Here is a 57671-nt window from a genome sequence, read left to right on the forward strand (position 1 = left end):
GAAATTCTTAGCATCAACAAAGTATAAAACATCAGGCTTCATCTTATCTTTATCCAACAGGATGTGAGAATTATCAAGATCCTTTAAATCAAAATTCCATTTTGACTTTTTAAGAACATTATTCAGAAGTTCGTCTGTTGAAGATGAACTGCCAGACTGTTTTACATTTTTCTTGGTATGCTGAGCAAAAACGACCTGGGAAAAGCATAAAACGATAAAGAATATTATTTTCATAAGTTACTGTTTTAAAACACATTAAATATACTTATTCTTTCTAGTATACAGGTTTATCTTTTTGTAAAAACTGAATTCGATCATAGGATTCTGCATTATTTCAAACTGGTATAAGCTGTGTCCGGGCAATATTAATTAATATTCAAATGAGATACAGATCCTTCACTCATTATAAAATCGAAACAAAAACACCACAAAACGATTTATTTTCGCTGGTAAAATACCGTATTTATTATAGAGTATATGAATGTAAAGGATAATTTATAAAAACTATGGTTTATTTTTTCTTTGTCTGAATTATCGTAAATTTGTAGTACAGACTTAATTAAAACAATTAAAATATATGTCAAAAGCAATTTCGCAAGTTCCACTTGCAGTAAATGAGCCTGTAAACTCTTATGTACCAGGTTCAGCTGAAGTAAAAAGCCTTATTGCCACATACAAAAAAATGTGGGCTGAAAAGATAGAAATCCCAATGGTCATCAATGGAAAGGAAGTAAAAACCGACGAGAAGGTTCAGCTTCAGTCTCCACAGGATCATGCTCACGATTTTGGATTTTACTACAAAGGAACAATGCAACATGTGGATGATGCGATCAATGCTGCATTAGCTGCAAAAAAAGAATGGAACGAGCTTGGATGGGAGCAGCGTGCTGCAATCTTCTTAAAGGCTGCTGATCTGTTGGCAGGACCATACAGAGACGTGATCAATGCAGCAACCATGATCGGACAATCTAAAAATGTACACCAGGCTGAAATTGACTCAGCTTGTGAATTCATAGATTTCTTAAGATTCAATGTTGAATTTATGACGGAAATGTATTCTGAGCAGCCTATCTCTGATAGTGGGATCTGGAACCGTGTAGAGTACAGACCATTAGAAGGATTCTGCTTTGCAGTAACTCCGTTCAACTTTACTGCAATCTCAGGAAACCTTCCTACCTGTATGGCTATGCTTGGAAACGTAGTGGTTTGGAAACCTTCAGATAAGCAGGTGTATTCTGCAAAAGTAATCATGGATGTATTAACGGAGGCAGGTCTTCCTGCAGGGGTAATCAACATGATCTTTACAGACGGTAAAGAAACTGCTGAGAAAGTATTGGCACACCGTGATTTTGCAGGACTTCATTTTACAGGTTCTACAAAAGTTTTCCAGGGAATGTGGAAAATGATCGGAGATAATATCCATAACTACAGAACCTATCCAAGAATCGTTGGAGAAACTGGAGGTAAAGACTTTGTTATCGCTCACCCATCTGCTAACGTTGAAGCAGTAGCTACAGCTTTAGTAAGAGGAGCTTTCGAATACCAGGGACAGAAATGTTCTGCGGCTTCAAGAGCATATATTCCAAAATCTCTTTGGGCAGATGTAAAAAAAGTAATGGAAGCTCAGATGAGCACAATTAAGATCGGTTCTCCGGAAGATCCTTCAAACTTTGTCAATGCTGTTATCGATAAAAATTCTTTCGAAAAATGTAAAGGATACATCGAGAGAGCTCAAAACTCTAATGAAGCCAATGTAGTGATCGGAGGAAAATGTGATGATTCAAAAGGATGGTTTGTAAATCCAACCGTTATTGAAACTACAAATCCTCAATACGAAAGTATGGTTGAAGAAATCTTTGGCCCTATCTTAAGTATCTATGTTTACGAAGATAAAGACTGGAAAGAAACTTTACAGCTGGTGGATTCTTCATCTCCATATTCATTAACAGGTTCTGTTTTTGCTCAAGACCGTTATGCGGTAAATGAAGCTTTCAAAGCTTTAGAAAATGCTTCAGGTAACTTCTACATCAATGATAAACCAACAGGAGCTGTAGTAGGACAACAGCCTTTCGGAGGAGGTAGAGCTTCAGGAACCAATGATAAAGCAGGTTCTAAAATGAATCTTCTGAGATGGACTTCCGTAAGAAGTATCAAAGAAACTTTTGTTTCTCCTAAAGATTACAAATATCCATATTTAGGATAAAAAAATGAGTAATCATTAATATATAAAAAATGCCCGAAAGTTTTACTTCCGGGCATTTTTTGTATGATATATTTTAAAACTTCATCACATCTTTTACCACTCCGTTCTTTTGGGTATGTGGCAATAGTTCAGATTCAATAAAGGTCTTGATCTTTTCTTCAGCACCATTATTCGGAAATAACAGATGAACATTTGCTCCCGCGTCCAAAGTAAAAAATAAAGGTAACCCCGTCTCCTTTCTGAAATCCCATATTTTATTGATGACTTCCAGAGTTCCTGTTTTCATCAAGATAAATGCAGGATCGCTCATCATCATCATTGCATGAAGGGTAAGGGCCTCATGTTCAACCAATGTAATAAACCTTTCCATATCCCCGTTTTTAAGAATCTCTTTCATCGGAATAAAGTTTTCTCTTGCTTCCTGAAATCTTCTTTCTGCATAAGGATTTGTATTCATCAAACCATGACCTACTGTAGAAGAAACACTTTTCTGTCCTTCATGGATCAGCAGGACCCAGTCATTAAAATCTTTGAAAATAGCATGAATATCTTCATCCGGGTATCGGACTGCAAACAAATCGGAACTTCCCTCAACCACATCAGAACTTCCCCATACGACCAATCCGTTATATAGACTTCTGCATGCACTTCCACTTCCCAGTCTGGCCAGAAATGACGCTTTCCCTAAAGATTCTTCTTCCGATCCTTTCCCTGAAAAAAGTTCATCGAGCGCCATAAGACATTTTGCAATGGCTCCAAAACCCGAAGCCGAGCTTGCAATCCCTGAACTGTGCGGAAAAGTATTTTCTGTTTTAATAATATACCTTCCTCTTAAAATCCAAGGTAAGTACTGTTCTATATTTTTAAAATATTTTTCTATTTTTTCTCCGAATTTTACCTCTTCATTTCCTGACAGAAAAGTTTGAACTGAAAAGGGCTGATCCGCTAAGAACTCTAATATTGTATTTGTTTTACAATGGTTAAGGGTATAGCTGATACTTGGGTTGGCTGGAATCTGATCTGCATATTTCCCCCAATATTTAATCAAAGCAATATTTGACGGACAGCTTTCCGAAACCGTTTGTGAAGTAACTGTATAATTTTCTTTTCCTAGAAATTCCTGTGTTGTCATAATTTAATTCAAAATGATGAAGCCTGATTTATTCCCTACGAAAAAGTTCTAAGATCAATTTGAGTATTAAAACTTCATAGGATCAAATTTCATCTAGTACATTTTTTCAATAATATCCTCGTATTTCTTTAAAACCACATTCCTTTTAATTTTCAATGTCGGAGTAATTTCACCGGTATTGATATCGAATTCAGACGGCATTAAAGTAAACTTTTTCACTTTCTCAAAGTCCGCAAGCGGCTCCTGTAATTCTTTAATTTTATCTTTATAGAGACTGATAATTTCTTCTCTTTTTACAATGTCCTCCCAGCTGGTAAAAGGAATATTGTTTTTCTTGATATAATCTTCCAAAAATTCGAAGTTTGGAACAATTAAAGCGGAGACAAACTGTCTTCCCTCAGCAATTAATATAATCTGCTGGATATAATTGTTATTGGTCAGAAGATTTTCAATTTGCTGCGGGGCAATATATTTTCCGTTTGAGGTTTTCATCAGATCCTTGATTCTGTCGGTAATGATCAGATTTCCTTTATCATCAATCTTTCCGGCATCTCCTGTTTTGAACCATCCATCTGATGTAAATACAGCTCTGGTTTCATCCGGTTTATTGTAATACCCTTTCATAATTCCGTTTCCTGTTGCCTGGATCTCATCATTTTCCCCAATGCGGATCTGAACACCTGGTAAAGGTCTTCCGCTTGTTGCGTGCTCAAAATGCGTTAAAGGAAACAGCGTCAGAGTAGCAGTCGTTTCAGTAAGCCCGTAACCAACCGTTACATGAATTCCTACAGACTCAAAAAAGCGTGTTACTTCCGGAGAAAGCGAGGCTCCTCCACAAGGTAAAAACCATAGTCTGCCACCCATCTTCTCTTTGATTTTACTAAAAACAAGCATATTGGCAATAGATTCTTTTATTTTAAGTCCTAATGGTGCAGGCTGATCATTTCTCCTTAATTCGGCAGTCTGCTTACCGGTTTCCAAAGCCCAGTTAAAGATCTTTTTCTTTAGTGAAGAGCTTTCTGTCACCATATCATTCACTCCCGCATAGATCTTCTGAAAAAACCTTGGGACCGCACACATCATAGTCGGCTTTACTTCAATCAAGGCTTTTGCTATATTTTTCGGATCCTCCAGAAAATATACTCTGGCGCCGCCATATAATGAGAGTAAGCTCCAGCTTCTTTCAAAAACATGACTCAACGGCAAAAAGGCTAATGACAATTCCTCTTCAAAGTTTTTAAACCTGAAAAACTCAAAATGGGCATCAAAAGCTTTTATAAAATTCCCGTGGGTAAGCATAACTCCTTTGGGCGTTCCCGTTGTTCCCGAAGTGTAGATCAGTGTGGCAACATCTTCATATTCTTTTTTACAGAACTCCGGCTTTGCAGTAGCTTTCGCAATAAAATCTTCCAGATAAGAGGCATCTTCTTTTTTAATCCACACCGACTTTTTAGAAACCACAATACCCTGAAGGCTACTGCTCTCTTTTTTTAGAAGTTCAAAACATGCATCATATTGAGCCTGATTCCCTACTAAAACAATTTTAGACTGAGAATCATTGATGATGTATTCTGCCTGCTCAGCATTATTGGTAGAATAAATAGGAACTGTAACAGCTCCGATTGACAGGGAGGCAAGATCAAAGACCATCCATTCTGCAGAATTATCGGAATAAATAGCGACCCTGTCACCCTCCTGAATTCCCACCTCTTTGAGTGCATTTGCTGTTTTAAAGATCATCTCACTGAATTTCTTCCAGCTCAACTCTTTCCAAACCTCTTTCGTTTTAAAACCAATCGCTGACTTTAACGGGTGTTTTTCTATATTTTTACTGATAATAGCCTCTGCAAGATTCATTTATTTATTCCCCTTTTTGTCGTTAATATAATTATTGAGATGAAAATCAATACTTTCCTCAATAGGAATGAACTGATAATTCAGCTTTTGCTTAATTTTTTCGTTGGAAATGGTATTAAAGGATGTGATGGATTCAATATTAGATTTTGTAACCAGCTTTAATTGTGGAATCAGCCACCCAAAAAGGATATTGGCTATTCTTCCCGCATTAAGTTCTGCTTTAGACAATATTCTGGCATTTTTCAATCCCAGTTTTTTACGAATATAATTCCCTGTTTCGGCATATCGTTTATTCTCCGAGACCAGAATAAAGCGTTCTCCAAAAATATTATTTTCCATCAGCTCTACAGAAATCCGGGCAACATCCCGGACATCCACGTAAGACGATCCCCCGGAAAAGGTAAAATTATTTTTTTCAAAAGTCGAAAAAAGTTCACCACTGCTTTGGTTCCAGTTTCCACTTCCTATGATAATTGCAGGATTGATGATGATGGTTTTCAGGCCCTCGGCTGAAGCTCTCCATACTTCCATTTCAGATAAATGTTTTGAAATGGCATAGGCAGGATGGTCAACCTTCGGATTAAAATCAGATTCTTCGTCAAGTTCCCCTTTTTCATTATAACCGTCCAAAACAGCCACAGAACTCACATGAAGAAATTTAGTAACAGACGAACCTTCACAAGCAAATAAAAGATTTTCTGTACCCTTGATATTCGTATGGTACATTTCTTTCTCATCTTGTGGATGAAAGCTTACTTTTGCAGCACAATGATACACTTCTTCTACGCCTTTCAGGGCATCTTCTAAAGAGTTCATATCATCAAAATCTACATCTACCCATTCAATTTTATTAAAAAAATCATCAGAGTTTTCTGTATAAAACTGATATGAATGCTTTACTTCGTTTAAATTACTTGTTCTCCTTTTGGCAGCGCGTACTTTTTTTCCTCTTTTTAAAAGTTCCAAAATAATTACACGACCCAAAATTCCGGTTGCTCCCGTTACAAAAACCATCAATTATATTCCTACTTGGTTGTTGACTAAATTATAATAATATTTTTGATTCAGCAATTCTTCAATGTATTGAAAAATCATGTAAAATCATATATGCAAATTTGCGATTTTTAAAGGACAATTTTACTTTAGTTTGTTATTTAATTACACTCAAACATAATAAGATCATTGAAAAATACTCTTTTTCAGGTTTTGGTTAAAGCCAAGTGTTTGATTAAAATGATAAAAACGGGCTAAAGCCCGTTTTTTATATAATGAATTAACATGTGATGACAAATTAATAAATAGTGGTTACATATAATAATCATATTCTAAGCTAAGACCATATTATTTCTTCGTGGTGCTTTATCACATAAAAGATCAGCAATGCTCTTCGAAATAAGATTTTCTTCCGTAAGATTATCCAGCCAGAAAAATTCTCCGGCACCATTAATTTCAATAAAATAATATTCATCTTCAGGAGAAACAATGATATCCATTGCTCCATAATCAACATTATATACATCCAGAAGCTCTAAAACTTTAGCTTCAATATCTTTGGGAAGATCTGTTCTTACCCATTTATCGATCAGGTTTACACCATCCTTTCTCCAGTCTACTTTTGCATCTTCAAACTGTTGCGAATCAATTTCGAACGCATATACATCCTGCCCTACTGCGGTTACTCTTAGCTCTCTTTTCTTTTCAATTTTCTTTTGGAATTGCATAGGGCAATACAACAGCGAATCCAGATCATCCAGCTTGTCCTCTTTAATCACGTTGGTAAATACAACACTTTCCACCCCATCTTCATAAATAGCAAAACCCGACTGCATCTTTCCGATAACATTCTGATGTTTCAGGATAAAATTTCTGGCTTCTTCAGGATTATTGGTAATACAGGTTTCCGGAATTTTAAATCCTATCTTATCCGCAATTTTTAACTGCTCCTCTTTACTGTCTAATCTTCTGTAAACACTTGGCTTACCCAGAGCATACACATCTATGGATTCTAAAAATCCAAAAAGGGTTGTTCGTATTTCACCCATCGCAGCACCATAGAATTTGGCATCTAACTCTTCCTTTAGCCCATCGCCCATATTGTAAGCTCTTCTGTACCACACCGCAGCAATATCATCTAAACGATGTTTAGCATCCGGAGTTTCGAGAATACTGATCCATTTTCCATCTTGGAAAGTAGTCGACAGTTTATTTTGTAAGGGATATAAATCGACATCAAAGCGGATGACCTCAAAGTTATTTTTAATAATATACTCCGTTACTTTTTGTATTGAAAAATTGTCCCCGGTATGGGTGATGATTAAAATTTTGTTATTCATTGGTTTTCATTCTTTTGATAAGGTTATCGGCAATTCTTTCCGCAATGGGAAAGTTAAGTTCTTTTTGTAACATTCCCCACTCTCCTTGTGGATTAACTTCAAGAAAATAGTAATTTTCATCTCTTCCTTTGATCATATCGATCGCTCCCATGTAGAGCCCCATTTCTTTCATCATTGAGGTAAGAGAAGACTTAATATCTTCCGGCAATTCGTAAGCTGACCAAATATAATTCCCTTGATTAACACGCCAATCGGCATGTTCACTATTATTAATTTTACCCGTAAAAAACTCACCATCAACATACATGATCCTTAGTTCATATTCTTTTTCTATATACGGCTGAAAAATCATAGGACAATACGCAATATCTGCCAGTGATTCTAAATTATCTTCTCTTATAATCGTTGTGGATAGCATATTTTCACCTCCCATAGATTTGGCAATAACTCCATGCAGCTTTGCCACAGCTTTCCCATTACAATATGTATGAAAGAAGGCTGTAATCTCTTCTTCATCGTTTGAGAAAAGTGTTTTCGGTATCGTTAATTTATTTTTTTTAGCAATTTTCAGTTGATATAATTTGTTTCCATCCGTTTTCTTTTCAGCTTCAAAAGGATTGATCCAGGGAACATCTTCAAGAGCCGTGTAGAGATTATAACGAAGATTTCCATATTCATTGATGAAAATTTTCACATAGTCATCATCAAGCTCTTCAGGAATACTGATACGCCATCCTTTTCTATGCCACACTGCCTTGATATCGCTGGAACGGAACGTATTTCCAAACTCGTCAGTCAATTCAAACGAATGGTAAGTAATACTAATTTTCTGAAGGTAATTCAGGTGGTCTGAATTTAACCTGAAGTAGGGAATATTTTTAGAAGTAAGATATTCAAAGAAAATATCTATAGTATAAAAGTCATTGGAGTGCGTGATACAAAGAATCATTTTTTGCTTTTTATTAAAAAAGGAAACTTAGAGTGTAAGTTTCCTTTCTTATGATTGTTATGTTTTATTTTTCTTTAAAACAATTCACTATAATGGCACTGTTGGTGAATCATCATCTCCATCTGATGGATATTTCAATGTATGAGCCATATCCAAAGTTGGCTTAGTAACAACATCTCTTTCAGGAATTGTGATATCTGGTCCACCTCCTGTTACAGATTGAGGATCTTTCAGTTGTTTTTCAAGGAATGCTGCGAAAAATGGTTTTTTCTTTGAACTCTTGTTTTTCATAATGTTTTAATTTGGTTTAACTTAGTATTTTGTTGAAATTATTAAAAAATGATCGATTGATACAAATGGATCTGATCTATAATTCTATATGATCTAAAGGTCCACCCTCATCACTATCAGAAGGATATTTCAAGGTTACATTATCATTTCTTACCGTGGTAACATTGTCAACCAAAACGGAAGTGATATTATCCTTGGAAGGAATCGTAATATTGTCTGAATTAGGTGAAGTAATAATTTCCCCACCTCCGGTTACTTTCTCAGGCTCTTGAATTTGCTTCTCCAAAAAAGAAGCAAAGAATGGTTTTTTTTAGTTTTTTTGGTTTCATAAGTAAATATTTTTAACTTTTTTGATAAATCTAAAGTACAAAATTTCCCTTATGCAAAAAAATATATCACTCTTTTAAGAAAATTTTAACAATACAACAAACAGAGAATCAAATCAATCCAAACCCAAAAAATTCTTTACTACATGACTAAACTCTGTAGGGTTGTCAGCCTGTACCCAATGAGCTGCATTTTTAACAACGACAATTTTAGCCTTAGGAAACTGTTGTTTAATGGCAAATTCATCCTGTGGGAGAATATAATTGGATTTTTCCCCGGAAATAAATAAAGTTTCACCCTCAAACACTCCAAATTTTATTGCATTGGATACAAACTCATTATATTTTTCGGATAAAGTCTTAAGGTTAAACCTCCAGTTTAGTTTTTTGTTATCGTCCCAATATAAGTTCTTTGTTAAAAACTGAATGGTCGATTTCTCAGGAATATACTGACTAAGAACTGCTTCCACCTCATTTCTCGAGCCTACATTATTGAAATCCACCGTTTCCAATGCTTTAATAATTCCCTGATGGTGCGGAGGATATGCTTTTGGAGAAATGTCAACTACAATAAGCTTTTCTACCTTTTCCGGATACCTTATCGCAAATTGCATTACTGCTTTTCCGCCTAAAGAATGTCCCAGAACATGAGCTTTCTCTATTCCGTAATGATCCATATAATGCGCAATATCATCAGCCAGATCATCATGTGACATACTCTCCGAATGAAAACTTCTTCCATGATTTCTGAGGTCCAGTAAATGAACAGGAAGATATTCCCCTAAATCTTTTCCAAAGCTTCCCCAGTTGTCAAGCATTCCGAACAATCCGTGAAAGACCAATAAAGGAGTAGACGATTTATCCTCGCCAAATATTTTTGAATGTAAAATTTCCATAATTTTTATATTAGATATTAGGTGGTAATTGCAATGTGAAATGATGAATATTCTATTAATTCCCAAAACACAGGAAATCTTACCACTTAGCCAATCTCTTCAAATAAGCCTGAATCGTATTTTCCATACCCATATACAAAGCTTCCGAAACTAATGCATGTCCTATGGAAACTTCCAGCAAATTTGGTATCGTATCCGCAAAGTATTTTAAATTATCAAGACTAAGATCATGCCCCGCGTTAACTCCCAGGCCGAATTCGCCGGCAGCTAAAGCCGTTTCAAGATATGGCTTTATTGCCTGTTCTTTATTCGCGACATAATCCTTTGCATAAGCTTCCGTATACAATTCTATCCTGTCAGTTCCGGTTTTTGCAGCGTATTCTACTAATCCAGGATTAGGATCAAGAAAGATTGAAGTACGGATTCCTGCATTTTTAAATTCGGCAATAACATCAGTAAGAAAATCTAAGTGTTTTTTTGTATCCCAGCCGGCATTAGAAGTAATGGCATCATCTGCATCAGGAACCAATGTTACCTGCTCGGGTTTCACTTCAAGGACCATATCGATGAAGGCACGGTGTGGATTCCCTTCAATATTGAACTCCGTAGTTACCAAAGGTTTCAGATCATAAACATCTTTTCTGGTAATGTGTCTTTCATCAGGTCGAGGATGGATGGTAATCCCCTGTCCTCCGAATTCCTGAATTTTAATTGCAGCTTCTGTTACACTTGGCAATTCGCCTCCTCTTGCATTTCTTAAAGTTGCAATTTTATTAATGTTTACACTTAGTTTTGTCATTTTTATAAGTAGATATTAGAGCTTAGATCCTATATGTCAGATAAAATCCATTGAATATCCAACATGTAAGGTCTAATCTCTTATTTATTAAACTTTCACTGCAACCTGCATTACCTGCAGGTCAAATTCTTTTGAAGCAACCAACAGATGGTCAAAAATATCTGCCTGGATTTGCTCAAAACGCTCCCATTTGGAGTCGTTGGCAAAGCAGTATATTTCCAAGGGCAGCCCATGCGGAGTAATATCCAGCTGACGAACCATCACCACTCCTTTTTGATCAATATCCGGGTCATTTTCTATATATTTCTGGGCGTAATACCTGAAGACTCCAATATTGGTCAGTTGTCGTCCGTTCACAATTTTATCATTATGAGCCAATGATTCTTTTTCCTTTCTGATTTCTATACTTTTTCCTTCCAGGTATTCGGAGATGAGATTGATATCCTTTAGACGAGTGATTTCTTCATCGTTTAAAAACTTAAAAGAATTGATATTAAAATAAATTGATTTTTTTATCCTTCTGGTATTCGATTCGGACATGATCTGAAGATTTTTGATCTCGGTAGTTAACAGATCGTAAGTAGGAATCGTAGAAACCGTTTTATCAAAATTGGTGATTTTGGTCGTTAACAGACTGATATCTGCTATATTACCTTCGATATTGTATTTGGGAATACCAATCCAGTCTCCCACTTTCATGTTTTTAGAAGTGGCAACATGAAGCCCTGTTACAAATCCTAAAATAGTATCTCTGAAAACAAGTACAAGTACAGCAGTGATAGCCCCCAAACTTCCCAAAATTGTTCCTCCTTTGATTCCGAAAATCACACAAATACCAACTACAGTAAGAATAAAAATTCCAAATATCTTGACCGATTCTGAAATAGCATTTAAAGCCATTATCTTATAAAAATCCTGTTTGATAACAAAATAATTCCTCAATGCTGTTAATGCCCTGAATAACATCCCGGCAATAACAAAAATGATCGCTACACTAACAATTAACCCCAATAATTCAAAACTTTTCGGATGTCTCCAAAAGACTGATTTAAGAGCATATTCAGCAAAATTCAATGCACCTAGATGAACTATTGAGTTTGTAATTCTTGACTGATAGATTGATTTTAGAACAGGATATTTTTCTTTATCAAAAAAGAATTTGAATATTGTATTGACAAGAATTTTAAAAATAAAATCTATTACATAGACAAATCCTGCCAAAAATAAAAATTTAAGGATAATCTGACAGGTAAGTACCAAGTCATTGGGCACATTTGCGCTTACAAAATAATGGATCTGATCACTTATATCCTGTAAAAAGTCTTTGGTGTCTTGTAACTCGTCTTTCATTATCGCAAATTTATGAAATTTAAGGATCATTTTAATTAAAACCTATCCATCAATTTTTATCCCAAAATGGATTTCATTTCCATTTTTAATAAAATTTTAAAATCATTATTTTAAAAAATTATTAATTTACTTAAAACATCAATAAATAGGTAAAAAATTAATTAAAAAACATTATTTAAAATAAATAATACTCAAAATTTATCATATTATATTATTTTATATTTAATTATTTATTAAATTTGGTTCAAACTAACCCCATAAAAATCAATCAGATATGAGAAAACACTACTTATTTATTTTATTGTGTGTATTCACACTGTTTATCAACTGCTCCGGAGGAGATGATTCTGCAACACCTTCCGAAAACGTTGGACCAACTGCTATAAAGACAGGAAAACTTACCGGTAAAGTGATGTCACAAAATGGCACTAAACCTATTGGAGGTGCTTCAGTTTTTACATTTGACGACCAGTATAAAATTTATTATACCACTTCAGATGCCAACGGTAACTTTACATTGGATGCTCCGGCTGGAAATCGGACTATCCATATTCAGACGGGTAATGGTAGTAATTTCCGTACGGAAATTTCCGCAACTGTAAAAGATCATGAAACCTTAAATCTCGATGTCAGCCAAACCAAGCTCAATCAGGTTGCAAAAATAGCTTATGTAAAGGGAACGTATGATAAAATTGAGGATATCATTCAGACTTTAGGCTATAATGCCACCGAAATTACTAATGCCGATCTTGCCAACTTAACTGCTATTGCACAATATGACATTATATTTCTCAACTGTGGTTCAAGAAATAATTACTCTTCAAATCCGGGACTTTATACTGTAATTGATGCTAATCTAGCCACTTTTGTTGCTAATGGCGGGAGTATCTATGCTTCGGATTGGGATGTTTCCTATCTGGTAGGTGGGACAAGCAATACGAGTAACTGTTCAATGACCGGAGGGTTTGTTCCTGATACCAAGTTATGTTCTAAAAACATCGGAAGCACAGGTACCCTGGATGCTACGGTAAACAATGCGGGACTTACAACGGCTTTAGGATTTAATACACTTAATATCAACTATGATTTAGGGGCATGGCAAAAAATAATTAATTACGACCCTACTTACTGGGAAGTGTTGGTTAAAGAAACCTCATCAAATGATGCCCTGATGATCAGAACCAATCATTTCACTGCAACAGGCATTCCTACCACTCCAATAGGAAACGCTCCCAATTCAACATTTGTAACGGTTTGTATTACTTTACCAGGCAACATTCAGATCAGTATTTCAGTTCCTCAGGTACTGGTTCCTTATTTGGTAGCGTTAGGGGCCACAGTAGGGCCTTGCTCGGGATCTTCAACCAGTGGGTATATTTATTATACCACTTTCCATAATCATGCTTCAGGAAACATTGGCAACGCAGGTGTAATTCTGCAATATGTAATCTTAAACTTATAGAAAATTCTCAACTTATATGAAAAGGTGGCTTTTTTAAGGCCACTTTTTTTATATTGCATTATATTTTTAAAGAATGGATACTACATTAATTAATACTCTTTGTCTTATTTTACTTGTCCTGGGTATACTGGGCACCTTTCTCCCGGTTCTGCCTGGACTGCTACTCAGCCTTTGCGGATTGTTGATTTACAAATTCGGTACAGATGCGGATCTACCGATGTTGTATATCTGGGTTTTCGGGATTCTTACCGCAGCTTCTGCTGTTCTAAATTATGTGATCCCGGCCAGAACCAATAAAAAATATGGCGGCACAAAATGGGGAAGCATCGGTTCAGTAGTCGGAACTATTGCAGGTATGTTTATTCCCATCCCTTTAGGATTTCTGATCGGTATGTTTGCAGGAGTATTTATTGGAGAACTTCTTCACGACAGTAAGGACATGGATAAAGCCCTGAAATCCACAAAAGGAGCCTTTATTGGATTCATATACGGTACGGGATTCGGTTTTGTGGTAGGTGTGGCAATGTTTTTGGTAGTAATATTGAATATGCTTGATTATATTTAAAAAAGAAATACCATGATATACAAAACCATTGTACTCAGTTTAGGAATGCTTGTGCTTACCAATTGTAATGCACAAAAGGGGTCTAAGCCATCCGCAGCAACTAACACAAAAGAAAAAACAATGAATAAGGAAGGAGACATTATTTACTTCAATGAGGGAGAAAACAGATTCCTCAAAGAATATCAGATGAATGTTACTTTTACCAATATTTCCGAAGACAGCCGTTGTCCGGAAGGCGTTAATTGCATTTGGGCAGGTGTCGCGGTGGCCAATGTACTGGTTATGGGGACTACAACGAGACCTGTAACGTTAACATTAGCCACAATGGATAATCCGGGAAGAAACTATGTACAATCTGCAGAATTTAATGGATATACCATCTCATTAAAAGATGTTACCCCCTATCCGACTGCACAAGAAGGAACAAAAGGACTTCCGGGAAAATACAAAATTGGAATTACCATCAAAAAAACAGGCGAAAAAACTACCACGAAATAGGTTTCTTCCCTTTTGAGATAAGATATTCATTAATTTTTGAGAAAGGCTTGCTTCCAAAAAACCCCCTGTATACGGAAAAAGGTGAAGGATGCGCCGATTTCAAAATAAAGTGCTTGGCCGGATCAATAAGTTCGGCTTTTTTTTGTGCAAAAGCTCCCCAAAGCACAAAGACTACATTTTCTTTTTTATCTGAAATCTCCTTAATGATAAAGTCTGTAAATTTTTCCCATCCCAAATCTTTATGGGAATTGGGAGAATGAGCACGTACTGTTAATGTTGCATTTAGCAACAGTACTCCCTGTTTTCCCCAATCATCCAGCTCTTTAGAAGTCCTTACTACTCCAAGGTCATCTTTCAATTCAATAAAAATGTTCTTTAGAGAAGGTGGAGCCGCCACCTGCTCTGAAACAGAAAAGCACAATCCGTTAGCCTGATAATCATTATGATAAGGGTCCTGGCCAATAATCACCACTTCAATATCATCAAAAGGTGTAATTTCCAGTGCCCTGAAAATTTGATTTTTCGGGGGAAATACTTTGGTGGTTGCATATTCTTGTTTTACCTTCTCCCAAAGGTTTTTAAAATATTCAGTACTTTTTATAGGTGCTAAAACTTCTGTCCAGGTCATTGTTTCAATTCAATAATTTGAAAATGGGTTAATTTATTGATTAAATGCCTATTGGCTAATTACTCCGCTACAGGTCAATTATTTCTTTAAGCTAAAAATAATTCCCTCAGGAAAATCTTCATCTTTTTTATCCTGTTCTAAAACAAAATTATATTTTAAAAGCAGGGTTTTTGAACTATTATTATCTTGATGGGTAGTAGCTATAATCTCCTGCAAATTTAATTCATTAAAACCAAAATGTAAAACAGCATCCAATGCTTCAGACATAATTCCCTGTCTGTGATAGTCCGGCAAGAGCTCATAGCCTACTTCTGCTATCTTTCTGTCTTCAGAAAAATTCCACAAACATATCGTTCCGATAAGGTTGGGTTGATCTTTATATGAAATACCCAGATATACAGTTTCGTTATTTTGGGTATTTCTTTTTATCGTTAAAATAAAATCCAGTGCATCATAATTCGTTTTTGGTGAATTACGCAAGATGTATCTGTTGATTTCTTCATTGCTACGGATCCTAAGAATGTCTTCAACATCGGTTTCTTCAATATTTCTTAAAATCAAACGATTGGTTTCTATTCTCATATTTCAAATGTACTAAAACATTCATTTAAAAAAGATCAGGACCATAAAATTTTCAAAATATCTCATTTTCAAATTATCATCTCATCAAATTCACAATTTCTCACTAAATTTGCATTGTGTATATAAATAAAGAAGATTTAGACGAATTAGAATTTCCGCAATTGCTCGCGGAAATTTCTCCTTTTGCGTATTCTCCGAAAACGAGAGAAAAAATTCTTCAACTTCGTCCTATGGAAATCGACGAAGCAGAGCTTTCTTTGAAAAAAACTTCGGAATATCTTTCAAGTTTTGAAAGTTCAAATGCTATCCCATTTGATGAATATGAAGATATTGAAGCGGAACTGAAATTAATGCTGATTGAGAACTATCGACTGGAAAACAGCGCATTCATCAAGATAAAAACACTCACGGAACAAATCGGAAAGCTACAAAAGTTCTTTCCCACCATGCCGGATACTTTTCCCAATCTTCTGGAAAATGTTTCAGTTCTTGAATTTAAAAAAGAGATCATTGATAAGGTTGATAAAGTCTTCAACCGTTTTGGAGAGGTAAAAAGCGAAGCTTCACCCGTTCTAAAAACATTACGGACAGAAATTCAGCATGCCAAAAAAGCAATTCAGGAAAATTTCAACCGGGCCTTGTTCAATTATGGGCAAAGTGATTTTCTGGATGACATCCGTGAGAGTATTATAGAGGACCAAAGAGTTTTAGCAGTAAAATCTGCGTATAAAAAAAGGGTTTCCGGAAGAGTCTTGGGACTTTCAAAAACCGGATCCATTACCTATATACAGCCGGACAGCGTAGTCAGCCACTATTTTAAATTGAAGGAAGCTGAAGAGGAGGAAAAGAAAGAAATTGATAAGATCCTGAGGAAACTTACAGCTGAATTAGCCGAATTTCAACCTCAGCTCTGGAGGTATCAAAAATACATTTTTGATCTTGATTTAACGAGGGCAAAAGCCAAATTTGCAGAATTAATCCATGGAGTACTGCCTAAAATCAACCGCCATAAAACCCTGAGATTAAGAGAAGCTTTTCATCCATTGTTATGGCTAAGGAATAAAGCAGAGAACAAAACGATCCACCCACAAACATTGAGTCTGACGGAACATAACAGGATCATCTGTATCTCCGGTCCCAATGCAGGGGGAAAATCAATAACCTTAAAAACGGTAGGATTACTACAGCTGATGATCCAAAGTGGAATCCTCGTTCCCACTCACCCGAAATCCGAAATGTTTTTCTTTGACAAAATCATGACTGATATTGGAGACAATCAGTCTATAGAAAACCATCTTTCGACATATTCTTCGAGATTAAAGAAAATGTCCGGAATCATCAGGGAATCAGACGCCAATACGCTCCTGTTAATTGATGAGTTTGGAACAGGTTCCGATCCGGAACTGGGAGGTGCCCTGGCAGAAAGTTTCCTTGAATTTTTCTACGACAAAAAAAGTTTCGCGATTATCACCACACACTATACCAATATCAAACTGGTGATAGAACAACTCCCTAATGCTGAAAATGCGGCGATGCTATTCAATGAAGAAACTCTGGAACCGATGTACAAACTGGAGGTAGGCCAGGCAGGAAGTTCCTTTACTTTTGAAGTTGCCGAAAAGAATAAAATTCCCAGATTCATTATCCATTCTGCAAAGAAAAAGGTAGAACACGATATTGTAAACCTTGATAAAACCATTGTTAAGCTACAGCAGGAAAAATTTGAAGTTGAAAAGCTTAAAACAGATCTGGCTGAAAGAAAGGAATCGGTAGAAGATAAACGGGATAACCTTCAAAAGCTGAATGAACAACTTCAGCAAAAATTATTCAATTTTCAAAAGCTGTATGAAGAAGAACATCGGAAGCTTCAGTTCGGGAACAAAATCGAATCTTTTATCGAAAGCTACGTTAAGGGAAAATCCAGGAAGGATGTGGTAAAAGATTTCGTGAAGATTTTAGAACAGGAAAAATTCAGAAAAATAGGTGCTGATAAAGATGAAACCAAACGTCTTCAGATTGTAAAAAGAAAGATCACCCAGCAGCTGAAAAAAGAAGAGGTTATTGAAAAAATCGCAGAAACCAACGAAAAAATAGAGGAAAAACGCAAAACCGATCGTGAGATCTGGATGAAAGTGGGACAACGGGTGCGTATTACAGGAAGTACCAGTGTCGGCACGATTGAAAAAATTTCAAGAAATAAAGTGATTGTCAATTATGGAACCTTTAAAACAACCATTGATGCCGATGAGCTTGAAAGAATTTAAAAATTGATTTAATAATAAATGAGAGTGCTTTTAGCACTCTCTTATTCTTTACTCTTTACTCTTTACTCTTCCTTCTTCCCAAAAATTTCGCCTTACCGAATTTCTATCCTCCTCCAACCTAACAGAATAAATTCCTTTTGTAAAACTTTCTTTAGCAAATAAAGAAGATTTAGGAAGCTATAATTATGTTCCGAAATGCTTTTAATTTATATATTTGAAGTATCAAAAATTTTTCATGATGATTTCCGTAAACAAAGCATTCTATTTATCTGCCTTCAGTTTATTTTCATTAGCCTTCCTAAAAGGGCAGCAAAAAATTCCTTTTGGAGTTGTAAAAGCAGAAGAAGGCTATGCCAATGTACGGGTGGCAAAGGATAATTACAGAAAAATTGTAGACAAAATCAGAATGCGTAAAGGGGATGTTTTTCTTTATGTAAAACCGGCTCCCGGAGAAACAGAATGGCTATGGATCAAATATCCCGATAAGCAGGATACTGAAAAGCCTTTTGTGAGATATGAAAATCTTGATAAGGAAGGTATGGTGAATAAAGACCGTGTAGCCTTTATTGATCAGTTGCCTCAATACACACCTTCCAAATCCAAAAACGGAAGATCCCTCATTTTCACAGATAATAACAACCCCAAAATACCTACCGCTCAAAGGAGTAAAGTAATCATCGATATTTATCCTTCTAATGCCAGCTACCGTAAACAGGAAAAAGATACGGATGGAACGATATTAACCATTGATAAAGTTAAACCCTGGGGAATAAGCAAAGAACTTCCGGAAGGGATGACCGAAATCAAATCGATCCGGGTACAGCAGGTGGGGCGTGGCTCTGTCTTTGTGAGAGAAGCCATCAAAAATATGTTCCAGCCTACTATGGATTTCAATAACATCAGTGTAGCTGCTATTGATAATGATAATATTTTCCTTTATATGGTGAACGGATCAGGTGAAAACAGGTATACCACACTCTGGACAATCAAACAGGGCCGGGTGGCTCATCAGATTATTTTTAAAAATCCGGAATAATTCACCTTACTTCTCTGTATTATCCTTATTTTTGCACCTGAAAAAGTCTTACCACTTATTCATCACAGGAATGGGTTCTGCCTAACGCAGATTAAAAGGGAATCGTGTGAAAATCACGAGCTGTCGCGCAACTGTAAGTAACAAAAGTCTTTATGTAGGATCCACTGTGCCATGCATGGGAAGGGATTAAAGATGTTACAAGTCAGGAGACCTGCCTTTTCTTTGAACAAGAAACTTTCGCGGCCTGAAGTTTATTGATCTGATGGATGTTTTCAGGAATATACTAATTCCTAGATTATTCTGTTTATTTCAATAATTTCATCCCGCTTTAATTTAATAATGAAATATGACTACAGAAGAAAGAATTCAAGCATCTGAAACCAGAATCTTTAAAGCGGTTTTCCCCAACACAACCAATCATTACGATACCCTTTTTGGTGGTACAGCGATGCAATTGATGGATGAAGTGGCATTTATTACCGCTACCCGCTTTGCAAGAAAACGAGTGGTAACTGTAAGCAGCGACAAAATTGATTTTAAAAAGCCTATTCCTGCAGGAACTATTGTAGAATTGATAGGAACAGTTTCCCATGTCGGGACTACCAGTATGAAGGTAAACGTAGAAATTTATACAGAACAGATGTATTCGTATGAAAGAGAAAGAGCTATTGTTGGAGATTTCACTTTCGTAGCTATAGACGAATTTAAAAAGCCTGTACAGATACTATAATCAGAAAAAAACGCAAGCCTTCGGCTTGCGTTTTATTTATCTTAAAACTTTTTCTGTTTCTAAACTTTTACTAAGTAAAAACTGGAATGCTTCTCCCATTTCATCAGAAGCCCGGCTGATGGCATTTTCCAGCATATTCCTGATCTGGCTTTCTGTTACCTTAGCTTCTGTCCAGCTTTTTCCTGAAGTATGCGAATTCAGGATAAACGGCATGATCCTGTCTATTGCACAGGCAAAAATAGCATCAGGGGTCTGTTCTTCTTCAAATTCCAGCCACAAATTAAAGAATTCCGAACGCAAAGGTTCATCAAGAATCCCGAAAATTTTCTGGGCAGACAATTTTTCTCTTTCAAATTTGCCCACCATGGCTTTTTCGTCAAATAAAAATGTATCTCCAGCTTCTATTTCTACCAGATCGTGGATAGAAAGCATCCGTATCACCCTTAACAGATCGATATCAGCCCTGTTTTTAGCATAGGGGAAAAGTACCTGTGCTAAAATAATGATCTGCCATGAGTGTTCAGCAGTATTTTCTCTTCTTGAATCATCGGCATTATAATTCCTTCTCTGTACATTTTTTAATGCATCTACAGCAAGAATAAAATCAATTTCCTTTTGTATTTTCATGTTTCCTATTCTTTATAATATTCTTTGATTGGATATCTCTTTGTTTTTATGATCCATTTATTTTTAATCTTTTCGCGTCGGGTTACTTTTACAGATTCATCATTCATGGCATCTTCTTCCAGTTCAAAGACCTTATCAAGTCCTTTTCCGGGCAGCACTCTGTATTCTGTGGTTAAATGCCAGCAACAACCGGATTTAGAAAATGTTATGAGTCTTTTCCTTTTTGGATCTGTCTGAAACATTCCCAGATTTTCGCGGGCAAGATCAGTTAATTCCTCACTGATCACGAATTGCTTTCTTGTCGTATTATAGACATATACGTCATAGGAAGGACCACCATAGCTGCTTTCATTACCATTTCGGATAGCAATATCTTCAAAACCGTCAAAGTTAAAATCTTTAAATATCAGCGGGCTCTGTTCATCATAAAGCTGAATAACATTAACACTAGGTTGTTGATCCTTACCAAGGTAAAAATAAAGATCATCAGAAGTGAACTCCTGTAAAGTCCGCGAGGTCCTTTTATCTTTCAGTATAATTGTACCATTTCCACTACATTTATCAGCATCACAATCCTGAACAGTGATCTCCGCATTATACAATAAGGATCCATCTTTAATTTCAAAATGCTGCTGACCGGAGCAAAAAGATCCTAAAATAATAAAGATGATCAAGATTACAGAACTATTCAAAATTAACTTTTTTGCTCAGTATACAGATGACTGAAAATTTCCATAACAAAAATAAGAATAGCGTTAAGAATGACCATCATTTATCTTCTATTTTAATTGATTTTAGTTTTCTTAAAAAAATAGATAAAATTTATTTAATTGAAAATCAGTTAATTAAATAAAAGTAAATAAAAATTCCACTACTTTGTATTGCATAATACCATTTTAATTACATATCTTTGTAATGTAAAATAAGAATAGGTTCAACTAGCTAGGAACCGGATTCTAAATATAACTAATTAAAACCTTATTAAGATGAATACTGAAAATACCAAAGCGCAAATGCGAAAAGGGATTCTGGAATTCTGTATTTTAAGTCTTATCAATCATCGTGAAATGTATGTTTCCGACCTTATAGATGAACTAAAAAAAGGAAAACTGGATGTAGTAGAAGGCACACTCTACCCTCTTTTAACAAGATTAAAAAATGGTGAGTTTCTCTCTTACAGATGGGAAGAATCAACAGGAGGCCCACCGAGAAAATACTACCAGATTACAGAAAAAGGAAAGTTGTTTTTAGGTGAACTTCTCAATACCTGGAACGAATTAACAGATTCAGTAAACCAAATCACTCAAAAAAATTAAAAAACAAAGCTATGAACAAGACACTCTCAATAGGACTCGCAGGTTTTTCTTTTACAATAGAGGAACACGCATACATAAAGCTAAGCGATTACCTTAATGCACTAAGAAGCTCTCTGGATGCTTCAGAAGCAGATGAGGTAATGCATGACATAGAAATAAGAATGGTTGAAATCTTCAGAGATTCATTAGGAAAAAGAGAAGTTATCAACGATACTGATGTAGAAGGAGTAATTGCACAAATCGGAACACCGGAAAAAATCGAAGAACAGGAAGAAGCATATTATTCAGAGAAAAACTCTAAAAGAACAAGCCACTCAGGCGCAGAATATTCAGACAAAAGACAATTATTCCGTGATCCTGAAAGACAAAAGATCGCCGGTGTGTGTGCAGGTCTGGCCCATTATGTAGGAATGGATATTACTGCCATGAGAGCAATCTGGCTTGGAGTATTTATCCTGGGAATATTTACAGCTGCTATATCCTCTTCACTTATTGCATTACTTTATATTATTCTGTGGATCGTACTTCCCAAAGCAGAAACTGCTGCAGATTTTTTGAAAATGAAGGGAAAGCCTATGAACTTCGACAATCTTAAAAATGAATCGAATAAGCTGGTACAATTTGCCAACGAATCTACTCAGAGAGTCGGAGAAATATACATCGAAAACAAACCTTACATTAATAATGCAGGAAGCGGGATATGGAACGTAGTGAGATATGTTCTTGGAGGAATCTTCGCACTGATCTCTTTTTCTTGTCTGATCGGAGTATTTGTAGTCTTCGGATTTATGGGAACTAATGATTTCCCTCCTATTAACGAAATGAATTTCTATTTCGACAATGACGGAATGAAGTATACCATTATGGCCATGATCATTTTAGGAAGTTTAATTCCTGCCCTGTTATTTGCCTTATTAAGTATCAAATTAATTTCGCCTAAAACAAAATTAAGAAATACGGGTTGGGTTTTGGGAGCATTATTCCTTGGATTGATCGCATTATCTACTTATTTTGGAGTGAGTATGGCAAGAAAAGACATGTTTCTAAAAGGCCACAAAGAAGACACCGAAGAGGTATCTATCAATACAACATCAGATAGTGTTTATGTAGACCTTAAACAAATTGTTATTCCACAAAACTTCCTTGGATATGACGATGACCTTTACTCAGATAAAGTAAACGTTTTCAAAAAGAACTGGATCCATGTTGACGTAACAAGAAAAGCCGATATAAAAACCCCTTACTTAATCATTAAAAAAGAAGCAAGAGGATATAATATCCCGTTAAACGTAAGTGTTCCTGTAGAAGTTGTAAATAACAAGGTGATACTTCCTAATTACATCAAATATCCATATGAACATCGTTTCAGAGATTACAGTATAGAATATGAGCTTGTAGTTCCACAGAATGTAGTGGTACTTCCAATCAAAAAAGACGGAATTAATTTCGACGGGGACCTGAACGGTGACGGAATAGATGACGATGATGAAAATTCTGATGATGATCAGGCAAATATCAGAATCGAGAAAAATAAGATCTCCGTTAATGGTTCTACTATAGAGTACAACTCCAATGATAAGGATAGCATCATTATCAACGGAAAAAAAGTTCCAAACTCTAAAGCAGAAAAGATAATGGATTCCGTAAAGTCTGACATCAAGAAAAAAGGTAAAGTAGACATCCAGATCAAGGATGGAAAAGACGAAATTTCCATAAAAACCAAATAATAAACTGCAGAGAGTGGCAGAAGGTGTGAATGGAAGACAACAGTTTGAAATTCACACTCTTCTTCTTTCAAAAGTGACAAAAAATATTATTTATTAGTTCTTTATGTTAAAAAATTGTCATACCTTCGTATAGTTATTTAATTCATAACCAAATCAATTAAAAAAACCTCAACCATGGTACAAGTAGCATTAGAAATTATAATGAAAATCGTAGATTTAATCAGCGGTTTATTTTAAGAGCGATAATATTTCAATATATTTGTAAAGTATAACCTTTTGGTTATACTTTTTCTGTTTTAATACGAAATCTATGAAAAAACTAATCGGCAAAATAATGTTGAAACTGATGGGTTGGAAAGTCGTGCTTCAGGGCGACGTCAACAGCCTTAACAGGTGTATTCTTGTAGTAGCACCTCATACCCATAACATGGAATACATTTTAGGGAATTTTGCTTATTGGTCTTTGGAAAAGCCATTGAAGATAATCATTAAAGATGCTCATACCAAAGGATGGTATGGCGGAATCGTGAAAGGTCTGGGAGGAATTGGTATCGACAGAAGTCAGAAAAATGATCTTGTTAATTTTGTTGCCAAGCAATTTGCAAAGGAAGATTTCAGTTTGGTTATTACTCCCGAGGGAACCAGAAGTTGGGTTCCGAAATGGAGAAAAGGTTTTTACCATATGGCTTTAGCTGCAAAAGTTCCTATTGTTCTGGCTGCCGGGGATTTTAAAAGGAAGATTATTTATCTCGGATATACGATCCCTTATGAAAGAATTGCTTCGGCTCCTTTTTCAGAAATTATGGATGAGATCCAGAATTATTATATAAAAATGATATTGTCCCGAAAGTTCCTGCCAACTGGAATCCCAATATCATGGGAACAGAAAATGGAGCACAATCATAAAATAATTACCGCTATATGAAAGATATGACCAAAGAGGAGTTATTGAACTTTCTTAACAACTGGGGTGAAGAAACCTTAGCAAAAGCACTTGAAATAAAATTTATCGATATTGATCAGGAAAACGAAGTCCTTACGGCAACAATGCCGGTTTTACCCAGAGTACATCAGCCATTTGGAATTCTCCACGGCGGAGCAAGTTGTGTATTAGCGGAAACGTTGGGTTCAAGCCTGTCCAATATTTTTATCGATGGTGAGAAATACTATGGTGTCGGTACCAACATCAACTCCAACCACTTAAGAAGCAAAAAAGATGGAATTATTACCGGCACGGCACGTTTCATAAGAAAAGGAAAAACAATGCATGTTTCTGAAATTGAGATCCGTGACGAAAAAGGACAACTCATCAACCACACCACAATGACCAATAACATCATCAACCGGTAATTTCATTACTAATAAAAATACAAAGGCTCAAGTATATTTGAGTCTTTTTTATGATATAGCGCAAGAATTTCAAAAAACAATCCAATTGATTTTGACGTTTCTAAGACTAACAATACCTTTGCATAACGGAAAAGCAGCTTAACATTTTTATTTTTCCTAGGCATTTTTCTAAAAGCAGCAGACTCATGATTTACTTCAAATTTCCTTTCAACGAAAAGCTATATACCACCAATAAAGAATCTTTAAAGAATTCAGTAACCGTTTATCCATTTCATAACTCAGGCCATCTCCGTTTCAAAGGTGATATCATCGAAGTCAAAGCAGAAGATTTTCATAATCGTACAATCACAGAATTTTCTTTACCCCGCGATCCCGATGGTTATACCGGCGAAACTAAAGATGAGTATCTGGATAAACTGGACAAAGTCATTAAAGTAATCAGAGAAAACAATCTCCCAAAAATTGTTCTTTCGAGAAGAAAAATTATTAAAAACTTTTCTGAAATCAATGTAAAAGAAAGTTTTAAAAATCTATGCAATGCTTATCCCAATGCTTTCAGATATGTTTTTGTGAATGGAGATAATTCCTGGATGGGAGCTTTTTCAGAGGTATTAGGAAAGTTTGATAAAACTACCCATACTTTTGAAACGATGAGTCTGGCAGGCACACTACCGGTGTCTGAAACCTGGTCCGAAAAGAAATTGAGGAACAAAAACCGGTTTCAAACTATATTCAGGATATTTTTGAGAAGTATGCCATATTGGGTCATATAGAAAGATCTGCAACATATGATCATATTTCAGGAAATATTAAACATCTCAGAACGGATTTTAAAGCAAAGATCAAACCTGAAGATGTAGACCATATCATTAAAGAGCTGCATCCTACTCCTGCCGTTTGTGGAATCCCTAAAGACTTCTGCAGGGAAAAGATCGAAGAATATGAAAAATTCCCCCGTGAATTTTATGCCGGGTATATCAAAATCGAGACTGAAGAAACCATACAGTATTTTGTGAATTTAAGATGTGCAAAACTTTATAGTAACTCAGTGCATTTATTTGTAGGGGGTGGAATTACGGCACAAAGCAATCCTGAAAAAGAATGGCAGGAAACAGAATTAAAATCTGAAGCTGTTTTAAAAAATCTGATGATTTCTTAAATCCGAACCTTCACACAAATAAGAATATGGCGCTCTTTGTTGTTGCTTATAACAAGAACAACAGTTCGTATAAAACCAAGACGAAAGCCACCCTATCCTGAAGGCTACTACCAGATACTTTTCTTTAGGACCTACCCATAAATCCTATGTTGATCAAGGGTTAAAAACGAATACATTAAGTAATCGCTTACTAAGAGATCAAAAGTTTTTGAAAATTAAATAAATTATTGTGTAATTGCTAGGTTAAATTAAAAACTAATATTCAATTATATGATTTATTGGAAATTTTCCTAATAAAACATCTACAAACAACAATATAAACATTTGATAATCAACAAATAAAATACGATTCATTTATTTTTTTGTAATTTTGCATAAAACAAATGAATGAAAAAATCTATCTATTATCATAGGAGGAAGATCCCTGATGCTCTTATTTCATTAATATCCTTCCTCACTTTCGCAAATTTTACTGAAATTCAAAAAATGTAGTTCAAACTATATCCATAACTGATTGAACTAACATATGTACTTAAGATAAGGCTTTGCTATTATCCTGAGATCTGATGTGACTAATAAAACAAAAAAACAAAATGATGTTAAAAAGAAGTAATAAAATTACAAAAGCTATTGTATTTCTAATGATCGTATTATTAGCTGGTTATGCAATACAGTATTCACCTTTAATTTTAAAGCCCATATTTACTTTAGTAAATCAGGAAAAATAGGCTTCAGCACAATCCATAAAATATAGGAAATAAAAAACCACTTTCGAATTTTATTGAAAGTGGTTTTTATATTTATTTAAAAAAGATTATTTCTTTACTCCTATCTTACTCCAGGTATTCAATACGAAAAGTAAAATGAGACCGATCACCGCGGAAGCAATTGAAAAAACAAACTTTAGGTTATCTTCAGATAAAACTTCTGACTGCCAGTCCAACGCGTAAAGATTAATTGCGATGAAAACGATAAATAGTATTAAAAATACTTTATAAAACTTCTGCATAATTCTTAAAAATTAAAATAGTTTTGCACCAATTGGGCAAAGTTAGCGGTAAATAATTTAATTGAAATAGCTAAAAGGATAATACCGAAAACTTTCTGTAGAACAGCTAATGTAGCTTCTCCCATTTTCTTCTCCAGCCACTTAGCTGATTTCAGCACCAAATATACGAAAATTGTATTGAGAATTATTCCACAGATAATATTAATATCATGAAATTCAGCTCTCAAGGATAAAGTCGTCGTTAATGTTCCTGCTCCTGCAACAAGAGGAAAAGCGATAGGAACAATAGATGCTGACTTGGCCTCCGTTGTTTTATTGATTTCAATTCCCAAGATCATTTCTATAGCAATAATGAAAATGACAAATGCCCCGGCAATGGCAAAGGAATTAACATCCACTCCAATGAATTTGAGGATTTTATTTCCTACAAATAAAAAAACCATCATGATAATCCCTGCTGTAATTGATGCCCTTCCCGCTTCAATCTGTCCGAATTTCTGTTGAAGACTTACAACAATAGGAACCGACCCGATAATATCAATAACAGCAAAAAGAACCATAAAACAGGTTAGAACTTCTTTCAAAGAAAACTGATCAAAAATTTCCATCTTTCGTATTTAATAATTTCGCAAAAATATGAAAAATAAATAACTATTTGCTAATCTTTGAATACAAATTAACAATAGCGATCAACAGCTCATCCATTCCTTCTGATGATTTCACAGGAGAGAACTTTTCTATCTGGATCTTTTGTGATAAAGTTCTGTATTCTTCAGCAACAGCCACCCCTTTATAGCTTTCAAGGAAACTCACAAAATCTTTTGAAGAGCCCTGGAAATACTCTTTCCTTACTTCTGCATCCAGTTCATCAACCGTCTGAAAGAATTTCTGGTAATCCTCACTGTCTTTAAGATTTTCCAGATAACTGAAATAATCATTAACATCAGTTTTAAGCCTTTGTCGTATCTCCTTTTCTGTTTCCGCTACAGATCCCAGAGGTTTTACAGCTACAGTTTCTTTAATCAATTTACGCTTTTTTTGCCAAGTCTTGAATAACAGATATAGAACAAACAAAGTAAGAAGAATAGCAATGTTCGTTAAAAGAATATTCCAGTGAAACTTATTCTTTTCTTTAACTTTAAACGTTGTCGTCTTAAGAACTGGTGTATTTACCGTTTCTAAAAGACTGTTTGTGTACTCATTTACTCTTTCAACCGTAGATCGGGCTTCCATGATCTGGTCATGGGAGAAAGCGTTTACCGATAATGTTTCCTGTCCCAGGTCTACATATTCTTTACTTGTCGGATTAAAGAATGCAAACTGTTCCGTTTTAATTGAGATGGGTCCTGCTTTCTTAGGAATAACAACATAATTTGCCAGAATTTCACCTTTAATCCCTGCTAATCCGGGAACTACCTTAGTTGTAATCTTAGGCTTAAAAACTTCATAGTCCGGAGATTCCGCAATCGTAGGTAAACTCATATCCGTTAAATTCCCTTCTCCTGAAACCTTTATGATCACATTCAACGGTTTTTTAACTTCAACTTTTTCTTTAGTCGCATTAAAAACACTCACGTTAAAGTTTCCTACTGCATTTTTAAAGCATTCCGGTGAGCCTTCAGGCAATCTTTTTACATTAAGTTTTACTTTATTGGAAAGTATTTTATTTTTATTGGCATAGCTGCTTAATGAGGCTGAAACAGAAGGAACTTCCACATATCCTGCTTCATTAGGGAATATCATAAACATGGCTAAAACCTGTGAAGCCATATTTCCATAGTCAGAAGGATCAATTTCAGATCTGTTGAAATTAATTGCGTGAACATTGATGTTTCCCTGGTTGGGAAGACGAATATTTTTTACCCTTCTGAAATTATCAATATTTCTGGAATAAACCTTTAATACAGCAATGGTGGGCTGATCCTGATATACTTCCCTGTCTTCAATTTCCATATTAAGATATACATCATTTGAAGCGCTGGCTACGGACTTTTTCTCCACATCCCTTACAAAAATATCGAACGGTTCGGTTTTATAGATTTTATTGTTGATGGTAACCAGTACGGAACCGATTTTTACTTTCCCTTTTTGTTTAGGCTCCAAAGCTACCCGGGTCACGTATTGTGTAATAACCGTATTGGTTTCGGGATCCATATAGCCACTGCTAACAGATCCGCTCCCAACCATATTGAATTTGGATAAGTCGGGTAAACGCAGTGGAGTCTGCTGGTTATATTCACTCCCGTTCAATTCAAGAACGATGGTGAGATTTACAATATCCTTGCTGCTATAATCCGTTTTATCAGGAGTTACGGAAATATTAACCTGTCCGTAAGAAATTACGGAAGTCAATAGAAGTATTATGTAAATCAGTTTATGTTGCATCACCAATCTTTCTCGTTGCTTTCGGGCATCGAATAAGAATCTTTATTTAAAATTCTTCTGGCGGTTTCTTTTTCTTTTTCGCTTACTTTATTTAATATTGCGTTTTCAAGATTTTTGGGCATTTTGCCTTCATTATTCTTCTTCTGGTCAGGGTTATTTCCCTGCTGGCTTTCTCCCTGATTTTGCTGGCCTTTACCTTGGTCTTGCTTTTGATCTTTTGGATTACCTTTCTGATCATCATTTTGTTGTTGGTCTTTGCCGCCACCGCCTTTTCCAGATTTATTCTGTTGATTCTTCTTTTCCTGGCTTTCTTTTTCCTTCAACTTCGCAATTTCATAATTTTTTCGAGTAGCTTCGTTATAGGGGTCCTGTTTTAAGGATTGCTTATACAATTCTGCTGCCTTATCCGGCTGGTTTGTCTGCATATAAGTGTTCCCTAAATTATAAAGAGCCGCTGCTTTATCCGGCAGGGTTTGAGAGAGCTTTTGTGCTTTTTCAAATTCAACCCTTGCCTCTTCATATTTTTTACTTTTATACAACGCATTGCCTAAATTATAATGGGCCGTAAAATCTTTATCATTGGATTTTATAGCCTCCATGTATTTAGAAGATGCTCCATCATAATTTTTACCGTTGAATTTCTGATTGCCCTCATACACCAATGTTCTGTAATTTTCCTGAGCAAACAGGGAATTTGATGTGAGAAAAGCAATTATAAACGATAAAAAAATGATTTTAGTATTCATCATATGCAAAATTATTCCTTTATATGTTAATAAACAGGCTTTTATTTGTTAAAATTCGGTTAAAGTATCTTTTAAAAATACTGGAAAAAATGGAGAAAATTAAACATTAAAATCTCTCTTTGGATTAAAAATGTAAATTAAGAAAAAAAACAATATAGATACCCCTAAAAAGTACTGATAGTAGTGATTGGCGTTTTGCGATTTCACAAGGGTTTCTGATGATGACATTTTTTTATTCAGCGCATCAATAATCCTGTCCGGAGCTTCATTAACGTTATTTCCGTCAATATATGATCCACCGGTAGATTCAGCCATTTTTTTCAAAGCGCCGGTCTGTCTTTTTGAAATAACAGTTTCTCCGGTCCTGTCGGATTTATATCCCATCAATTGTCCGAAAACATATTCCGGAACAGGAGCGCCTTCGTCGGATCCGATCCCCACGGATGTTACCATAATCCCTTCCTTATTGGCAAGCTTTATCGCAGCGTTATCATTTCCTTCGTTGTCTTCACCGTCACTTAGTAAAACAATCTTACGGGCTCCCTTACTTACATTTTTAAACTTATTCACGGCTGCCTGCATGGCTTTCAGGAAATCCGTTCCCTGGATTTGCATAGAACTCGTTTCAATAGCGTTAATATAGGTTTCAGCAGAAGTATAATCTGTGGTTAGAGGCATAATGGAAGTAGCTTCGCCTGCAAAAATTACAATCCCCACTTTATCGCTTCTCATTTTTTGCATGGTATTGATCATGAGGTTCTTTGCTTCAGTCAAGCGGTTAGGATTAATGTCTTCCGCATTCATCGAATTGGAAACATCCAAAACAAAAATGACATTATTCAATTTCTGATTGGTCTTGATTTCCTCAGAACCATTTAATAAATCGATGATCGCAAAGATTAAAAATAATGTTCCTAATAGATACAGCGTCGGGAAAATCTTTGTAAAGCCTGATTTTTTTTCGAAAAGCTCCTCATGAAACTTATGATCTGCAAAGATGATTTTCCTTTTATTCTTCCATTTAAGATAGCGAACCAATAAAAATCCGAGCAGCGGCAAAAGCAACAGCAACAACAAAAACCAATAATTTCCTAAATACCAATCCATCAGCTCAAAAATTTATAAAACATCCATCTTAACAATGCATCCATAACAAGCATTCCCAAAGCGATCCAAAGAAATATTTTAAAATACTCCTGGTAATTATACAGCTTGGAAACCTTTACATCAGATTTTTCCAATTGGTTGATTTCATCATACACTTCTTCAAGACTGCTGTTTGATGTAGCCCTGAAATATTTTCCTCCCGTAGTCTGAGCAATTTCCCTTAAAACAGGTTCATCTATCTTCACCTCAGTTTCGGTAAATACAAGATCTCCGAAAATATCGGTTTGGGTAGGCATCAGTGCATATCCATTCGTTCCAATTCCTATACAATAGACTTTGATGTTATTATTCTTAGCCAGTTCAGCACCAACTTGTGTAGGCATAGCATTTTCGATCGTATTCACACCATCTGTCATAAGAATAATAATCTTACTCTTTGCCTTACTGTTTTTTAAGTGATTCACCGCTACGGAAAGCCCTTCACCGATAGCAGTTCCGGGTTGAAGCTCCAATGGATTGAGATTTTTCAATTCATCGATGACCACCTGATGATCAGAAGTTACAGGAACCTTAGTAAATGCCTCTCCCGAATAGGTAACCAGCCCTAATCTGTCATTAGGCCTTTTTTCAACAAATTTTACAGCAATATCTTTAAGTGCCGTTAGACGGTCGGGAGTCAAATCTTTAGCAAGCATACTTAAAGACACATCTACGGACATCATAATATCAATTCCCTTTGTATCATCTCTATCCTGTGAAATCGTAAAGGTCCTTGGCCTTGCCATCGCAATAATAAGTGCCGAAAGTATGATATATTTTGAAATCTTAAGTAAAAAAAGCACAGCAAGAATACCACCGCTGTTATCCATATTTTTTACAGTAGGTACTTTTATACCTTTTTTCTTCTGTTTGCTCACATCCCTGAATAAAAGGGGAATAAACAACAGGAAAAGCAGCAAAAACCACGGACTATAAAACTCGAAATTAAACATCCTTTCTTAAGTTTTCAAATTCAAGATCTTTGGAAGATCTTTTTACAAATTCTCTGATATCTGCAAGATCCCTTTCCATGGTCTTCTGATCGGGGAATGTTTTAGCAAATTTCACCAGATCTCCTCTGAAAAATACCTCTTCCACTATCTTTTCATTTTCCAGAGATATGGTATTATTCTGTTTCATAAGATTCACCAGATCATCCGTAAGTAATACATCAGCTGGTAAATGATATTGTTTGGTAATAAACTTCCTGGAAATATCAATAAGTTCTACATAAAAAGAACGGTAATTGCCTTCTTCTATATATTTTTTCTTTTTAAGTGAATCCAGCTCTTTCAACGTTTGGTTTGTTGCTACAACCGGCTCACTTTTTGACTTCCTGCCCCATTTAAGGTACATAATAATCGCAATAATCAATGCAATTAATGCCAAAGCAGCCAGTATATACCATTTATAGAGCTCCCAGTAATCCCTGGTTTCCAGTTTTACTTCCTTATTCTTCATGATATCATTAATCTGATCTCCTTTTTGAGCCGTATTAATAACATCTATTTCATAGGGAATGGTCTTTAGGATTTTATCTCCCACTTTAAATTCCAATACCGGAATAGTAAATTTTCCCTCTTCAAAAACCGCAAATTCTATCTTTCTTTCATAAGTATTTGCATTCGTTCCGATGCTGTCCTTCACCTCTTCAAAATGAAAAGGCAGGAGCTCATTTTTAGGAGCTGCACCCACCGGCTGATTATTGAGATTATCAATTTTGATCACAAAGTGATTAACCTCTCCCAAAGCCAGTGTCTGTTTTTCGAGGTGCGAAGAAAGTATCTGTGAAAAAGCATTAACACAGATGAGAGAACATAATATAAAAAGTATTTTTTTCAATTTCAATTCAATTTTGGCTGTAAGCCCCTTTAATTCAATTATTTCTTCTGAAAATAATTATACAATAGTTTTGAATAATCCTCACCTGCAGCTACATTCATAAAACTGGCAGAACTATTGGCAAAATCCTCTTCTATGGCCCTTACTTTCTGTTTCTGGGCTTCAGCAAAAGTATATCTCCATCTTGCATTTGAAGTATTGGCCCAAACCTGCTTCCCTGTTTCAGAATCATAAAATAATGCATAGCCTACATCCGGAATCTCGTTATCTTTTTCATCATAAATCCTCATTCCTAACAACTGGTGTTTTTTAGAGGTCACCCTAAGCATTTTAGAATCATAAGCATCTTCAAAATCAGAAAAAAGAAACACTAAGGATTTCCTCTTGAAAATGCCCATCATATATTCCAGAGCTTTATCTATTTTCGAAACAGCAGGAACATAATCTGCGGTTAAAATATTACTGATAATAGAAAGGATATGCTTTCTTCCTTTTTGCGGCGGAATGACTTTGTATACTTTATCAGCAAACAGGATTAGGCCAACTTTATCATTATTTCCAGCCGCTGAGAAACCCAGACTGGCAGCGATTTCCGCCACATATTCTCTCTTTAACTGGGTTTTTGTCCCATAATCCATGGAAGCTGAAATATCGACCAAAATCATCATAGTAAGTTCCCGCTCCTCTTCCATCACTTTTACAAAAGGCTCACGGAAACGGGCTGTTTTATTCCAGTCAATTCTTCTGATCTCATCTCCAAACTGATAAGGCCGGACTTCTGAAAAGGTCATCCCCTGCCCTTTAAAAGCACTGTGATATTGTCCCATCAAAGTAGCTTCCGTCTTCTTTCGGGTACGGATCTCTATTTGTTTTACTTTTTTTACAATATCTTTTATCTGCATACAATACTAGAAAATTTAACGTTCATGGCCTGGAAGAAAATGTAAAATTTCAAGCATTTAATTTTCAACTTCCTGTTCCTTATTCCAGCTTCCGTCTTTGAAATCAATCGAGACATTCAGCCACTCATTATCAAATTTAGGATGGTATTTTTTATAGAAATTAATTGCAGGCTCATTCCAATACAATACCTGAAACATCATTCCACTGTAATTATTGGATTTTCCAAATTCCACGGTTGCATCAAATAATTTTTTACCGATCTGTTTACCTCTCATCCTTTCTGTAACCACAAGATCTTCCAGATACAACCTTCTTCCCTTCCATGTTGAATATCTGTTATAGTATAAGGATATTCCGACAATTTCAGCATTTACCTCTGCTACAAAAGCTCCCCAAACAGGTGCATCTCCAAATCCGGCATCAATAAATTCTTCCAGAGTTACCGTAACTTCATGCAAAGCCTTTTCATATTCGGCAAGTTCCCTGATCAGCTCCAACATAGGAACACAATCTTCAAGGACAGCTTTTCTAATCACAACATCATTCATAAATATTAAGGTGCCTGGATTTTTGCTAAGATCCTGTGAACAATTTCTTCCGATGATATCTCTTCTGCTTCTGCTTCGAATGTTAAACCAATTCTATGTCTTAAAACATCTTTGGCCAATTCTTTTACATCTTCAGGAATCACAAAAGCCCTTCCTTTAAGAAAAGCATATGCTCTGGAAGCAATTGCTAAGTTAATGGAAGCCCTTGGAGAGGCTCCGAAGCTAATATAGTTTTTAAGATCCGCAAGACCGTAATTTTCAGGATAACGGGTGGCAAAAACCATATCAAGAATATATTTTTCGACTTTTTCATCCAGATAAATCTGGTTGATCAGTTCTTTAGCATCTACAATATCCTGCAGTGAAATGACAGGCTGAACAGATGGTTGATGAGAGGTGGAAACCATTCTCATCACCTTTCTTTCATCTTCAAATTCAGGATAATCAATTTTACATTTCAGCATAAAACGGTCGCTCTGTGCTTCAGGTAATAAATAAGTTCCCTCCTGGTCAATAGGGTTCTGGGTAGCCAATACCAAAAACGGCTTCGGAAGCTTCATCGTTTCATCTCCTATCGTCACCTGCTTCTCCTGCATTACCTCCAAAAGAGCTGACTGCACCTTGGCCGGAGCTCGATTGATCTCATCCGCAAGCACAAAGTTGGCGAATACCGGACCTTTTTTTATAGAAAAGTCATTGTCTTTGATATTAAAAATCATGGTTCCTACCACATCCGCAGGAAGCAGATCCGGAGTAAACTGAATCCTTGAAAAATCACCGTGAACGGCATCAGCCAAAGTTTTTATCGCTAAAGTTTTAGCCAATCCAGGAACACCTTCCAACAAGACATGCCCATTTCCTAAAAGACCCACCAAAAGCCGGTCTATCATATATCCCTGTCCAATAATAACTTTATTGATTTCCTGTCTCAGAAGCGTAAACAAATAATTCTTTTCCTTTACTTTCTCCGTGAGCTGGCGAATATCTTCTGCCTGGTATGTATCTGACATAGCTTAATTTAAAATAGTTGGTAAATTTCTAATAAATACTTGCATTAATCAACATAATGAATGCCATTTTTGAGTTAAAGTTTGTTAAATATTTTCGGGATTTAACAGAATATCTAGAAAATCTATCTCAGTCTAATTTTTAAATCAATTAAGCAGATAATAAAAAAATAAAGTATTTTATATTGATATTTTAATATTAATTAGTATTAAAAACACTCATAATGATCCACCCAGGTTTTAGAATCTTTAATATTATTTTCTTTATCAAAAACAAGAAGGTATTTATGAACACTTCCACAATATTTTAATCCATTAGGTGAGTTAGAAATAACGTCTATTCTTAAAGAATCATTTATTGATTTTGTGAACACTGCAATATGAGAGGGACCTTTGAATTTTTCTTGTTTGAAAGCTTCTGGATTTTTATAATAATCCGATGATTGCCAAGATTTTTGCCAGTATAGTTTACTTATTTTCGACAAACATTTATCTTTCTTTAGAACTTTGTCACTACTTTTATCAATGTTTAACCACTTTCTATAATCTTGAGTTGTATTAATAGGATATAATCTACTGTAGACCGTTATTCCATAAGCTTTAGCAAGGAGTATTTCATTATAAGACTTTTCGACTCCCTTATCTTTAAAGTCTTGTTTTATAAATTCATACCCCTTCTTATATTGATCACAATTACATTGCCCCAACAAAATATTAAAACACAATGTTAATAATACAATTATATATTTCATTTTCTTAATTTCTTGGAGTTAATATGTATAAATTTTTCTTACGATCAATCTTTTTAAAATCTCCGTCCATAATTCCGGATTCAAAGGGACTAAAATTATATTTCTTACTATTTAGAAGAATACTTGCAGGACTATAAGATTTTCTTTGACCAAATGGTAGTTTAAAAATTTTTGTTGCATCTAATTCTGTCCTAATAGTATTTATAACTTTTTCATTTGCCCCAGGCAAACCATAAATTACATTTTGATCCTCAAGACCATTATACATATGACTTACTTCATGTAAAGTTGTCATTCCATATCCCATTGTTAAGGGATTTAAAGCTGAACTTGCACCACTAATAAAATTATCAACTTGATTTGTATTGATGTTCAGGTCGAAAACTTGTGTATATCCTGCTTTTCCATCAATAGTTTCACCTCTTCCCTGTATTTCTTGTATTGAGGAACCTCTCGTATTATCTGAATTAATTTGGTAATCTGTCCTATGATTATCAATAGCTCCTTTTAACATATCACGAGCTGTTTTACTTCCTTCTGCATCAGCAGACTCTTTATAACTTAGCTTTCCGTCCTCACTAACTGATAATTTTAATCCTGTTTGTTGTTCTAGATCACTTACAATTTTATTTCTTGTTTCTTCTGAAATATTTTTACCAAATGTAATATCCTTATTTTGCATACCATCCGGATCAATAAATCTAATCGGGTTATTGTAAGCATAAACATATGTTGACCATCTTCTTGAAGTTTCCGCCAGCGGATCTACTACACCCCATCTACCTAAATCAGGCATATACATCCTTGCTCCATAGTCATACATTCCTGTTTCAGTCTGTAACTCTTTACCGTTGTACTTATATTGATACGCTGGATTTCCGGCTAAGCCATTATATCCTTCATGTTTCAATCCAAACGGATAATAATTATTTTCTTCAATAATCTCTATTCCTGATATCCCTTTCTTATAGCCCAATCTAACATTTCCTAAGTGATCTGTATAATTGTAAATATAAGAATTATTTGTAAAATCATAATAACCTTCAGCAGTAGGAACAAACTTCAAATCTAATGTTGGCTTTGGACACTTTGGACAGTTTACTCCCGGAATAGATTCCATAGAATATTGAAATCCATCGAAGTATTCTATTGAAGATTCGGAAACATCAAAACCACCAGTTGGATTTTTTTGTTGATAATTGTACTGTTTTCTTAATTTACTTCCATCTGCCCTATACAAATATGTACTTGTACTGGTAAATATTCCTGATCCTTTATCTATTTTTATATTAGTGGGTAAATTTAGAAAGTTATAGGTTATATTTTGAATACCTTTATCCTTATGACTTGTCATATTTCCATTATTATCATAAGTAATTTCATTTGGAGTTGCAAAATAAGGATATCCTGATGAATTCTGAGAAGCTTCTGCGACTTTTGATAATCTGTTTCCAGTGTATGAATACGTAAGATTATCTATCTGCATGGCAAGGCCATTGGTTGTATTTTTTGTATTTCTGTATAATCTTGTAATATTTCCATTTAAATCATATTCCGAAGATTCCCCGAAATGATTTTCCTGTGGTACTGTACTATTAGGTTCAGAATAATGTCCGTAATTAAGTCTGTTTAAAGTATCATAGGAATAAGAATATCTTCTTAATACGCTATCTACAGAAGTTTTCCAGTCTACTTCTGCAATATTCCCATTGTATCTTGAAATAGCAAATAACGTATTAACTGGATTATTATACCTAACCTCGTACCCAAAAAGTTTTCCATTGAGATTTGAAGGATCGTTAATTTTAGTCATCCAACCTCTAATGTTGTATTTATAATCCACTTGCTGCAATGGAGTTGTAGTACTTACTCCTCCTACTTTTTTAGATTCTAACTGGGAAATTTCATTGTATTTGTTTTGAGCCAGATATTCAATAACACCACCATTAACCTGATGGGTGTGGGTTAATAACCTATTTTGCGGGTCATAAGTGAAATTCTCGACAATAACCTTTTCAGTATCTGCGGCTAATCTTTTATGCCTTGTTATAAGCTGTTTAACTGTGCCGGCAAAGTCCAGTTCAGTTTCTGTTTTAGTGTATCCTCCCAGGTGATTAACGGAGTGAGTTCCTACCACTCTTCCTTTGCTATCATAATAGGTATAATTACTGGTCCAGTTATCATCTTCTATATTTTTAACCACACTCATCACAGGAAGACTTTTGGTACTCACTGGATTTGATGTGGAACTATCTGTTATGACAGGTGTCCCTAAAATATTGGTTGGAAAGGTTGGATTAAAGCTGTATACAGGATAGGTATCATAATAGTTGATACTTAAAAGAGTGGTAATGGTATTAGGATAACTTGAAGCATTATTCGTGTAATAAGCTCCCCGGCCTCCCACAATAAATCCTACGGAAGTAGTTCTTGTTACGTTGTTACTTCCCACAGCATCGGCCTTTACTTGCTCAGCAGCCCTCCCTATTGTTCCGGAGGTTTCTGTGGAGGTGTAGATTCCTGTATAAGCAACTCTTCCAAACTGATCATACTTGGTAAAAAGCCACTGTTTATTAGCTCCCATTACAGCATCCTGGGTCATGATCAGCCGATCCTGCTTATCATACACCATAAACTCATAATCCTTACCCGGAAGTTTCTTAAGAATAAGCCTGTTTCTTCCATCATACCGGTAAATATAACACAAACTTCCCAGCACCGTATTAACGTCAGCAACCACAGCCGCTTTAGGAGGAATGATAAAGGCTAACTGATCAAATTCGTTATAAACATAATAAGTATCTGCATTTTCAGTAGGGCTAATAACTTTTCTAACCAGAATAGTCTGACCTTTTCCATTCTTAAACTCTATGGTCTTATTGCCATCTTCATCTGTGATTGTATTTTTATACAATTGACTCGCGCCATAGTTTACTGATTGGCTGATGGCAGAAGACGTGGTTCCACTGGCCCAACTTGTTACTGTTACGTATTTTTTAACTTCTGTTGCGGTGTTGGTTCCATATTCAAACCTTACAGGTTTATCATTCCACGCTGTTCCTACTTGTTTTTGTTCTAGTAGCCTATCCAAAGGAGAATTTTCCAATGTCTTTTCAGCATAGATCTTCTCCTGTCCGTAAGGAGTATTTATGACATTGGCTAAAGGGTTTGAAACAATACCTCCGTTTAAGGTCTGTCCCTGAGGAATAGGTAAATAATCTTTTATCTGCCTTCCAAAGCCATCATATTCAATAGGGGTAACCACATCTTTTCCCTGGGGAGATGCTTTTATATTCACAACCTGCTTAGGTCTACCAAGACCATCAAAATACTGAACGGTTTCTGAAGTTTTAATCGGCTGATTATTGGCATCATAATCAAGAATGGTCTTTGAATATACATAGTTTTCCGTTGGAGAAAGCTGGGCTTGAAGCATTCCTGTCACAAGCACTCCAATAGGAATTATTATTTTTTTCATCGTGTGTTAGTTTTTGTAATTGTACTTGAATTCTTTAATCAGGTTTCCTGTTTTAGAATCCTGTCTTATTTCCTTTAATCTATTGGCCGTATCATAGATATATACTTCCCGGATCCCTGATGGAGGAGTAATACTGGTTACTCCGATTAAAGGATCATAAGTATACGTGGAAATCTGATATGCAGACAAACCAGAATTCTTTCTGAAATTATCCAAGGCTGTAATTAGTGCCGGTTCATTAGCTGGATTAGCTGCATCCTGATCTGAAGCATCTACTATCGCTGTAATCAAACCTAAACTTACCAATTGAGCATAAGTGGCACCTTGTACTTTGGCAATAGGTTGTGTATTATTATATCCCCAAACGACAGATGTCGGAATTCCGTCTTTGGTGGTGTACTGTTGGATATTTCCTTTAGAATCGTATTTATTATAAGTAACTTCTGTAGATGGGGTATTGTTTTGGATGTCATACGATAAGCTAGATAGGGGAAGTATTAAACTTCCTGTTGCTACAGTGGGTAGTGATAGAGGATACAATACTTCTATTTTAGAAATTGTTTTATCATTCAGCTTATTGTCTATGCTAATAGGAATGCCTACCATATAAGCATTCATCATTGCTTGATTACTAATATCAAATGCGTATTTATAATTAGTCTTATAAACATTTCCATCACTCTGTGTTGTCCAGGTTAATGTAGGAACATTATAAATATAATTATAAAAATTTTGCTCGGTTGTTTCTACATTTTCAAAAATTGTTTTTTTTTGATTTAGGAAACTGGTATTAAAATTCACATAATGTGCGTCTAAAAGAGAACCATATGTAATACCATCTAAAAGGACAAACGGAGGATTACTAAATTGTTGACCAAATTGTTTATAACTAAAGGTATATGATTTTATATAATCAATATGCTTTAAATAAGAGTATGTCGTTTCAGAGATTTTCTTAGTAGATGAATATAAAATTTCTCTACTAGGCTTTCCTCTCATGAGGGAGAATGAAGTATAAGGTAATTGTTTGTACATACCTATATTATTCCATCCAAAATAAGCTATTCCTGCAGTATCATTAAAATCCGAATTATCAAAATTAGTAAAATAGGTTTCTTTTTTTCCACCATTATCGTCTATCTCAGTCACTTTACTATAACCTATAGAATTGTCTTCGTCTTTTAGCCTCTGATAGGAATGAGAAGACCATTCCCAAAAAGACAAATTAGGTGATACTTCACTACCTTCAATAATATAAAGAGGTTTGTATGGTAATATACCGCTCGATCTTCCGTCGTCATTAAGATATGAGTAATTTTTTTGAAAACAATTATTGTTTTCATTACAGGATTTAATTTTTTGAATTCTAAGTCCCCCTGCAAATTCATCATTAGCAGTTGAACTTATTTTGAGAGGACTTTGTGTTATTTCTTTTTCTCCATATTTTGAATAAGTGTTCAGCTCATAAGTAAAATATGTACTCCCACCAGTAGGATAAATTACCTGTTCTAAAGTACTTGCTCTAGAAAATGATAAACTCGGCGCTTTAGATTGAGGATAATTATTTTTAAGAAAATCCCTTAATTGTTCAGGGGATAAATTAGATGTGTTAGATGATAAAAGTGTATTTCCATTGTAGTATCCCCATTCATCTGTAGAAGTACTTAGATAATCAGGAAGTTTTTGTGCATTGTACAAAAATTTATATTTCTCTATTCCATTTATTATCAATTCATTTAAGAGTAAACGATCGCTTGGAATATTATTATAATTAAACAGAATACTTTTAACTACATGCCCCATCTTGTCTTCTATGCTTATATTATCTAATTTATACCAATGTTTAAAATTACGATAGCTGCTCATATGATGAGTATAAAATCCACCCCAAGTCCCAATGGCATAATCAAAATCTCCATATTCTTTTTGATTGGAAAGACTTTTATTAAATCGGATTATAAAATCTTCACCCTCAATTTTATCTAAATAGGTGTTATGAAGCCTATTCGTTCCAATCTGATTAAGGTTTCCACCTGATGAAGAATTGTTTGTCCAAGGACCAGCATCTTTTTTATTGTAGAATACGTATCCCCCTTTATTATTTAAAAACACAGCTCTTTCATCTCTGACATATGAAAATAATATTTTTTTATTATCAGTAAATTTTATTTCTTTTAAATACCAATTACTTACAAATACTTGAGGATTAAATGTATCAATATTTTCATCAGTTGATGTAAATTCTAAAGCATTATCATCATTTCCAAATACAGCTTCAGTCCCATCATCAAAAATGATAGTAAAACCATATAAAATTCTTTTTATTGTAGTTGTTTTGGGAGCAATATAATCTCCTCCTAATATAGCTTTCTCATTGAGTTTAAAATCATATTTATAACCATATGTAATTTTAAATGTTCTACCGTCTCGTGTTCTACCAATCCATTGACCTTTTTCATTTAAATAAAAGCTACCCGTAATTCCACAAAAATTTAAAATAAATTCATCTGGACCTGGAACTACTCCCCACTCATTACTTGCAATATATTGAAGATTGTTTTGACTATAAGTTTGTAAAGCCTGCTGACTAGCCCAAGAAGGATTGTCTAAGGTTGAATAATTATCTAAATAAGAAAATTTGTTATAAGGTGGAATATTATTTTGATAAACTTCGTCCACTCCGCCGTTCACAATTCTTGAAATAGTCCCTCCAACTTCTAGATTCCATCCTAACCCTGTCCAAGTAGGTATTATTTCTGGCTTTACAGATTTAACATTATAATTTAGTGATATTTCAAAAGGTTTTCCACCTATTGAATTACTAAATAATGGAATACTAAGCGACGGTGTCCCCTTATACATGTTTACGGGGATCTTACCATTTATTGCGAAAGCAGTGGAATTAGGACTCTGAGGAAAAAAATTTGTTATTTGTGAAACTTGTGAATAAACTAATATAAGGTTTGATAATATTAGAAATACAATAATAAAATATTTTCTCATGGTTACTTTTTAATAATTTTATAATTAACTTTTTTACCTGTATCTGCCTTAATCACCACAAGGTAAGCACCTTGTATTAGCGGCTGTGTATTAATCTTCGTTACCTTATTCTTGGTTTTCAAAGTCTGAAGCTGTCTTCCTCCCATATCATACAAAGTAATATCCGCTTCCCTGAAATCAAAGCCTATTTCTATATAAGCATAATCTGATACCGGATTCGGGTAGATCTTGATATCCTGTTTTTCAATCAACTGATCCAGTTGTTTATCTCCCAGCTTCACAATCTTCCAGTTCTCCTTCCCTAATTCCTCTGCACTGGTTCATGCTAAAATGATGGAACCATCCCTGTTCAGCTTAATATCCGATAATCTCTCCTCTCTCTTTTTGGATTCTCCCTTCACATGCTTTCTCCACTGTTCATTTCCATTATGGTCCAGATACAGCATCCAGAATGTTTCATCATCTGTTTCTATTCTTCCTTCTGCCTGAGTATATCCGCCTAATAAAATTCCTTTAGTTGAGGGTTGAGAGTTGTCAGTTGATAGCTGATTTAGGGCAGTCATACCCATTAAAACATCTCTGTTTTTGAAATTGTAGGATTTCTGCCAGTGTTCATCTCCTCTTTCATTTAAAGAAACCAACCATAAATCTGTACCTTCTTCTATTCCTACTGTCTTGTTTCCGGATCTCTCACTTCTGGATTCTCCTCCGATGAGATAACCGTTTGAGGTTAAAGCCAGTGTTCTTAGATGATCATCTCCTTTTCCTCCCAGGTTCTTTTCCCATTCTACCTTTCCCTCTTTGTTTAGTTTTATGATCCAGTAGTCTCCTTCACCAAAGTTTTCAGTGGTTTTTGCATAACGGGATACGGAATCTGAGGTTCCTGTGGCTGAATTTTGATTCCCGGAATCGGAAACACGAAACTCAGAACTTCTTGAATAGATTCCCAGAAGTGCTCCTCCGTCTCTTGTGGGGATCATCTTTTCCACTTCATCTAATCCCCTTCCTCCTAAAATAAGTTGTGAGAGTTCTTTTCCGTTTTTATCCAGTCTGATCATCAGGATATCTTTTGAACCATAACCTTTGGATGCATTCTGAACATTTCCGGCTACAACAAATCCTAAATCTGTGGTTTGGATAACTGCCCTGGCTTCTTCATCTGCACTTGTTCCCAAAGTCTTCTGCCACAATTCATCTCCAAATTCATTAATCCTGATGAGCCAGATATCTGATCCTCCTTTGGAGTCATCTTTTTTATCTATTCCCTTTCCGGAATATGAGGTTCCTGAAATTAGAAAGCCTCCTTCCTGGGTAGCTACGGTAGAAGACAAATAATCATGATTGCCTCCTGCGAAATATTTCTCCCAAACCTGGTCTCCCTGTTGGTTCAGCTTCACCAAATGAAAGTCGTAACCATTATTTTGCTGGGTGCTTCCTGCATCTTTCTTCTGGTTTCCTGCTTGTATGACACTTCCTGTAATCAAATACTGCTGATCGATTGTTATGGTTACCTGGCTCAGGAAATCCTGGGTTGAGGATTTGATATCTTTTTGCCAAACCACTTCCTGGGCTGATAGCCCGGAAATAATGCACATAGAAAGTACACTGAAGTAGAGTTTTTTCATGCCTTGTGTTTAATTGTTAATTGATTTTTATAATTGCCATAAAAGTAATCTTTTTTATCTCACAACGAAAAGACTTATCTATAATATTTAGTATTAATTATTTATTATAAATACAAACCTAATGCTTCAAAGCGCCAGAACTTGTCGTCTTATAATAACATTAATAACAAGTTATAGGTTGGAAAAAATTTATGACCATGTATTAATAAAAAGGTTGCTTGTCTGAATTTAATAACTTTTATCTTAATCCTCCGACCAAAAAATTGTCATTTCCAGTTTATTAAACTATTTTTGGAGATTAAAATTTTTGTAAAATGAATTATCATTTTCAGGCTCACAGACAGGTAAGGAGAAACCTTTTGGATATACTGCAAAACACCTCTCATGAAGATCTTTTGCTGATTCCGGACGGTTTCAACAATAATATGTATTGGAATATTGCACATACCGTTGCTACCCAGCAGCTTTTGCATTATTATCTGAGTGGCAACCCTTTCAGGATTGATAAATACTGGATTGAAACATATAAAAAAGGAACGCTGCCTAACCTGAACGTTCAAAAGTCGGAAGTTGAAGATTTAGAGTTTCTATTAACTGAAACTTCAAAGATTTTAATGAAGGATTATGACAGTGATTTCTTTTCGGATTATACACCTTATACCACAAGTTTTGGAATGGATCTGAAGAGCATTCAGGATGCAATTATTTTTAATAATATGCATGAAAGCCTGCATTATGGTTACCTTTTGGCACAAAAAAGAGCAATTTTAGGAGAAAAATATTAAAATGACAGATAAGAAAGACGATTTTATTTTCGGACTGCGTCCGGTAATTGAAGCTATTGAAGCGGGAAAAACTATTGACAAAATCTTTTTGCAGAATGCATTGCAAGGTCCTATTTATGCTGAACTGAAAACAATTTTAGCTCAAAATAAAATACGTCCCAATTACGTTCCGATTGAAAAGCTTAACCGCTTTACAAGAAAAAACCACCAGGGTGTTGTCGCTTTTATTTCAGATGTTCCGTTCCATAAAGTAGAAGACATAGTACCCCAATTATTTGAAGAGGGAAAAACTCCTTTTCTATTAATCCTGGATCGATTAACTGATGTAAGAAATTTTGGTGCTATATGCAGAACAGCAGAATGCGTAGGAATTGACGCTGTGATCATTCCGGAAAAAGGTGCATCCCCTATTAATTCTGATGCCATTAAAACTTCAGCAGGTGCTATTTATAATGTGAAGATTTGTAAAGAGGCCAATCTTGCTCATACTGTAGACTTTCTTCAGCAAAGCGGAATTGCTGTATATTCAGCAACAGAAAAGGCACAAAAGCTTATCTATGATGTAAGCTTTACAGAGCCTTGTGCTATTGTAATGGGTAACGAGGAAACTGGAATTTCCAAGGAAGTTTTACACCATTCCGATGAAAAAATAAAATTACCTATCGAAGGAAAAACCCAATCTTTAAATGTTTCTGTTGCCTGTGGTGCGATTTTATATGAAGCGGTAAGACAGAAAATGGCTGTCTCTCCAAATCTTTAATCCATGAAAACAATTCCGGAAACAGCGTACAGATAATCTAATGCGAGGGAAACAATTTGTCGGCAATATTCCTGAAAAGATTTACCGTAAAAACTATGAAAATCTTTTTTCAAAATATATTACCGGTCCGTTAAATATAAAGCAAATGATAGTTGGCACGAACTCTGCTGACTTATTAACCGGCTATAACGAAAAATGGATGATAATATCTATACCAGGAGTAACTGTAAGGATATTGCAGACAAAATAAATAAAAACAGTAGTAAAAAATTAAAATAAATTAAATGAAAAACATAGCAGCAATAGCGCTAATATCCATAGCATTGGTTTCGTGTAAAAAGGAAACAACAAAAATTACAAAAGTAGATCCCAAAACAGGAAAGACCGTTACAGTGGAAGTTCCGGCTGATTCACTTGCAAAAGTTGCAGAAAATGCTGCAATTAAAGATTCTGCAGGAATTTATACCCAGACTTTTAAACTTGAAAAAGGAAAAACCTATCCTTTAACAACATATCAGAGGGATGTAAAAACAATGACAGATCCTCAGGGGAAAACATTGAACGGAACAAGTGAATCCACAGATGAGATGAGTTTTACTGTAAATGACGTTAAAAACAATATTTACGACATTACACTTAATCTTATTTCCAAAAGAAATTCTCAGACTGCAGAAGGAAAAACTATTGTAGTAGATACTAAACAGCCTATTCCTAAAGAAGATGACCTTAAAATGATCTGGAACATCAACAGGGCATTGACAAGCAATAAACTGAACATGAAAATGGATACAAAAGGAAATGTAATTTCCATTACCGGTTTTGAACCAGTTTATACAAAAGTTTCCAATGCAGTAGGTACTATCGTAAAGGATGCCAATCAGAAAGCTAGTGTTGTAGCAAGTCTGAAGGAAAGTTTTAACGAAAAAGTATTGAAAGACCAGTTCAGCAAAAACCTTACAATTATACCTAAAAAAGGTGTTAAAATAGGTGAAAAATGGACCAATACCGAAAATGCTGATCCTAACGGTAAGATTAAAGTGACTTCAAATTATGTATTAAAAAGTGTTGGAAATGGGATTGCTGAGATTGGCGTAACAGGTGGAATTCCTAAAAAGACCGATAAACAGGCCCAGGGAGCAATGACTCACAGCATCAGCAGTGAGCTGGTACAGAACGGTACTATAAAGTTTGATGAAAATACAGGATGGATCAACAACCAGAATATTACAGTAAAAACAACTCAGATAGAAACCATTTCGGATGGGAAACAATCTCAATCCATGAAAAGCGTTTCCAATTCTTCTGTAATGGTAAATCCATCTGCTAAATAATTGAGGCTTATAAAATAAAAAAATATGAAGTGGATTCTTGAGCTAGTACTTACAGCTATTATTCTTTTCTTTGTCTGGAATATCCTTAGAAGGCTTTTTTTTAAGACTTTTTACAGTTACCGTTTCAACAATAACAATGATAAACAGCAGCAGGATATACAAAACTCAAAAAAGAATGCAAAGATCAATTGGGACGCAGAAACTGTGGACTACGAGGAAGTAAAAGAAACGAAGGATAAAAGGTAAAAATTCCAAGAAAATAAAAGATAATAACCAGCATGGCGAAAAATAAAAACTTAATTTATATTGCAATTTCATTAGTTGTATTTATAGTTTTAGCATTTTTATATTCCACTCCTGTTTTTACGGGAAAGCAACTTTTCCAGCATGACATTGTTCAGTACCGGGGAGGAGCAAAAGAACTTCTTGATTACAGAGCTAATAATGATAAAGAAACTTACTGGAGTGATTCCATGTTTGGGGGAATGCCTACCTACCAGATGGGTAGCCAGTTTAAGGGGGATATCATAAAAAAAATAGACAGTAATCTGAATTTCCTGCCAAGACCTGTTAATTATCTTTTTTTACTTTTTGCAGGATTTTTCCTTTTGGGAATGGTGGTGGTGAGAAACTGGAAGTACGCTCTGCTGGGGGCTACCTTCTTTGGTCTCTCAACTTATTTTTATATTATCATTGCAGCAGGACATAATGGTAAAGTAAATACGATTGAGTATTTTGCGCCTCTTTTAGCAGGTATATTACTGGTGTACATCAGAAAAAAATATATTACCGGATTTATCGTAACCACCCTGTTTATGGGACTTCAGATTGCTGCCAACCATCCACAGATGACCTACTATCTGTTCCTTGCATTAGGATTCCTCTTTATATCTGAATTGGTACGGGTTATCAAAAAGAAAACCCCGATGAAGCACTTTATTGTTTCTTCGGCTATTATAGCAGTATCATGTATCATCGGTGTCGGAATGAATTCGCAAAGGATCATGGCCAATTCCGAGTATATTAAAGAAACTGTACGCGGTAAACAAATCTTAAATACAGAAAGTCATACTGCCGGAAAATCCGGAATGGATAAAGAGAGTATGCTAATGTGGAGTTACGGAAGACTGGAAACACTAAACCTTTTTATTCCAAGATTAATGGGTGGAGGAAGCCAGGAACCTGAAGCCAAAGAGGTAATGAACCACATTCAGGAGATGATTCAGGAAAATGTTTCTTCTCAGGCAGAAATGGACAGGATTTCCAAAGGATTTGCAAGTGTTACCTACTGGGGTGACCAGCCGGGAACTTCGGGACCTGCCTATCAGGGAGCTATTGTTTGTTTTTTAGCTATTTTAGGATTCTTTTTTGCCGGAAAAAAATACCGCTACTGGATTTTAGGGGCTTCTATACTGACTATTCTGCTGGCATGGGGAAGCAACTTTATGCCATTGTCGGACTTCTTTATAGACTACGTTCCGTTTTACAATAAATTCAGAGCACCCTCTTCCATTCTTGTTATTGTTGAGCTCTTATTCCCGTTAATTGCAATTATTGGTTTGTATAAATTCTTTACAGATGAAAAATTGACAGAAGAATATAAAAAGAAAATTCTTTTTTATGTGAGTGGCGGGACACTAGGTTTGCTATTAATTCTTTTAATTTTTGGAAAGAGCATTCTTGGCTTTGCTACGGACAATGAAAAATTGTATTTCCCTCCTTTCCTATTAGACTATCTGGTAGATGAAAGATTCAAATTATTTAAAGTTGATGCATTAAAAGCATTTATCTATGTAGCAATAGCTGCTGTGGCTTTATTCCTCACGATGAAGAAAAAGCTAAATCAGAATATCGCATTGGTCATTATAGGTGTTGTAAGCTTATTTGATCTATGGACTGTAAACAAACGCTATCTGAATGACGACAATTATGTAGATAAAGTATTTGCAGAAAATCCTTTTCAGACGGAAAGCTCGGATCTTCTTGCTGAAAAAGTACAGGCAAATCCAAATCTTGGTTCTATTCTGGCCAATGTGAATGTCAACAAAACATTGGAAACCATTGCTGAAAAAGACAAAACACACTACAGGATTTTCAATAATATTCTTGGAACTTTCAGTGAAACGAATACTTCTTATTTCAAATCTTCAATTGGTGGTTATCATGCGGTAAAACTAAGAAGATATGATGATGTGATCAATGAATATTTCCAGATTATGGATTCTGTAAAAGTTCCTAATATGCTCAACCTTTTAAATGCAAAATACTGGGTTGTAGGGGGACCGGAAAAACCTCAGGTCATTCCTAATACAAAAGCTAATGGAAATGCATGGTTCGTATCAGAAGTTAAAGTGGCCAATACTCCGAACGAAGAACTAAAGCTGATCGGAGAGGTTGACACCAAAAAAATTGCAATTGTAGGAAAAGAAGACGGTAAACCTTTTTTAGAAAGAGATAAATTTATCCTACCCGATTCTACAGCATTCATTAATCTAACCAAATATCAGCCTAACGAATTAGAGTTTAAATCTAAATCTAAAACACCACAATTGGCGGTATTCTCAGAAATTTACTATCCTCACGGATGGAAAATGTTTATCGACGAAAAAGAAGTCCCTTATATCAAGGCAGATTATCTTCTTCGTGCGGTTCAGATTCCTGCAGGGGAACATCATATCAGAATGGTCTTTGAACCTGAAGTGATCGAAAAAGGAAAATGGATTTCTTTATTTTGCTTCGGATTATTTATCGCATTAAGTGCCTTTGGGATTTTCTGGATGAATAAAAAGAAGAAGGAAGCCTTAACCGAGGAAAAAGTTTAAATTATTTTTATACCCGATCATCTTAATTGCTGGTTAAAAAACATATTAAGATGACCGGCATTTATCTCTGCAATATTTCCATCCATGGAAGAGAAGAAAGTCCTTATTATTACTTATTACTGGCCTCCCGCAGGAGGTCCTGGTGTTCAGAGGTGGTTGAAGTTCGCAAAATATTTACCTGATTTTGGGTGGAAACCTATTATTTACACTCCGGAAAATCCGAGTTACCCGTTATTGGATGAAAGCTTGCTGAAAGAAGTTCCAAGAGACCTGAAAATTGTAAAAACAACAATCTGGGAACCTTACCAGCTTGCTGAAAAACTAAATAAAAGTAATAAGAAGTTTAAGGCCGGCCAATTTGATGTAGGCAAAAACCAAAGCTTGAAATCTAAGCTTTCCATTTGGGTAAGGGGAAACTTTTTCATTCCTGATGCAAGAGTTTTTTGGGTAAAACCATCGGTTAAATTCCTGGAACATTATATAAAAGAAAACAAAATTGATTTCATTGTAACTTCAGGTCCTCCCCACTCTTTACATCTTATAGGCTTACAACTTAAAAAGAAGTTTTCCACACTAAAATGGATTGCAGATTTCAGGGATCCGTGGACAGAAATCTCCTATTATAAGCATCTCAAACTTACCAAAAGATCTGATCAGAAACACAGAAAACTGGAAAGTGAAGTTTTCAGAAATGCAGACATTACCCTTGCAACCAGTTATACAGATGCTGAAAATTTCCGAAAAAAGGGTGCTAATGCAGTTTGCATTACAAATGGATTCGATGAAAGTGATGCTGTATCTATTGAACAAAATCTCGAAATTCCACAATTACAGAATACTAAGACCGAGGATAATCAAACACATTTCACCTTGAGCTACATTGGTGTTCTGGAACAGCTTCGTAACCCTGAAAATTTATGGACGGTCCTGGATCATCTTATAGAAACAGATTCATCATTTGCCCAACATTTTATATTAAAATTCGCAGGAAGAATCGATGACAGGATTCTTGAAACCTTAAACAATTCCAGTTTAAAAAAACACATTCATGATTTGGGATACCTTTCTCATGAAAAAGCCATTGAAGAAATGAAATCTTCAGACATGCTTTTAATCACGAATTTTCCTAACGAATCTTCTAAAGGAATTATTCCCGGAAAAATATTTGAATACCTGGCTACCGGCAAACAGATCATTTCGTTTGGTCCTGCCGATGCTGATGTATCAAAAATATTGGATGATACAAATGCAGGAAAGCACTTCAGTTATCAGGATTCGGATAACATAAAAGACTTTATACTTGAAAAATACACGTTGTGGAAAAAAGGAAATCTTCTCGAAAACACTCAAAATATTGAAAAGTTCTCAAGAAGAAATCTTGCTAAAAATTTATCTGAAATATTGGATCAGACAGTCCACTGATCATTAATTACAGCTATTATATAATATTTTCCTTCAAACTCTTCATATACAAAACGAAGAGTCTTCCAGTCCATTTCCCCGTATTTTTCTGTTCCTTTAATATAATTCTCTGTGAAATCATGGCCGGGGTAAATTTCTTTTAAATTATTAAGAGAATTTCCTCCTCCCTGAAATTCATTAAAAGAATAAGTGGAACGTGTAAAATCTTTTGAGAAAACCCATTTTTCAAGATAATCCTTTATAGTCTCTTTATACAGTTCTCCTGATCCATCATGAGATCCCCAGGTAAACTGCGTTTTCGTTTGAACATACTTTTCAAAGTCTGCTTTGGAAAAATGTTTATCATCTTTGAGATCTACAAAAGCATACATAGAAAAACGAATACCTTTCTGGGGATGGATGAACTCTGAAAATTTCTGATAATCCTTGTTTTTTAAGGCTTGCAGAATTTCATCATTTGTTTTCTTTATGATATCTTTCTTTTCTGCCTCACTCATTTTCGGAACAGCAACAGTGTCAGTTTTCACGTGGCCAGCAGAGTCTGTTGTATTTATGGTAGGATTTGCTGTATTCTTTTTACAAGCTACAAGGCTTATGATCAATAATAGTGGAATGAATAACTTCTTCATCTTTTTTAATGTTAATTACAGAAAATCACCAAAACTAATGCCAGAAAAATAAGTAAATTTGTTATATGGAAGTTTTAGATATCCTCATTATCGGAGGAGGACCTATCGGATTGAATTGTGCCTTAGAGGCGCAAAAAAACAATCTCTCTTACATCATTATCGAAAAAGGAACAATTGTCAACTCCCTGTACAATTATCCTTTGTATATGCGTTTTTTTTCTACAGCTGAAAAACTGGAAATTGCCGAAATTCCGTTTATATCAGCGGCCCCTAAACCAGGCAGGCAGGAAGCTCTGGAATATTACCAGGGAATCACGAGACAGAAGAACCTCAACATTCGTCTTTATGAAAAAGTAATCAGAGTTTCTAAAAAAAATGAGATTTTTGAGATTGAATCTTCCAAATCCATATACTATGCAAAGAATGTGATCATTTCAACCGGATTTTACGACATCCCTAACCTGATGAATATTCCCGGGGAAGACTTACAGAAAGTCAGACATTACTATTCCGAACCTTATCCGTATGCCAAGCAAAAGATTGTTGTTGTAGGTTCAAGCAATTCAGCTGTAGATGCCGCGCTGGAAACATACCGCAAGGGCGCGGAGGTTACCATGATCGTACGCCAATCCGAAATATCGAAAAGTGTAAAATATTGGGTAAAACCCGATATTGAAAACAGGATTGCAGAAGGAAGTATTACCGCTCATTTTAATTCTGAATTGATAGAAATCAAAGAACATAGCGTTGTATTTAAAGATAAAAACGGAGAGATCAATGAAATTCAAAATGATTTTGTTCTCGCTATGACCGGATATCTGCCGGACTTTGGTTTCCTGATCAATGCAGGAATTGAGCTACAGGGAGAATGTCTCAATCCTGTATACGACCCTGAAACCATGGAAACAAATATTCAAAACCTCTATCTTGCAGGCGTGGTTTGTGGTGGAAAAGACACGCATTTATGGTTTATTGAAAACTCAAGGATCCACGCTGATATGATTATAAAGAATATCCTAAAAACAAGGGAAAATTAATAGCTTAAATTTTCGGCAATATTTCAAAAGTCAGCCTTTACACCCAAAATAAAATTCCGTCGGGCAGCAGGATTATAAAAACGATTTCCAAAAGCATTGGTATCAAATCCTAAAACATAATCTGTATTGTAAAGATTTTGAATCTGAAGGTATACGTTCAGCTTAGTCTTTTCAAAATAGACGGGAATTCCCAGTTGTATATTTCCAACGATACTAGATTCAGACCAGACAGAATTGGGGTCATTTAAAGGAATCTTCGAAGTATAGAAATGAGAGTAATCTACAGAAACTTTCCTTAACACAATAAAATTAAATAAACTGCTTATCGTAGTTGACGGAACACCCGTTACATCATTTCCGGAAAAATTCTGATTTCCCTGCGCATAATTTTCAAACCTGAACCGGTAAAAACTACCTGAAAATCTGAACTTAAACCTGTTAAAAGTAGTATTATTTACATTAAAGCCTTTTGATTCTATCAAGACTTCTACCCCTCTTTGCTTGATATTTCCCTGATTAATAAAAAACTCCTCGCCTTTCTCATTCTGTCTCCTTACAATAGCATCCATCATCCGAAAATCGAAATAGTTTCCTTCCAGAAATAAAAAATTACCGAACTGCTTACGGATCCCAATTTCCTTATTCCATCCATATTCAGGAACAAGGTCCAGATTAAATTCCTGATTAGAAGAACGGATTTCTTCATTAGTAGGTGCTGAATTTCCTTTCCCGATCTTAGCTCTTACTGAAAGTCCTTTTCCCAAAACATAAGTAAGCCCGATATTGGGAAGCCATTGTTTTCTGAAATGTACTTTTCCACTGCTTGTTCCTGGATAAAGCCTTTCCCATTCATAAGAATTGGCGTTCAGGCTAACAGATATATCCGTATATAATCTCTCATTAAAATTTAGTTTCTGGGACAGAAAATAAAATCCGGAAGTACTCTTAAGGTTATCAAAATTTTGAAAGTCTTTTTTTATTCCCTTAATATTGTCATAGTTTCTGACCATTATCGAATTGCTACCTCCTTCAAATCCTAAGCGCCATTCTGCTGTAATCTTGTTCCAGTGTTCTTCATAATTGAGGTGTGTCCTTATGGCAAAGTTTTTTTCAAACCTCCTTTCATAATTGGTAATAAAAGGATTTGAAAAATCTACATAAGAGCCCTGCACCATTATAAAATGGGAAAATTTAGGACTCAAGCTGAATTGATTTGAAACACCTGCCAGTAACATTTTATTCCGTATGCCCGCGTCTTGTTCCACGGCACCGGGAAGTGTGGATGTTGCCGGCCTTGCCTGTTTCCTATCTCTTTGCATCTGCTCTAAAGTAAGTCCTCCGGGAGTTTGGTAGTCCAGATCTGAAAACAGAACCATCGCATTCATAGTCGCTTTCTCACTATATTGAAAACGGTCTTTTAAAAAAAATTGTTTTCTTTCGATAGCTGATTGCTCACGGTAAGAATCACTCCGATAATAATTTTGAAAAACTTCGAGAAAATGTTTTCCAAGCTGTTTTGAAAAATTAAAGCTTTGATTCAATGTTCCGTAACTGCCTATTGAAATATTTGCTGATGTATTTTCCGAAGACCTCGTTTTAAGAAGAAGGGTTCCTCCTGTAGCTGCACCATAATCTCCACCCTCCGGTCCTTTGTAGATCTCCATCCTATTAATAAGTTCAGGAGAAATAATATTAAAATAAGTATTTCCCGATGCGTCAGAAAGGATAAAATCATCAAGATATACTTTAATATTACGTACCCCAAATGGAGACCTCAGCGTACTGCCACGAACAGAAATCCTGTAACTTCCCGGGGAACGCTCTTCCATTCTTGCTCCGGCAATTTGATTAACCGATTCCAGAAGCCGTTCCGGTGTATTCTGGCTCAAAAGATCTTGAGTAATGACAGCAACAGATTTTGTCGAACGTAAGTATGAAGATGGTTTTTTATAGGCATCAATTTTGATTTCCGAAATCAATTCAGCAGAATCTCTTATTTGGGAAGAGAAAAATGAACTGCAAATGATAAAGAATAAAAAACTGATCCTCACCATTCTACAAATCTAATAAATGATTTCTTAATCAGCCTCTTCTTTCGATTTTTTTTCAGATAACATCCATGGAACAATAAAATAAAAAGCAACTGCAATAAGAGCAGCGAGGGTTCCTGTTCCCAACCATAAAACCTTAAATCCCAATTTCTCTGCAATCAAAGTTCCTACATAGGGAGTAACAATAAAAGCTATAGAAAATGATATCCCGTTCAATCCCATATAAGCACCTTTATTATTAGAACCTGACCTTAAAGCTGTAATCGTAGACATAAAAGGTAAGGTCCAAATTTCACCGACGCATAGCATTGTCATGGAAATAAGCAACGTTAGCATTGTGTAATCAAAAGCAAGCATCGCGTATGAAAATCCACAGAGCAAAGTTCCTACCAGCATGGTGATTCCCAAGGTAAAATATTTCTCAGCAATCTGAACAAAAGCCATTTCAAGCAATACAATCAAGAAACCGCTATATCCTAAAAGATATCCTATATGTTCCTGGCTAAGGTGAGCTGTATCCTTATAAAATATCGTAAGTGTGCTGAAAAGCTGGAAAAAACATATCGCAAACAACATACAGAAGAAACAATACAGCAGAAACTTTCCGTCCCGGTAAGGAGATCCTTCTTTAACATGAACGGTGCTTTTTTTCATGTTTTGGGCTTTCCTCAGGGCTAATGTATTTCTCTTTTTAAAGAACACAATATAAGTGATACCAGCTATTAATGCAGCCAAGGCATTACTGTAAAAAAGAAATTCATAAGAAATGGCCGATAAAATACCTCCTAAAGCCGGTCCTATAGAAAACCCCAGATTCACGGCCATTCTGTTTAAGGAAAATGCCCGGGTAATATTTTCAGGTCTTGCATATTTGGTGATTGCTACCGAATTGGCAGGACGAAACGTTTCACTTACAATACTTTGTGCAAGGATAATCCCCGCTAATCCAACCTCGGTCGTAAAAAGAGGAATCATACAAAACAAAGGTACGCTAAGGAGCAAACTTAGACTTTGAACTCTATACTCTCCGATCTTATCCGTGATCATTCCTCCCAGCCATGAACCCAATACCGACCCAATTCCAAAAAAACTCAAAACAACACCTGAGTTCTCTATGCTGAAATGTAAATGCGCAGTCATATACACTCCTAAAAATGGGAGTACCATTGATCCGGCACGATTGATGAGCATTACCAACGCCAGCATCCAGCTTTCCTGAGACAGTCCTTTAAAAGAACTTGTATAGATCTTAATTAATTTCACGGGAATAAATTCTTGGGAACGGTTTTCGAAGACACAAAATTAGGCAAATTAAGTCAGAGCATGGTCCTTAAATTTATTTTCTCTGAAAAATAATTGAATCCCCGATTGCAGGAACCATTCAATATAAAAATAATTCAATTGATAATCCAACGGGTTCCTTTACAAATTTTGTAAATTGCAGATAAACCTTGTTGAACAAATACAAATGTAAATCAACAATTTTTCACTATCCAAATTAATTCCATTATTAATGACCACCAAAACAAAATTGTATGAATTTTAAAAATGTAACTGTTGCGGGCAGTGGTGTATTGGGATACCAAATCGCTTTCCAGGCAGCTTTCCATGGTTTTAATGTAACCGTTTATGATATCAGTGACGAAATTTTAGAAAAGGCAAAGGAAAAATTCAATATACTCAGTGAAGCTTTTACAAAAGACTTAAAAGCAACAAAAAACCAGCTGGACGCAGCATTCACAAATCTTACTTATACATCTGACCTGGCAGCATCTGTACAAAATGCAGACCTTTTGATAGAAGCCGTACCCGAAAACCCGAAAATTAAAATCGATTTTTACAGGAGTGTAGCAAAATTAGCTCCTGAAAAAACCATCTTCGCAACGAATTCGTCATCATTACTACCCAGTCAGTTTGCTAAAAAAACAGGAAGACCGGAAAAGTTTATTGCACTACATTTTGCCAATGAAATCTGGAAACATAACACAGCAGAAGTTATGGGACATCCGGGGACCTCTTCTAAAGTGTTTGATGATATCATGGAATTTGCAAAAGCCATTGGAATGGTCGCATTACCTATTTATAAAGAACAACCCGGCTATATTGTCAACTCATTGTTGATGCCGTTACTAAGCTCTGCATTGGAATTATGGGTAAATAAAGTATCAGATATCAAAACTATTGATAAAACATGGATGGTGGCCACCGGAGCACCAATGGGTCCTTTTGGGATATTGGATGTTGTAGGCATTACTACTGTTTATAATATTAATAAAATTGCAGCAGATTCTTCCAGATCACCTGTAATGC

The 57671-nt window shown here is 35.4% G+C and carries 50 protein-coding genes, 3 pseudogenes and 1 riboswitch (2 of these 54 running past the window's edge); of the genes and pseudogenes, 20 read left to right on the forward strand and 33 right to left on the reverse strand.

Annotated features, from left to right (window positions below):
• Positions 1-234: the 5' portion of a hypothetical protein gene (locus tag MTQ00_RS09580; RefSeq protein ID WP_273648624.1), read on the reverse strand. Its footprint begins 252 nt before the window's first position; 234 of the gene's 486 nt are visible here — the first part of the coding sequence; it begins with the start codon at positions 232-234; its stop codon lies beyond the left edge, outside the window.
• A gap of 343 nt (positions 235-577) precedes the next feature.
• On the opposite strand from MTQ00_RS09580, the gene pruA reads away from it, so the two are divergent.
• The gene (gene pruA, locus MTQ00_RS09585) at positions 578-2203 is read left to right on the forward strand and encodes an L-glutamate gamma-semialdehyde dehydrogenase (protein WP_172279497.1); all 1626 of its coding nucleotides are present in this window, start codon (positions 578-580) and stop codon (positions 2201-2203) included.
• Between the two features lie 73 nt (positions 2204-2276).
• Here the strand turns inward: pruA and MTQ00_RS09590 are convergent, their stop codons facing one another.
• From MTQ00_RS09590 to MTQ00_RS09635, 10 genes and pseudogenes are all read right to left on the reverse strand, one after another.
• Entirely contained in the window at positions 2277-3335 is a 1059-nt protein-coding gene (locus MTQ00_RS09590) for a diphosphomevalonate/mevalonate 3,5-bisphosphate decarboxylase family protein (protein ID WP_273648625.1), read from the reverse strand.
• A gap of 93 nt (positions 3336-3428) precedes the next feature.
• Entirely contained in the window at positions 3429-5192 is a 1764-nt protein-coding gene (locus MTQ00_RS09595) for an AMP-dependent synthetase/ligase (protein WP_273648626.1), read from the reverse strand.
• Complete coding sequence (locus MTQ00_RS09600; RefSeq protein ID WP_273648627.1) at positions 5193-6206, reverse strand: NAD-dependent epimerase/dehydratase family protein; 1014 nt, start codon at positions 6204-6206, stop codon at positions 5193-5195.
• A 311-nt stretch (positions 6207-6517) separates the two neighbouring features.
• A complete protein-coding gene (locus MTQ00_RS09605) occupies positions 6518-7525 on the reverse strand; it encodes an MvdC/MvdD family ATP grasp protein (protein ID WP_273648628.1) in 1008 nt (335 codons plus the stop codon).
• The gene (locus tag MTQ00_RS09610) at positions 7518-8474 is read right to left on the reverse strand and encodes an MvdC/MvdD family ATP grasp protein (RefSeq protein WP_273648629.1); all 957 of its coding nucleotides are present in this window, start codon (positions 8472-8474) and stop codon (positions 7518-7520) included. Before MTQ00_RS09610 ends, MTQ00_RS09605 begins: the two co-directional genes overlap by 8 nt.
• An 87-nt stretch (positions 8475-8561) precedes the next feature.
• On the reverse strand, positions 8562-8765 hold the full coding sequence (locus tag MTQ00_RS09615) for a microviridin/marinostatin family tricyclic proteinase inhibitor (protein WP_273648630.1): 204 nt from the start codon (positions 8763-8765) through the stop codon (positions 8562-8564).
• Between the two features lie 76 nt (positions 8766-8841).
• A pseudogene (locus tag MTQ00_RS09620) lies at positions 8842-9060 on the reverse strand (microviridin/marinostatin family tricyclic proteinase inhibitor); the annotation flags it as partial.
• A gap of 147 nt (positions 9061-9207) precedes the next feature.
• Positions 9208-9987, reverse strand: coding sequence for an alpha/beta fold hydrolase (locus MTQ00_RS09625; RefSeq protein ID WP_273648631.1), 780 nt, complete (start codon positions 9985-9987; stop codon positions 9208-9210).
• Between the two features lie 79 nt (positions 9988-10066).
• Positions 10067-10786, reverse strand: a complete 720-nt coding sequence (locus MTQ00_RS09630; protein ID WP_172279506.1) for a pyridoxine 5'-phosphate synthase — start codon at positions 10784-10786, stop codon at positions 10067-10069.
• Between the two features lie 87 nt (positions 10787-10873).
• The gene (locus MTQ00_RS09635; protein WP_273648632.1) at positions 10874-12136 is read right to left on the reverse strand and encodes a mechanosensitive ion channel family protein; all 1263 of its coding nucleotides are present in this window, start codon (positions 12134-12136) and stop codon (positions 10874-10876) included.
• Positions 12137-12410: 274 nt separating this feature from the next.
• Between MTQ00_RS09635 and MTQ00_RS09640 the strand changes: the two genes are divergently transcribed.
• From MTQ00_RS09640 to MTQ00_RS09650, 3 genes are all read left to right on the forward strand, one after another.
• On the forward strand, positions 12411-13598 hold the full coding sequence (locus tag MTQ00_RS09640; RefSeq protein WP_273648633.1) for a carboxypeptidase-like regulatory domain-containing protein: 1188 nt from the start codon (positions 12411-12413) through the stop codon (positions 13596-13598).
• 73 nt (positions 13599-13671) lie between these two features.
• Positions 13672-14163, forward strand: a complete 492-nt coding sequence (locus MTQ00_RS09645; RefSeq protein WP_273648634.1) for a DUF456 domain-containing protein — start codon at positions 13672-13674, stop codon at positions 14161-14163.
• A gap of 12 nt (positions 14164-14175) precedes the next feature.
• Entirely contained in the window at positions 14176-14661 is a 486-nt protein-coding gene (locus MTQ00_RS09650; protein ID WP_172279511.1) for a hypothetical protein, read from the forward strand.
• Here MTQ00_RS09650 and MTQ00_RS09655 read toward each other — a convergent pair.
• Positions 14648-15289: a uracil-DNA glycosylase gene (locus MTQ00_RS09655; RefSeq protein WP_172279513.1), complete on the reverse strand. Its 642-nt coding sequence runs from the start codon at positions 15287-15289 to the stop codon at positions 14648-14650. The genes MTQ00_RS09650 and MTQ00_RS09655 overlap by 14 nt on opposite strands.
• 78 nt (positions 15290-15367) lie before the next feature.
• Positions 15368-15871 carry a GNAT family N-acetyltransferase gene (locus tag MTQ00_RS09660; protein ID WP_273648635.1) on the reverse strand — a complete coding sequence of 168 codons (504 nt, stop codon included), beginning with the start codon at positions 15869-15871 and terminating at the stop codon, positions 15368-15370.
• Between the two features lie 116 nt (positions 15872-15987).
• Here MTQ00_RS09660 and MTQ00_RS09665 point away from each other — a divergent pair, with 116 nt between their 5' ends.
• From MTQ00_RS09665 to MTQ00_RS09675, 3 genes are all read left to right on the forward strand, one after another.
• Positions 15988-18135 carry an endonuclease MutS2 gene (locus MTQ00_RS09665; protein WP_273648637.1) on the forward strand — a complete coding sequence of 716 codons (2148 nt, stop codon included), beginning with the start codon at positions 15988-15990 and terminating at the stop codon, positions 18133-18135.
• A gap of 235 nt (positions 18136-18370) precedes the next feature.
• Complete coding sequence (locus tag MTQ00_RS09670) at positions 18371-19171, forward strand: hypothetical protein (protein ID WP_273648638.1); 801 nt, start codon at positions 18371-18373, stop codon at positions 19169-19171.
• A 55-nt stretch (positions 19172-19226) separates the two neighbouring features.
• Positions 19227-19404, forward strand: a riboswitch (cobalamin riboswitch).
• 113 nt (positions 19405-19517) lie between these two features.
• Positions 19518-19901, forward strand: coding sequence for an acyl-CoA thioesterase (locus MTQ00_RS09675; protein WP_089027276.1), 384 nt, complete (start codon positions 19518-19520; stop codon positions 19899-19901).
• Positions 19902-19937: 36 nt separating this feature from the next.
• Here MTQ00_RS09675 and MTQ00_RS09680 read toward each other — a convergent pair whose 3' ends face one another.
• Together MTQ00_RS09680 and MTQ00_RS09685 are read right to left on the reverse strand one after the other, a co-directional pair.
• Complete coding sequence (locus tag MTQ00_RS09680) at positions 19938-20528, reverse strand: HD domain-containing protein (RefSeq protein WP_273648639.1); 591 nt, start codon at positions 20526-20528, stop codon at positions 19938-19940.
• Positions 20529-20533: 5 nt separating this feature from the next.
• On the reverse strand, positions 20534-21220 hold the full coding sequence (locus MTQ00_RS09685; protein ID WP_273648642.1) for an FG-GAP repeat protein: 687 nt from the start codon (positions 21218-21220) through the stop codon (positions 20534-20536).
• Positions 21221-21514: 294 nt separating this feature from the next.
• Here MTQ00_RS09685 and MTQ00_RS09690 point away from each other — a divergent pair, with 294 nt between their 5' ends.
• From MTQ00_RS09690 to MTQ00_RS09710, 5 genes and pseudogenes are all read left to right on the forward strand, one after another.
• Positions 21515-21844: a PadR family transcriptional regulator gene (locus MTQ00_RS09690; protein WP_089027279.1), complete on the forward strand. Its 330-nt coding sequence runs from the start codon at positions 21515-21517 to the stop codon at positions 21842-21844.
• Between the two features lie 11 nt (positions 21845-21855).
• Positions 21856-23571: a PspC domain-containing protein gene (locus tag MTQ00_RS09695; RefSeq protein WP_273648644.1), complete on the forward strand. Its 1716-nt coding sequence runs from the start codon at positions 21856-21858 to the stop codon at positions 23569-23571.
• Between the two features lie 310 nt (positions 23572-23881).
• Positions 23882-24477: pseudogene (locus tag MTQ00_RS09700) on the forward strand (1-acyl-sn-glycerol-3-phosphate acyltransferase).
• A gap of 15 nt (positions 24478-24492) precedes the next feature.
• The gene (locus tag MTQ00_RS09705) at positions 24493-24921 is read left to right on the forward strand and encodes a PaaI family thioesterase (protein WP_172279531.1); all 429 of its coding nucleotides are present in this window, start codon (positions 24493-24495) and stop codon (positions 24919-24921) included.
• A 185-nt stretch (positions 24922-25106) separates the two neighbouring features.
• Positions 25107-26080: pseudogene (locus MTQ00_RS09710) on the forward strand (chorismate-binding protein).
• An 814-nt stretch (positions 26081-26894) separates the two neighbouring features.
• Here the strand turns inward: MTQ00_RS09710 and MTQ00_RS09715 are convergent.
• The 15 genes from MTQ00_RS09715 to MTQ00_RS09785 form a co-directional block, all read right to left on the reverse strand.
• On the reverse strand, positions 26895-27089 hold the full coding sequence (locus MTQ00_RS09715; RefSeq protein WP_172279535.1) for a hypothetical protein: 195 nt from the start codon (positions 27087-27089) through the stop codon (positions 26895-26897).
• Positions 27090-27094: 5 nt separating this feature from the next.
• Entirely contained in the window at positions 27095-27697 is a 603-nt protein-coding gene (locus tag MTQ00_RS09720; RefSeq protein ID WP_172279537.1) for a MarC family protein, read from the reverse strand.
• Between the two features lie 43 nt (positions 27698-27740).
• Entirely contained in the window at positions 27741-29474 is a 1734-nt protein-coding gene (locus MTQ00_RS09725; RefSeq protein WP_172279539.1) for a BatD family protein, read from the reverse strand.
• Positions 29474-30223 (reverse strand): tetratricopeptide repeat protein, encoded by a 750-nt coding sequence (locus tag MTQ00_RS09730; RefSeq protein WP_228456973.1) that lies wholly within the window; start codon positions 30221-30223, stop codon positions 29474-29476. Before MTQ00_RS09730 ends, MTQ00_RS09725 begins: the two co-directional genes overlap by 1 nt.
• Before the next feature lie 96 nt (positions 30224-30319).
• Positions 30320-31327 (reverse strand): vWA domain-containing protein, encoded by a 1008-nt coding sequence (locus MTQ00_RS09735; RefSeq protein ID WP_172279541.1) that lies wholly within the window; start codon positions 31325-31327, stop codon positions 30320-30322.
• Entirely contained in the window at positions 31327-32319 is a 993-nt protein-coding gene (locus tag MTQ00_RS09740; protein WP_273648648.1) for a VWA domain-containing protein, read from the reverse strand. Before MTQ00_RS09740 ends, MTQ00_RS09735 begins: the two co-directional genes overlap by 1 nt.
• Positions 32312-33208, reverse strand: coding sequence for a hypothetical protein (locus MTQ00_RS09745; protein ID WP_373428024.1), 897 nt, complete (start codon positions 33206-33208; stop codon positions 32312-32314). Before MTQ00_RS09745 ends, MTQ00_RS09740 begins: the two co-directional genes overlap by 8 nt.
• 38 nt (positions 33209-33246) lie before the next feature.
• Positions 33247-34110, reverse strand: a complete 864-nt coding sequence (locus MTQ00_RS09750) for a DUF58 domain-containing protein (protein WP_273648649.1) — start codon at positions 34108-34110, stop codon at positions 33247-33249.
• Positions 34111-34167: 57 nt separating this feature from the next.
• On the reverse strand, positions 34168-34659 hold the full coding sequence (locus MTQ00_RS09755; protein ID WP_273648650.1) for a GNAT family N-acetyltransferase: 492 nt from the start codon (positions 34657-34659) through the stop codon (positions 34168-34170).
• Positions 34660-34664: 5 nt separating this feature from the next.
• A complete protein-coding gene (locus MTQ00_RS09760) occupies positions 34665-35669 on the reverse strand; it encodes an AAA family ATPase (RefSeq protein ID WP_273648651.1) in 1005 nt (334 codons plus the stop codon).
• A gap of 206 nt (positions 35670-35875) precedes the next feature.
• Positions 35876-36418, reverse strand: coding sequence for a hypothetical protein (locus MTQ00_RS09765; protein WP_273648653.1), 543 nt, complete (start codon positions 36416-36418; stop codon positions 35876-35878).
• A 4-nt stretch (positions 36419-36422) separates the two neighbouring features.
• The gene (locus MTQ00_RS09770) at positions 36423-39896 is read right to left on the reverse strand and encodes a DUF6443 domain-containing protein (RefSeq protein ID WP_273648655.1); all 3474 of its coding nucleotides are present in this window, start codon (positions 39894-39896) and stop codon (positions 36423-36425) included.
• A 6-nt stretch (positions 39897-39902) separates the two neighbouring features.
• Positions 39903-42899: a hypothetical protein gene (locus MTQ00_RS09775; RefSeq protein WP_273648657.1), complete on the reverse strand. Its 2997-nt coding sequence runs from the start codon at positions 42897-42899 to the stop codon at positions 39903-39905.
• Between the two features lie 2 nt (positions 42900-42901).
• The gene (locus tag MTQ00_RS09780) at positions 42902-43180 is read right to left on the reverse strand and encodes a T9SS type A sorting domain-containing protein (RefSeq protein WP_273648658.1); all 279 of its coding nucleotides are present in this window, start codon (positions 43178-43180) and stop codon (positions 42902-42904) included.
• A 39-nt stretch (positions 43181-43219) separates the two neighbouring features.
• Entirely contained in the window at positions 43220-44524 is a 1305-nt protein-coding gene (locus MTQ00_RS09785) for a T9SS C-terminal target domain-containing protein (RefSeq protein ID WP_273648660.1), read from the reverse strand.
• A 314-nt stretch (positions 44525-44838) separates the two neighbouring features.
• Between MTQ00_RS09785 and MTQ00_RS09790 the strand changes: the two genes are divergently transcribed.
• The 6 genes from MTQ00_RS09790 to MTQ00_RS09815 all read left to right on the forward strand — a co-directional run bounded on the left by MTQ00_RS09790 (position 44839) and on the right by MTQ00_RS09815 (position 51644).
• Positions 44839-45309 (forward strand): DinB family protein, encoded by a 471-nt coding sequence (locus MTQ00_RS09790; protein ID WP_172279557.1) that lies wholly within the window; start codon positions 44839-44841, stop codon positions 45307-45309.
• A gap of 1 nt (position 45310) precedes the next feature.
• The gene (rlmB, locus tag MTQ00_RS09795) at positions 45311-46069 is read left to right on the forward strand and encodes a 23S rRNA (guanosine(2251)-2'-O)-methyltransferase RlmB (protein WP_172279559.1); all 759 of its coding nucleotides are present in this window, start codon (positions 45311-45313) and stop codon (positions 46067-46069) included.
• A gap of 284 nt (positions 46070-46353) precedes the next feature.
• Positions 46354-47400: a DUF6263 family protein gene (locus tag MTQ00_RS09800; RefSeq protein WP_273648662.1), complete on the forward strand. Its 1047-nt coding sequence runs from the start codon at positions 46354-46356 to the stop codon at positions 47398-47400.
• A 24-nt stretch (positions 47401-47424) separates the two neighbouring features.
• Positions 47425-47646 (forward strand): hypothetical protein, encoded by a 222-nt coding sequence (locus MTQ00_RS09805; protein ID WP_273648664.1) that lies wholly within the window; start codon positions 47425-47427, stop codon positions 47644-47646.
• A 32-nt stretch (positions 47647-47678) separates the two neighbouring features.
• Positions 47679-50222: a YfhO family protein gene (locus tag MTQ00_RS09810; RefSeq protein ID WP_273648666.1), complete on the forward strand. Its 2544-nt coding sequence runs from the start codon at positions 47679-47681 to the stop codon at positions 50220-50222.
• An 84-nt stretch (positions 50223-50306) separates the two neighbouring features.
• Positions 50307-51644: a glycosyl transferase family 1 gene (locus MTQ00_RS09815; RefSeq protein WP_273648667.1), complete on the forward strand. Its 1338-nt coding sequence runs from the start codon at positions 50307-50309 to the stop codon at positions 51642-51644.
• Here MTQ00_RS09815 and MTQ00_RS09820 read toward each other — a convergent pair.
• Positions 51629-52273 (reverse strand): hypothetical protein, encoded by a 645-nt coding sequence (locus MTQ00_RS09820; RefSeq protein WP_273648669.1) that lies wholly within the window; start codon positions 52271-52273, stop codon positions 51629-51631. The two genes, MTQ00_RS09815 and MTQ00_RS09820, sit on opposite strands and share 16 nt — an antisense overlap.
• A 65-nt stretch (positions 52274-52338) precedes the next feature.
• Between MTQ00_RS09820 and MTQ00_RS09825 the strand changes: the two genes are divergently transcribed.
• The gene (locus MTQ00_RS09825; protein WP_273648671.1) at positions 52339-53310 is read left to right on the forward strand and encodes a YpdA family putative bacillithiol disulfide reductase; all 972 of its coding nucleotides are present in this window, start codon (positions 52339-52341) and stop codon (positions 53308-53310) included.
• Positions 53311-53333: 23 nt separating this feature from the next.
• On the opposite strand, the gene MTQ00_RS09830 is transcribed toward MTQ00_RS09825, so the two are convergent.
• Together MTQ00_RS09830 and MTQ00_RS09835 are read right to left on the reverse strand one after the other, a co-directional pair.
• A complete protein-coding gene (locus MTQ00_RS09830; RefSeq protein ID WP_273648672.1) occupies positions 53334-55364 on the reverse strand; it encodes a TonB-dependent receptor in 2031 nt (676 codons plus the stop codon).
• A 24-nt stretch (positions 55365-55388) separates the two neighbouring features.
• Entirely contained in the window at positions 55389-56567 is a 1179-nt protein-coding gene (locus MTQ00_RS09835) for an MFS transporter (RefSeq protein ID WP_172279731.1), read from the reverse strand.
• Positions 56568-56896: 329 nt separating this feature from the next.
• On the opposite strand from MTQ00_RS09835, the gene MTQ00_RS09840 reads away from it, so the two are divergent.
• Positions 56897-57671, forward strand: partial view of a 3-hydroxyacyl-CoA dehydrogenase gene (locus MTQ00_RS09840; protein ID WP_273648675.1) — the 5' portion only. It continues 122 nt past the right edge of the window; 775 of the gene's 897 nt are visible here — the first part of the coding sequence; its start codon is at positions 56897-56899; the stop codon falls past the right edge of the window.

The organism is Chryseobacterium sp. B21-037, from assembly GCF_028570785.1.
GTDB classification, from domain to species: domain Bacteria; phylum Bacteroidota; class Bacteroidia; order Flavobacteriales; family Weeksellaceae; genus Chryseobacterium; species Chryseobacterium proteolyticum.

Excerpts from the sequence above, each read along its gene's own strand:
- pruA (WP_172279497.1), top strand. The coding sequence starts at position 578 with ATGTCAAAAGCAATTTCGCAAGTTCCACTTGCAGTAAATGAGCCTGTA.
- MTQ00_RS09590 (WP_273648625.1), bottom strand. The coding sequence starts at position 3,335 with ATGACAACACAGGAATTTCTAGGAAAAGAAAATTATACAGTTACTTCA.
- MTQ00_RS09595 (WP_273648626.1), bottom strand. The coding sequence starts at position 5,192 with ATGAATCTTGCAGAGGCTATTATCAGTAAAAATATAGAAAAACACCCG.
- MTQ00_RS09600 (WP_273648627.1), bottom strand. The coding sequence starts at position 6,206 with ATGGTTTTTGTAACGGGAGCAACCGGAATTTTGGGTCGTGTAATTATT.
- MTQ00_RS09605 (WP_273648628.1), bottom strand. The coding sequence starts at position 7,525 with ATGAATAACAAAATTTTAATCATCACCCATACCGGGGACAATTTTTCA.
- MTQ00_RS09610 (WP_273648629.1), bottom strand. The coding sequence starts at position 8,474 with ATGATTCTTTGTATCACGCACTCCAATGACTTTTATACTATAGATATT.
- MTQ00_RS09615 (WP_273648630.1), bottom strand. The coding sequence starts at position 8,765 with ATGAAAAACAAGAGTTCAAAGAAAAAACCATTTTTCGCAGCATTCCTT.
- MTQ00_RS09625 (WP_273648631.1), bottom strand. The coding sequence starts at position 9,987 with ATGGAAATTTTACATTCAAAAATATTTGGCGAGGATAAATCGTCTACT.
- MTQ00_RS09630 (WP_172279506.1), bottom strand. The coding sequence starts at position 10,786 with ATGACAAAACTAAGTGTAAACATTAATAAAATTGCAACTTTAAGAAAT.
- MTQ00_RS09635 (WP_273648632.1), bottom strand. The coding sequence starts at position 12,136 with ATGAAAGACGAGTTACAAGACACCAAAGACTTTTTACAGGATATAAGT.
- MTQ00_RS09640 (WP_273648633.1), top strand. The coding sequence starts at position 12,411 with ATGAGAAAACACTACTTATTTATTTTATTGTGTGTATTCACACTGTTT.
- MTQ00_RS09645 (WP_273648634.1), top strand. The coding sequence starts at position 13,672 with ATGGATACTACATTAATTAATACTCTTTGTCTTATTTTACTTGTCCTG.
- MTQ00_RS09650 (WP_172279511.1), top strand. The coding sequence starts at position 14,176 with ATGATATACAAAACCATTGTACTCAGTTTAGGAATGCTTGTGCTTACC.
- MTQ00_RS09655 (WP_172279513.1), bottom strand. The coding sequence starts at position 15,289 with ATGACCTGGACAGAAGTTTTAGCACCTATAAAAAGTACTGAATATTTT.
- MTQ00_RS09660 (WP_273648635.1), bottom strand. The coding sequence starts at position 15,871 with ATGAGAATAGAAACCAATCGTTTGATTTTAAGAAATATTGAAGAAACC.
- MTQ00_RS09670 (WP_273648638.1), top strand. The coding sequence starts at position 18,371 with ATGATGATTTCCGTAAACAAAGCATTCTATTTATCTGCCTTCAGTTTA.
- MTQ00_RS09675 (WP_089027276.1), top strand. The coding sequence starts at position 19,518 with ATGACTACAGAAGAAAGAATTCAAGCATCTGAAACCAGAATCTTTAAA.
- MTQ00_RS09680 (WP_273648639.1), bottom strand. The coding sequence starts at position 20,528 with ATGAAAATACAAAAGGAAATTGATTTTATTCTTGCTGTAGATGCATTA.
- MTQ00_RS09690 (WP_089027279.1), top strand. The coding sequence starts at position 21,515 with ATGAATACTGAAAATACCAAAGCGCAAATGCGAAAAGGGATTCTGGAA.
- MTQ00_RS09695 (WP_273648644.1), top strand. The coding sequence starts at position 21,856 with ATGAACAAGACACTCTCAATAGGACTCGCAGGTTTTTCTTTTACAATA.
- MTQ00_RS09705 (WP_172279531.1), top strand. The coding sequence starts at position 24,493 with ATGAAAGATATGACCAAAGAGGAGTTATTGAACTTTCTTAACAACTGG.
- MTQ00_RS09715 (WP_172279535.1), bottom strand. The coding sequence starts at position 27,089 with ATGCAGAAGTTTTATAAAGTATTTTTAATACTATTTATCGTTTTCATC.
- MTQ00_RS09720 (WP_172279537.1), bottom strand. The coding sequence starts at position 27,697 with ATGGAAATTTTTGATCAGTTTTCTTTGAAAGAAGTTCTAACCTGTTTT.
- MTQ00_RS09725 (WP_172279539.1), bottom strand. The coding sequence starts at position 29,474 with ATGCAACATAAACTGATTTACATAATACTTCTATTGACTTCCGTAATT.
- MTQ00_RS09730 (WP_228456973.1), bottom strand. The coding sequence starts at position 30,223 with ATGATGAATACTAAAATCATTTTTTTATCGTTTATAATTGCTTTTCTC.
- MTQ00_RS09735 (WP_172279541.1), bottom strand. The coding sequence starts at position 31,327 with ATGGATTGGTATTTAGGAAATTATTGGTTTTTGTTGTTGCTGTTGCTT.
- MTQ00_RS09740 (WP_273648648.1), bottom strand. The coding sequence starts at position 32,319 with ATGTTTAATTTCGAGTTTTATAGTCCGTGGTTTTTGCTGCTTTTCCTG.
- MTQ00_RS09750 (WP_273648649.1), bottom strand. The coding sequence starts at position 34,110 with ATGCAGATAAAAGATATTGTAAAAAAAGTAAAACAAATAGAGATCCGT.
- MTQ00_RS09755 (WP_273648650.1), bottom strand. The coding sequence starts at position 34,659 with ATGAATGATGTTGTGATTAGAAAAGCTGTCCTTGAAGATTGTGTTCCT.
- MTQ00_RS09760 (WP_273648651.1), bottom strand. The coding sequence starts at position 35,669 with ATGTCAGATACATACCAGGCAGAAGATATTCGCCAGCTCACGGAGAAA.
- MTQ00_RS09765 (WP_273648653.1), bottom strand. The coding sequence starts at position 36,418 with ATGAAATATATAATTGTATTATTAACATTGTGTTTTAATATTTTGTTG.
- MTQ00_RS09770 (WP_273648655.1), bottom strand. The coding sequence starts at position 39,896 with ATGAAAAAAATAATAATTCCTATTGGAGTGCTTGTGACAGGAATGCTT.
- MTQ00_RS09775 (WP_273648657.1), bottom strand. The coding sequence starts at position 42,899 with ATGAGAAAATATTTTATTATTGTATTTCTAATATTATCAAACCTTATA.
- MTQ00_RS09785 (WP_273648660.1), bottom strand. The coding sequence starts at position 44,524 with ATGAAAAAACTCTACTTCAGTGTACTTTCTATGTGCATTATTTCCGGG.
- MTQ00_RS09790 (WP_172279557.1), top strand. The coding sequence starts at position 44,839 with ATGAATTATCATTTTCAGGCTCACAGACAGGTAAGGAGAAACCTTTTG.
- rlmB (WP_172279559.1), top strand. The coding sequence starts at position 45,311 with ATGACAGATAAGAAAGACGATTTTATTTTCGGACTGCGTCCGGTAATT.
- MTQ00_RS09800 (WP_273648662.1), top strand. The coding sequence starts at position 46,354 with ATGAAAAACATAGCAGCAATAGCGCTAATATCCATAGCATTGGTTTCG.
- MTQ00_RS09805 (WP_273648664.1), top strand. The coding sequence starts at position 47,425 with ATGAAGTGGATTCTTGAGCTAGTACTTACAGCTATTATTCTTTTCTTT.
- MTQ00_RS09810 (WP_273648666.1), top strand. The coding sequence starts at position 47,679 with ATGGCGAAAAATAAAAACTTAATTTATATTGCAATTTCATTAGTTGTA.
- MTQ00_RS09815 (WP_273648667.1), top strand. The coding sequence starts at position 50,307 with ATGGAAGAGAAGAAAGTCCTTATTATTACTTATTACTGGCCTCCCGCA.
- MTQ00_RS09820 (WP_273648669.1), bottom strand. The coding sequence starts at position 52,273 with ATGAAGAAGTTATTCATTCCACTATTATTGATCATAAGCCTTGTAGCT.
- MTQ00_RS09825 (WP_273648671.1), top strand. The coding sequence starts at position 52,339 with ATGGAAGTTTTAGATATCCTCATTATCGGAGGAGGACCTATCGGATTG.
- MTQ00_RS09830 (WP_273648672.1), bottom strand. The coding sequence starts at position 55,364 with ATGGTGAGGATCAGTTTTTTATTCTTTATCATTTGCAGTTCATTTTTC.
- MTQ00_RS09835 (WP_172279731.1), bottom strand. The coding sequence starts at position 56,567 with ATGCTGGCGTTGGTAATGCTCATCAATCGTGCCGGATCAATGGTACTC.